Source organism: Pseudomonas sp. GW822-FHT02E03 (assembly GCF_058802325.1).
On sequence record NZ_JBXAOA010000034.1, the window covers coordinates 1 to 53,308 of the forward strand.

General features: G+C 60.6%; 36 protein-coding genes and 1 pseudogene. 19 read left to right on the forward strand and 18 right to left on the reverse strand.

Translation table 11 applies throughout. From position 1 onward, the window contains the following. The first annotated feature begins 183 nt into the window (after window positions 1-183). The 11 genes from AC1RQB_RS21340 (at window position 184) to AC1RQB_RS21390 (ending at window position 17,245) form a co-directional block, all read left to right on the forward strand. A complete protein-coding gene (locus tag AC1RQB_RS21340) occupies window positions 184-1,227 on the forward strand; it encodes an alpha/beta fold hydrolase (RefSeq protein WP_063343524.1) in 1,044 nt (347 codons plus the stop codon). 13 nt (window positions 1,228-1,240) lie between these two features. Further along, complete coding sequence (locus AC1RQB_RS21345; protein WP_063343523.1) at window positions 1,241-2,194, forward strand: D-2-hydroxyacid dehydrogenase family protein; 954 nt, start codon at window positions 1,241-1,243, stop codon at window positions 2,192-2,194. Between the two features lie 600 nt (window positions 2,195-2,794). Further along, complete coding sequence (gene glgA, locus AC1RQB_RS21350; protein WP_063343522.1) at window positions 2,795-4,381, forward strand: glycogen synthase GlgA; 1,587 nt, start codon at window positions 2,795-2,797, stop codon at window positions 4,379-4,381. A 13-nt stretch (window positions 4,382-4,394) separates the two neighbouring features. Beyond that, window positions 4,395-6,191: a malto-oligosyltrehalose trehalohydrolase gene (gene treZ, locus AC1RQB_RS21355; protein WP_063343521.1), complete on the forward strand. Its 1,797-nt coding sequence runs from the start codon at window positions 4,395-4,397 to the stop codon at window positions 6,189-6,191. Further along, window positions 6,188-8,266 (forward strand): 4-alpha-glucanotransferase, encoded by a 2,079-nt coding sequence (gene malQ / locus AC1RQB_RS21360; RefSeq protein WP_063343520.1) that lies wholly within the window; start codon window positions 6,188-6,190, stop codon window positions 8,264-8,266. Before treZ ends, malQ begins: the two co-directional genes overlap by 4 nt. Beyond that, window positions 8,263-11,061 carry a malto-oligosyltrehalose synthase gene (locus tag AC1RQB_RS21365; protein ID WP_063343519.1) on the forward strand — a complete coding sequence of 933 codons (2,799 nt, stop codon included), beginning with the start codon at window positions 8,263-8,265 and terminating at the stop codon, window positions 11,059-11,061. The genes malQ and AC1RQB_RS21365 overlap by 4 nt, the downstream gene beginning before the upstream one ends. Window positions 11,062-11,082: 21 nt before the next feature. Continuing rightward, a complete protein-coding gene (locus AC1RQB_RS21370; RefSeq protein ID WP_063343518.1) occupies window positions 11,083-11,430 on the forward strand; it encodes a DUF2934 domain-containing protein in 348 nt (115 codons plus the stop codon). Between the two features lie 128 nt (window positions 11,431-11,558). Beyond that, window positions 11,559-13,718 carry a glycogen debranching protein GlgX gene (glgX, locus tag AC1RQB_RS21375; protein WP_008069172.1) on the forward strand — a complete coding sequence of 720 codons (2,160 nt, stop codon included), beginning with the start codon at window positions 11,559-11,561 and terminating at the stop codon, window positions 13,716-13,718. Between the two features lie 231 nt (window positions 13,719-13,949). Continuing rightward, entirely contained in the window at window positions 13,950-14,708 is a 759-nt protein-coding gene (locus tag AC1RQB_RS21380) for a PIG-L deacetylase family protein (protein ID WP_063343517.1), read from the forward strand. Window positions 14,709-14,948: 240 nt separating this feature from the next. Beyond that, complete coding sequence (locus tag AC1RQB_RS21385; RefSeq protein WP_008069168.1) at window positions 14,949-15,749, forward strand: endonuclease/exonuclease/phosphatase family protein; 801 nt, start codon at window positions 14,949-14,951, stop codon at window positions 15,747-15,749. 428 nt (window positions 15,750-16,177) lie between these two features. Beyond that, window positions 16,178-17,245, forward strand: coding sequence for an autotransporter domain-containing protein (locus AC1RQB_RS21390; RefSeq protein ID WP_008069166.1), 1,068 nt, complete (start codon window positions 16,178-16,180; stop codon window positions 17,243-17,245). 132 nt (window positions 17,246-17,377) lie between these two features. Here the strand turns inward: AC1RQB_RS21390 and glgB are convergent, their stop codons facing one another. From glgB to AC1RQB_RS21405, 3 genes are all read right to left on the reverse strand, one after another. Further along, the gene (glgB, locus tag AC1RQB_RS21395; RefSeq protein ID WP_008069164.1) at window positions 17,378-19,609 is read right to left on the reverse strand and encodes a 1,4-alpha-glucan branching protein GlgB; all 2,232 of its coding nucleotides are present in this window, start codon (window positions 19,607-19,609) and stop codon (window positions 17,378-17,380) included. 2 nt (window positions 19,610-19,611) lie between these two features. Then, window positions 19,612-22,953 carry a maltose alpha-D-glucosyltransferase gene (gene treS, locus AC1RQB_RS21400; protein WP_063343516.1) on the reverse strand — a complete coding sequence of 1,114 codons (3,342 nt, stop codon included), beginning with the start codon at window positions 22,951-22,953 and terminating at the stop codon, window positions 19,612-19,614. Between the two features lie 152 nt (window positions 22,954-23,105). Continuing rightward, the gene (locus tag AC1RQB_RS21405) at window positions 23,106-25,103 is read right to left on the reverse strand and encodes an alpha-1,4-glucan--maltose-1-phosphate maltosyltransferase (RefSeq protein WP_063343515.1); all 1,998 of its coding nucleotides are present in this window, start codon (window positions 25,101-25,103) and stop codon (window positions 23,106-23,108) included. A gap of 217 nt (window positions 25,104-25,320) precedes the next feature. Between AC1RQB_RS21405 and AC1RQB_RS21410 the strand changes: the two are divergent. Next, window positions 25,321-25,500, forward strand: a pseudogene (locus AC1RQB_RS21410) (hypothetical protein); the annotation flags it as partial. A gap of 17 nt (window positions 25,501-25,517) precedes the next feature. Here the strand turns inward: AC1RQB_RS21410 and AC1RQB_RS21415 are convergent. Further along, window positions 25,518-26,018: an MgtC/SapB family protein gene (locus AC1RQB_RS21415; protein WP_063343514.1), complete on the reverse strand. Its 501-nt coding sequence runs from the start codon at window positions 26,016-26,018 to the stop codon at window positions 25,518-25,520. A 134-nt stretch (window positions 26,019-26,152) separates the two neighbouring features. Here AC1RQB_RS21415 and AC1RQB_RS21420 point away from each other — a divergent pair, with 134 nt between their 5' ends. The 3 genes from AC1RQB_RS21420 to mapR all read left to right on the forward strand — a co-directional run bounded on the left by AC1RQB_RS21420 (window position 26,153) and on the right by mapR (window position 29,602). Beyond that, on the forward strand, window positions 26,153-26,386 hold the full coding sequence (locus AC1RQB_RS21420; RefSeq protein ID WP_007901318.1) for a DUF3203 family protein: 234 nt from the start codon (window positions 26,153-26,155) through the stop codon (window positions 26,384-26,386). Window positions 26,387-26,581: 195 nt separating this feature from the next. Then, window positions 26,582-28,006: a cytochrome c oxidase accessory protein CcoG gene (gene ccoG, locus AC1RQB_RS21425; RefSeq protein WP_063343513.1), complete on the forward strand. Its 1,425-nt coding sequence runs from the start codon at window positions 26,582-26,584 to the stop codon at window positions 28,004-28,006. A gap of 186 nt (window positions 28,007-28,192) precedes the next feature. Beyond that, window positions 28,193-29,602, forward strand: coding sequence for a GntR family transcriptional regulator MpaR (gene mapR / locus AC1RQB_RS21430; protein ID WP_008069156.1), 1,410 nt, complete (start codon window positions 28,193-28,195; stop codon window positions 29,600-29,602). A 151-nt stretch (window positions 29,603-29,753) separates the two neighbouring features. Here the strand turns inward: mapR and AC1RQB_RS21435 are convergent, their stop codons facing one another. The 8 genes from AC1RQB_RS21435 to AC1RQB_RS21470 all read right to left on the reverse strand — a co-directional run bounded on the left by AC1RQB_RS21435 (window position 29,754) and on the right by AC1RQB_RS21470 (window position 43,741). Further along, window positions 29,754-30,500 carry an SDR family oxidoreductase gene (locus tag AC1RQB_RS21435; protein WP_008069154.1) on the reverse strand — a complete coding sequence of 249 codons (747 nt, stop codon included), beginning with the start codon at window positions 30,498-30,500 and terminating at the stop codon, window positions 29,754-29,756. 285 nt (window positions 30,501-30,785) lie between these two features. Continuing rightward, window positions 30,786-32,867 carry a putative bifunctional diguanylate cyclase/phosphodiesterase gene (locus tag AC1RQB_RS21440; RefSeq protein WP_063343512.1) on the reverse strand — a complete coding sequence of 694 codons (2,082 nt, stop codon included), beginning with the start codon at window positions 32,865-32,867 and terminating at the stop codon, window positions 30,786-30,788. Between the two features lie 258 nt (window positions 32,868-33,125). Continuing rightward, complete coding sequence (locus AC1RQB_RS21445) at window positions 33,126-34,607, reverse strand: efflux transporter outer membrane subunit (RefSeq protein WP_207267313.1); 1,482 nt, start codon at window positions 34,605-34,607, stop codon at window positions 33,126-33,128. Next, window positions 34,604-37,711, reverse strand: a complete 3,108-nt coding sequence (locus AC1RQB_RS21450) for an efflux RND transporter permease subunit (protein ID WP_207267314.1) — start codon at window positions 37,709-37,711, stop codon at window positions 34,604-34,606. Before AC1RQB_RS21450 ends, AC1RQB_RS21445 begins: the two co-directional genes overlap by 4 nt. After that, window positions 37,708-40,812 carry an MdtB/MuxB family multidrug efflux RND transporter permease subunit gene (locus tag AC1RQB_RS21455; protein ID WP_063343511.1) on the reverse strand — a complete coding sequence of 1,035 codons (3,105 nt, stop codon included), beginning with the start codon at window positions 40,810-40,812 and terminating at the stop codon, window positions 37,708-37,710. Before AC1RQB_RS21455 ends, AC1RQB_RS21450 begins: the two co-directional genes overlap by 4 nt. Continuing rightward, the gene (locus AC1RQB_RS21460; RefSeq protein WP_063343510.1) at window positions 40,809-42,125 is read right to left on the reverse strand and encodes an MdtA/MuxA family multidrug efflux RND transporter periplasmic adaptor subunit; all 1,317 of its coding nucleotides are present in this window, start codon (window positions 42,123-42,125) and stop codon (window positions 40,809-40,811) included. The genes AC1RQB_RS21455 and AC1RQB_RS21460 overlap by 4 nt, the downstream gene beginning before the upstream one ends. A 442-nt stretch (window positions 42,126-42,567) precedes the next feature. Further along, complete coding sequence (gene tpx, locus AC1RQB_RS21465) at window positions 42,568-43,068, reverse strand: thiol peroxidase (RefSeq protein WP_007901300.1); 501 nt, start codon at window positions 43,066-43,068, stop codon at window positions 42,568-42,570. Between the two features lie 229 nt (window positions 43,069-43,297). Next, a complete protein-coding gene (locus AC1RQB_RS21470) occupies window positions 43,298-43,741 on the reverse strand; it encodes an SRPBCC family protein (protein ID WP_063343509.1) in 444 nt (147 codons plus the stop codon). 185 nt (window positions 43,742-43,926) lie between these two features. Here AC1RQB_RS21470 and AC1RQB_RS21475 point away from each other — a divergent pair, with 185 nt between their 5' ends. Further along, on the forward strand, window positions 43,927-44,352 hold the full coding sequence (locus AC1RQB_RS21475; RefSeq protein ID WP_063343508.1) for a YciI family protein: 426 nt from the start codon (window positions 43,927-43,929) through the stop codon (window positions 44,350-44,352). Between the two features lie 230 nt (window positions 44,353-44,582). Here the strand turns inward: AC1RQB_RS21475 and AC1RQB_RS21480 are convergent, their stop codons facing one another. The 4 genes from AC1RQB_RS21480 to AC1RQB_RS21495 all read right to left on the reverse strand — a co-directional run bounded on the left by AC1RQB_RS21480 (window position 44,583) and on the right by AC1RQB_RS21495 (window position 48,880). Then, complete coding sequence (locus tag AC1RQB_RS21480; protein WP_063343507.1) at window positions 44,583-45,254, reverse strand: DUF3313 domain-containing protein; 672 nt, start codon at window positions 45,252-45,254, stop codon at window positions 44,583-44,585. Between the two features lie 265 nt (window positions 45,255-45,519). After that, window positions 45,520-46,488: a hypothetical protein gene (locus tag AC1RQB_RS21485; protein WP_063343506.1), complete on the reverse strand. Its 969-nt coding sequence runs from the start codon at window positions 46,486-46,488 to the stop codon at window positions 45,520-45,522. 227 nt (window positions 46,489-46,715) lie between these two features. After that, on the reverse strand, window positions 46,716-47,210 hold the full coding sequence (locus AC1RQB_RS21490; RefSeq protein ID WP_008067541.1) for a DUF934 domain-containing protein: 495 nt from the start codon (window positions 47,208-47,210) through the stop codon (window positions 46,716-46,718). After that, a complete protein-coding gene (locus tag AC1RQB_RS21495) occupies window positions 47,207-48,880 on the reverse strand; it encodes a nitrite/sulfite reductase (protein WP_063343505.1) in 1,674 nt (557 codons plus the stop codon). Before AC1RQB_RS21495 ends, AC1RQB_RS21490 begins: the two co-directional genes overlap by 4 nt. 381 nt (window positions 48,881-49,261) lie before the next feature. Between AC1RQB_RS21495 and ccoN the strand changes: the two genes are divergently transcribed. Together ccoN and AC1RQB_RS21505 are read left to right on the forward strand one after the other, a co-directional pair. Then, window positions 49,262-50,689, forward strand: coding sequence for a cytochrome-c oxidase, cbb3-type subunit I (gene ccoN / locus AC1RQB_RS21500; protein WP_063343956.1), 1,428 nt, complete (start codon window positions 49,262-49,264; stop codon window positions 50,687-50,689). Between the two features lie 15 nt (window positions 50,690-50,704). Continuing rightward, window positions 50,705-50,926 (forward strand): hypothetical protein, encoded by a 222-nt coding sequence (locus tag AC1RQB_RS21505; protein WP_008067545.1) that lies wholly within the window; start codon window positions 50,705-50,707, stop codon window positions 50,924-50,926. 126 nt (window positions 50,927-51,052) lie between these two features. On the opposite strand, the gene AC1RQB_RS21510 is transcribed toward AC1RQB_RS21505, so the two are convergent. Further along, window positions 51,053-51,547: a hypothetical protein gene (locus AC1RQB_RS21510; protein ID WP_008067925.1), complete on the reverse strand. Its 495-nt coding sequence runs from the start codon at window positions 51,545-51,547 to the stop codon at window positions 51,053-51,055. Between the two features lie 70 nt (window positions 51,548-51,617). Continuing rightward, on the reverse strand, window positions 51,618-52,394 hold the full coding sequence (locus AC1RQB_RS21515) for a helix-turn-helix domain-containing protein (RefSeq protein ID WP_063343504.1): 777 nt from the start codon (window positions 52,392-52,394) through the stop codon (window positions 51,618-51,620). 92 nt (window positions 52,395-52,486) lie between these two features. Here AC1RQB_RS21515 and AC1RQB_RS21520 point away from each other — a divergent pair, with 92 nt between their 5' ends. After that, window positions 52,487-53,179: an aspartate/glutamate racemase family protein gene (locus AC1RQB_RS21520; protein ID WP_063343503.1), complete on the forward strand. Its 693-nt coding sequence runs from the start codon at window positions 52,487-52,489 to the stop codon at window positions 53,177-53,179. Window positions 53,180-53,308: the final 129 nt, after the last annotated feature.

Sequence of the window (53,308 nt, forward strand, 5' to 3'; positions counted from 1 at the left end):
GGCTTGCTCGCGAAGAGGGAGTGTCAGTCGACATTAATGTTGTCTGGCACACCACCTTCGCGAGCAAGCCCGCTCCCACATGGATTTCGCTCATTTCGCTCGGCATTGCGGCCATGACCTATGTTTAATGTCACCCTAATCATGCCAGTCCAGCATCGGCGGATTTCCTGTGGAGCTTTACCCATGTCGCCCATCCTCTCCCGCTGGTTACCCGGCCTGCTGCTGACAGCGGCTCTGCCCGTTCTCGCTCACGCCCAGAACCAGAACCAGGCCGAAACGCCGGAATACGGCCCGCAACTTCAGGGCTTCGATTACCCCTACACGGTCAAGTACTACGACTTTGAGTCCCAAGGCAAACCCCTGCAGATGGGTTACATGGACGTTGCCGCCCAAGGCAAGGTCAATGGACGCAGCGTGGTGCTGATGCACGGCAAAAACTTCTGCGGCGCGACCTGGGACAGCTCGATCAAGGCGCTGAGCGAGGCCGGTTACCGGGTCATCGCGCCGGACCAGATCGGCTTTTGCACCTCCAGCAAACCGGACCACTATCAATACACTTTCCAGCAACTGGCATCCAACACCCAGCAACTGCTCAAAACCCTGGGCATCCAGAAGGCCACCCTGCTCGGCCACTCCACCGGCGGCATGCTCGCCACCCGCTATGCGTTGCAATACCCCGATCAAGTCGAACAGTTGGCCCTGGTCAATCCAATCGGCCTGGAAGACTGGAAAGCCCTTGGCGTGCCCTATCTCACGGTAGATCAATGGTATGAGCGCGAGCTGAAAGTCACGGCGCAAGGTATCCACGACTACCAACGCAACACCTATTACGATGGCCGCTGGAAGCCGGAGTTTGATCGTTGGGTGAACATGTACGCGGGCCTGGCCAAAGGGCCAGGCAAAACAGCGGTGGCTTGGAACTCGGCGCTGATTTACGACATGATCTTCACCCAACCGGTGTACTACGAGTTCAAGGACCTGAAAGTGCCGACCCTGCTGCTGATTGGCACCCGCGACACCACGGCCATCAACAAGAACATCGCACCGCCCGAGGTCAAGGCGAAAATCGGTCAGTACGACGTACTCGGCAAGCAAGTGGCGAAACTGATTCCACAGTCGACGCTGATTGAATTCCCGGGCCTTGGCCACGCGCCGCAGATGGAGGAACCGGCGAAATTCCATCAGGCGTTGCTCGGCTGGCTGAACCAAACCAATCCCGTTCGTTGATGAGGTAAGGCTGATGGCGGTGCAGATTGCGGTGATCGATGACTGGCAGGACGTGGCTCGCGATGTGGTGGACTGGTCGGTGCTGGACAGCATCGGCCAGGTGAGTTTTATCCATGACTACCCGGCCGACAATGAAACCCTGGCCGAACGGCTCGGCGCATTCGAGGTGATCTGCGTGATGCGCGAGCGCACCCGGTTCGACGAAGACCTGCTGCGCCGCTTGCCCACACTCAAACTGCTGGTTACCGGCGGCATGCGCAACGCTGCACTGGACCTGAAAGCCGCCGCCGCGCTGGGCATTCAGGTGTGCGGCACCGACAGCTACAAACACGCCGCCCCCGAACTGACCTGGGCGCTGATCATGGCCGCGACCCGCAACCTGGTGGCCGAAGCCAACGCCTTGCGCGCCGGCCAATGGCAACAAGGATTGGGCGGCGACCTGCAGGGCAAGACCTTGGCGATCCTCGGTTTGGGCAGCATCGGTCAACGAGTCGCCCGGTTCGGGCAGGTGTTCGGCATGCGAGTCATTGCCTGGAGCGAAAACCTGACCGCCGAACGGGCTGCCGAGGTCGACGTCACCTATGTCAGCAAGCAGGAACTGTTCGAGCAGGCCGATGTGCTGTCGGTCCATCTGGTGCTCAGCGAGCGCAGCCGAGGACTGGTTGACGCTCAGGCACTGGACTGGATGAAACCCACGGCATGGTTGGTCAACACTGCCCGCGGGCCGATTGTCGATGAGTCGGCGCTGATCAAGGCACTTCAGAAAAAACGCCTGGCGGGCGCTGCGCTCGACGTATTCGAGCACGAGCCTTTGCCCCGCCATCATCCTTTCAGAACGCTGGACAATGTGCTGGCCACGCCTCATGTCGGGTATGTCAGCCGGCAGAATTACCAACTGTTCTTTTCGCAGATGATCGAGGACATTCAGGCTTGGGCGGCTGGGGAGCCCATTCGGATTCTGAGCTAAGACCGCGTTATCGTTCTTCGCGGGCAAGCCCGCTCCCCACATTGATCTCGGGTGTACACAAAATAGGTGAACACAACCAATCCCCTGTGGGAGCGGGCTTGCTCGCGAAGAGGCCTTCAAATCCGCCACATTCCCCTGAACCATACGCACCGCAATGGTGCAACCCACATCCCATCACGCCCGATTATCGTGACCTCTCGGTCCCGATTTGACCCACACCCAAAAACCAACCTGCCCTTCGTCGGTGCGCTCCCCCAAAAAGCCCGCGTGTTTTGTACCCTCTTCCAACCGATTGTCGAACAATTTCGCAGTTGACCGGCCCTGCTCTAAGTTCTGGCCTAGACTCATTTTCGCGGGGTAAAACCGGTCGGTCATTCGGTGAAAATAATCGAAACTTTTGGTACTGGCCGCGAGTCAGGTTAAGAGTAGGGCCACAGCGACTGGTGCATTCCTTGCAACAGCCACTTCACCCATTCTGCTTCAGCGCATGGGCAGCACTTGCTCACCGATGCGTAGCGCGTTTGCGCCCGGCCACAGGATTTGGCCACGAACACCGTTTGTGCCAGGCCTAGAATTAGATCAACAACACGGGAGATTCATATGACCAGTGCGGCTTTAGATATCCAGGGAGAACGTGCTCATCAGCAGGTCGGGGAAACGAGCACCGTCGGTGTCCTCAGTGCCAAATCGGTCAACGCGCCCGTCCCCAAGACACTGGCACCGATAGTCAGTCAGAATCCCAACAAGAAGAGAGTCCTGTTCGTCACCTCGGAGATTGCCGACCTGGTAAAGACCGGAGGTCTTGGCGACGTTTCCGCCGCACTGCCACGGGCGATGGCGCATCTGCACGATGTCCGTGTGCTGATCCCCGGTTATCCGCAAGTGATGAATAGCGAAAACCCGATTCATATCATCGGTGAACTGGGCGGGCACGCAGCGTTGCCGCCCTGCAAGATCGGGCGCATGGACATGCCCGACGGCCTGGTCATTTACGTGTTGATCTGCCCTGAATTGTACGAGCGCGAAGGTTCACCTTACGGCGCCAACAACGGCCGCGACTGGCCGGACAACCACATTCGTTTCGCCCGATTGGGCCTCGCAGCAGCCGATATCGCCGCCAACCTCGCCCAAATTCACTGGTGCCCGGACCTGGTGCACGCCCACGACTGGCCCGCAGGCCTGGCGCCGGCCTATATGCACTGGCGTGGCCAACGCACCCCGACCCTTTTTACCATTCACAACCTGGCGTACCAAGGTGTCACCAGCCTCGGCTCGTGCCCGGAACTCGGTATCCCCATGCATGCCTTGCAACAGGAAGGCATGGAGTTTTACGGCAAGATGTCGTTCCTCAAAGCCGGCATGGCCTACTCGAGCCACATCACCACCGTCAGCGCCACCTATGCCCAGGAAATCACCACGCCGGCCTTTGGCTGCGGTCTCGACGGTTTTCTCGCCGCCAAGACCCAGCAGGGACTGCTCAGCGGGATTCCCAATGGCATCGATGAAAGCTGGGATGCAGCGACCGATCCGCACCTGTTCCACCCGTTCGGCATCGGCGACTGGGACGGCAAAGCAGTCAACGCCGCGCACGTTCGCCGGCTGTTCGACCTCGACGACTCCGATGGCCCGCTGTTTGCCGTAGTCTCGCGGCTGGTCTACCAGAAAGGCCTGGACCTGACCGAAGCGGTGGCTGAATACATTGTCGCCAACGGCGGGCAGATCGCGATCATCGGCCGTGGCGAACCGGAAGAAGAACAGGCCATGCGTGAACTGGCGTTGCGCTTCCCCGGGCAAGTCGGCGTGCACATCGGCTTCAATGAAACCGACGCCCGCCGGATGTTCGCCGGCAGTGACTTTTTGCTGATGCCTTCGCGTTATGAACCCTGCGGCCTGAGCCAGATGTACGCCCAGCGCTTCGGTTCATTACCGGTGGCCCGCAATACCGGCGGCCTGGCCGACACCATCGAAAACGGCGTGACCGGTTTCCTCTTCGACGAATCCACGGTGGAGAGTTATCGCGAAGCCCTGAGCCGCGCGTTCAAGGTGTTCGCCTTCCCCGGCCTGCTCAACGCGATGCGTTGCCGAGCCATGGCGGCGCCGTTCAACTGGTGCAAGGCAGTCGAACCCTACGCCGAACTCTACGAACAACTGGTGGCTAAAGCGCTGGGAAAATCGGGCAAACAGTAAGAGGCTTTCAACGATGCCGTTACGGACCCTTGAGACCTGGCCCCACGGCGCAATCATGCTGGACGCAGAACACACGCGTTTTGCCTTGTGGGCGCCAGATGCGTTTTTTGTCAGTCTCGAACTGGAAGATGGACAATCCCTGCCACTGCTACCTCAGGCCGATGGCTGGTTTGTGATCAAGACCCGCTGCCCCGCGGGTACCCGCTACCGCTACAACATCGATGGCGAGCTTACGGTGCCGGACCCGGCCTCCCGCGCCCAGGCGGGCGATATCGACAGCCACAGCGTGGTGGTCGATCCCCTCGCCTATCGGTGGCAACACAGCGCTTGGCAAGGTCGACCGTGGAATGAGGCGGTGATCTACGAACTGCATGTCGGAGTACTCGGCGGTTTCAGCGAGGTCGAGCAGCATCTGGAACACCTGGTTGAGCTGGGTATTACCGCCATCGAACTGATGCCGCTGGCGCAGTTCCCCGGCGAACGTAACTGGGGCTATGACGGGGTTTTGCTTTATGCGCCTCAAGCCTCCTACGGCTCGCCCGAACAACTCAAACACCTGATCGACACGGCCCACGGCCACGGCCTGGCAGTGATTCTCGATGTGGTCTACAACCATTTCGGCCCCGACGGCAATTACCTGCATCGCTACGCAGAAGGCTTTTTCCGCGAAGACAAACACACCCCGTGGGGCGCGGCGATCGACTTCCGGCGGCGCGAGGTGCGCGACTTCTTTATCGACAACGCGCTGATGTGGTTGTTGGAGTACCGCTTCGACGGCCTGCGTCTGGACGCGGTGCATGCCATCGAAGACCCTGACTTTCTTCAAGAACTGGCGCAACGGGTGCGGCGGCAAACCGATCCGGCGCGGCACGTGTGGCTCATGGCGGAAAACGAACACAACCAGGCCAGCCTGCTGGAGCAAGGTTTCGACGCGCAATGGAACGACGACGGCCATAACGCCCTGCACGTTCTGCTCACGGGTGAAACCGATGCCTATTACGCCGACTATGCCCGGCAGCCCACCGAACAGCTCGCCCGTTGCCTGAGCCAGGGCTTCGTGTTTCAGGGCCACATCACCCGCCACGGTACGCCGCGAGGTGAGCCGAGCGGTCACTTGCCGCCCACGGCCTTCGTGCTGTTCCTGCAGAACCACGACCAGATCGGCAACCGCGCCTTTGGCGAGCGCCTGCATCAATTGGCCCATCCTGATGCCCTTTACGCCGCCACCGCGTTACTGCTGTTGTCGCCGATGATCCCGCTGATGTTCATGGGCGACGAATTCGCCGCCGAGCAACCGTTCCTGTTTTTCACCAGCCACCACGGTGAACTGGCGGAACTGGTGCGCGAAGGACGACGCAATGAATTCGCGGCGTTCAGCGCCTTTGCCGATCCGCACAAACGCGAGCAGATTCCCGACCCGAACGCGACGCAGACCTTCGAAGCTTCACGGCCGACACTGACCGCCAGCCGCCAATCGCCGGTCTATGAGCTGTATCGCCAACTGCTGCAAATCCGCCATCAATACATCATCCCGCACCTGCCCGGCGCCCAGGCGCTGGGTGCGCAGGTACTGGCTGCCGGCGCGGTGACGGCGCGCTGGCGGTTGGGCGATGGCAGTCAGTTGCGCATTGACCTGAACCTCAGCGACACGCCCGTGGTCCACACCCCACAGGCCGACGCGACGTTGCTGTTCGAACACCCGCCACAATCGGCCGGTCTGTTGAATCAGGGCACACTTGCCCCGTATTGCGCGCTAGTCAGCCTCACGGCCGCAGCCCCTTTGCTACCCCCGGATGGAGAGCGCCCATGAGCAATGCGCAACTGGAAATACTGGCCAGCCTGGCAGGCCTGGCCGTCGACTGGATCGATGCCAATGGCCGTCCACAGAAAGTCACCCCGGCGGTGTTGCGCTCGGTGCTGAGCGGGCTTGGCCATCCCGCCAACACTGCCCAGGAGATCGACGCCAGCCTGCTGCAATTGCAGGAAGTGCAACAAACCCGTCACCTGCCACCGCTGTTGACCTGCGATGTGGGCGTCGGCCTGGACCTGGCCCACTACTTCGAGCCGCAAACCCCGTGTGAGATCCATCTCGAAGACGGCTCACGGATCAACTTGAAGCTCGATGACAACGCCATGTTGCCCGGGCTGGTGCCGGTGGGTTATCAGCACGTCAGCATCGACGATCAATCCTTCACCCTGGCGGTGGCACCCCAGCGCTGCTACAGCGTCGGCGACGCTGTTGACAGTCAAAACCCGCGCGCCTGGGGCCTGAGCGTGCAGTTGTATTCGCTGCGTCGCCCCGGCGATGGCGGTTTCGGCGATACTCAGGCCCTCGAAGATCTGGCCCGGGTGGCCGGGGAACGAGGCGCCGAAGCGTTGGCGATCAGCCCGCTGCACGCGATGTTCAGCGGCGACACCCAGCGGTACAGCCCTTACTCGCCGTCCAGCCGTTTGTTCCTCAATAGCCTGTACGCGGCGCCCGGGGCGATTCTCGGTGAACGTGCCCTGCGCACCGCGATCGACGCCACCGGCCTTGCCGCTGAACTCAAGCACCTTGAAGCACAGCCGCTGATCGACTGGCCCACCGCCGCCGAAGCCAAGCACCGCTTGCTCGAAGCCTTGTATGAAGGATTCACCCACGGCGAACATCCCTTGCACCCAGACTTCAGCAGCTTCCGCCATGCCGGTGGCGAAGCGCTGGAAAATCATTGCCGCTTTGAAGCGATCCAGGAAGTCCGTGCGCGGGACGGTGAAAGCCTCGATTGGCGCGAGTGGCCCGAACAATGGCGTGACCCGCGCAGCACCGCTCTGGCGCATTTTGCCGAAGAAAACTCGACCCGCATCGGCTACTACGCGTTCTGCCAATGGCTGATTGCGCGCAGCCTGGAACGCGCCCAAGCCGCCGCCCGCGGTGCCGGCATGGGCATTGGCCTGATCGCGGATCTGGCCGTTGGCGCCGACGGCGGCGGCAGCCAGGCCTGGAGTCGTCAGGACGAATTGCTCGCCTCGCTGACCGTGGGTGCGCCACCGGACATCCTCAATCGTTCCGGCCAGGGCTGGGGCATTTCCGCGTTCTCCCCCGAAGGTCTGGTGCGCAACGGCTTTCGTGCGTTCATCGAAATGCTGAGGGCCAACTTCGCCCATGCCGGCGGCCTGCGTATCGATCACGTCATGGGCCTGCAACGACTGTGGGTGATCCCCAACGACGCACCGCCCTGCGACGGTGCCTACCTCTATTACCCGGTGGACGACCTGCTGCGCTTGCTGACCCTCGAATCCCATCGACATCAGGCCATCGTCCTCGGCGAAGACCTCGGCACCGTGCCCGAAGGTCTGCGCGAGAAACTCATCGCGCGCTCGATTCTCGGCATGCGCGTGCTGCTGTTCGAACAGGACAATACTCACTTCAAGCCAATTCTCGACTGGCCGGACAACGCCCTGGCAACCACCAGCACCCATGACCTGCCGACGCTCAATGGCTGGTGGCATGGCCGCGATATTGACTGGAGCGCGCGCTTGAATCTGGTCGACGCCCCGGGGGAAATCGAATGGCGCCAACACCGTGAGCGCGAGCGCGAAGGTTTGCGTCGGGTGCTGAGCCAGGACCCGCAGAATTTCCGCGAAGAGTCCCACGAAACCGATCAGGTGCTCGACGCCGCGATCCGCTTCCTCGGCCATACCCGCGCGCCGCTGGTACTGTTGCCAATGGAAGATGCCTTGGGTATCGAACAGCAGGCCAACCTGCCCGGCACCACCGACACCCATCCCAACTGGTCCCGCAGGCTGCCCGGCGACAGCGAAGCCCTGCTCGATGATCCGGACGCCGCCCGACGCCTGGAACTGCTCGCCTGTGCGCGACTTCAGGCGGCCGAGCGTGACCAATGAATCAACCGTTCAACCAACCGCTGCGGGCGACTCTGCGGCTGCAATTTCATAAAGGTTTCACTCTGGATCAGGCGGTGCCGCTGGTGCCGTACTTCGCCAGCCTGGGCATCAGCCACGTCTATGCCTCGCCGCTGCTCGCCGCCCGCGCAGGGTCCATGCATGGCTACGACGTGGTGGACCCGACCACGGTCAACCCTGAACTGGGTGGCGAAGCTGCGTTGCGCCGTTTAGTCGCTGCATTGCGCGAACAGAACATGGGGCTGATCCTCGACATTGTCTCCAATCACATGGCCGTCGGCGGTGGCGACAACCCTTGGTGGCTCGACTTGCTCGAATGGGGGCGACTGAGCCCTTACGGCGAGTTCTTCGACATTCAATGGCACTCGCCCGACCCCTTGATGGAAGGCCAATTGCTGCTACCTTTTTTGGGCAGCGATTACGGCATCGCCTTGCAGGACGGCACCCTGCCCTTGCGTTTCGATGCCCGGCGCGGCGCTTTTTATGTCGAGCACTACGAACATCACTTCCCGATTTGCCCGTCAGACTACGGCGAGTTGCTCAAGGCCGATGATCAATTGAATGCCGAGCAGGTCGAGCAGCTCAAATCCCTGGCAGACCGCTTCAGTACCTTGAGTTACCAGACCGACTCGCACAGCCTGGCAATTGCGCTGAAAACCGAGCTGCATGAACTCGCCAGCGATCCGGCGATTCTTCACGCCATCCAGCACACGCTCGGCACCTATGACTCACTCACCCCCGAGGGTTTCCAGCGCCTGCATAACCTGCTGGAGCGCCAGAGTTATCGCCTGGCCAGCTGGCGCACCGCAGCGGACGACATCAACTGGCGGCGCTTTTTCGATATCAATGAACTGGGCGGCCTGCGCGTTGAACGCCCGGCGGTGTTCGAGGCGACCCATGCAAAAATCTTCGAGCTGGTGGCCGAGGGTCTTGTCGACGGGCTGCGCATCGATCACATCGATGGCCTCGCCGACCCGCGTGGTTACTGTCGCAAACTGCGGCGCCGAGTCGATCGCCTGGCACCGGATCGGCACCTTCCGATCTACGTCGAAAAGATCCTCGGCGAGGGCGAAACCCTGCACCGCGACTGGTCCGTCGATGGCAGTACCGGTTACGAATTCATGAACCAGTTGTCGTTGCTGCAACACGACCCCGAAGGCGCCCAGACCTTGGGTGAACTCTGGAGCCGACACAGCGAACGGCCCGCCGATTTTCGTCAGGAAGCGCAACTGGCGCGCCAGCAGATTCTCAACGGCTCTCTGGCCGGGGATTTCGAAAGTGTCGCCCACGCCCTGTTGCAAGTGGCCCGGGACGATCTGATGACCCGGGACCTGACCCTCGGCGCGATTCGTCGGGCCTTGCAGGAACTGATCGTACACTTCCCGGTGTATCGCACTTACATCAGCCCGCTGGGCCGAAACTGCGCCCAGGACGAGGTGTTTTTCCAGCAGGCCATGGACGGTGCAAGGCAAACCCTTGGCGAGGCCGACTGGCCCGTGCTCGATTGCCTGTCCGGCTGGCTCGGCGGTCAACCCTGGCGCAAACACCCGGTGGGCCGCCCACGCAAACTGCTCAAGCATGCCTGCGTGCGCTTCCAGCAACTGACCTCTCCGGCGGCGGCCAAGGCAGTGGAAGACACCGCGCTTTATCGCTCGGCGGTGCTGCTGTCGCGCAACGATGTCGGCTACAACACCGAGCAGTTCAGTGCGCCGGTGGCTGACTTCCATGCCGCCAGCGCCAATCGCCTCGCCGAATTCCCCGACAACCTGCTGACCACCGCGACCCATGACCACAAACGCGGCGAAGACACCCGCGCGCGGCTGGCGGTGTTGAGCGAGCGCAGCGCCTGGTATGCCGAACAGGTCGGACACTGGCGACCCCTGGCCGATGAATTGCGCATTGAACCCGGCGCGCCTTCGGCGGGTGACGAGCTGATTCTTTATCAAGCGATCCTCGGCAGTTGGCCGCTGGAACTGCGTAGCGACGATCAGCCCGCGCTCGAGGACTACGCCAAACGCCTCTGGCAGTGGCAACAGAAAGCCCTGCGCGAAGCCAAGTTGCAAAGCAGCTGGAGTGCGCCAAACGAGGGGTATGAACAGGCGACCCATGGGTTTCTCGAACGCTTGCTGCTCAGCCCCGAAGGCCAGCCACTGCGCACGGCCATCGGTGCGGCGGCGCAGAGCATCGCCGCCCCGGGTGCATTGAATGGCTTGGCGCAAACCTTGCTGCGAATGACTGTGCCGGGGGTACCGGACCTCTATCAGGGCAACGAGTTCTGGGACTTCACGCTGGTCGATCCGGACAACCGTCGGCCGGTGGATTACGCCAGCCGTCAGCAGGCCATGCACCTACGGTTGGACCTGCCCGATCTGTTGGTGAACTGGCGTGACGGGGGCATCAAGCAAACCCTGATCACCCAGACGTTACACCGGCGTGCCGAGCATGCCGGGCTGTTTCAAAAAGGGACTTATCAAGCCCTTGAAGTCCTTGGCAGCCAGGCTCACCGGGTACTGGCGTTTGCTCGTGAATGGCAGGGAAAACGGGCTATCGTGGTAGTACCGATACGCTGTGCCGAACTGCTGGAAAACAGTGCCGAACCACAGATTGATGCGCCGCTCTGGGGCGATACACGGGTCAAGTTGCCGTTCGCCGCCCCTGAAGAAAATCTGAAGGGACTTTTTGCAAGCGTCATAGTCACAAAACACAGGGAACTGTTGGTCAGCACCGCGCTGGGGAATTTCCCGGTCAATCTCTTTATCCAAACTACCCAAGCTTGAGTTCAGTTCAGGAGCATTGCGATGAGTACCGACGATAAACGCATCCGCGAATTTGCCTATCAAATCTGGGAATCCGAAGGAAAACCCACGGGCCAGGAAAAACGCCATTGGGAGATGGCCTGCAAACTGGCCGACGCTGAAGCCCAAGCCAAAGCGCTGGCGCCCGGCAAGTCAGCGAAAGCTGGCAGCAAAAGCATCGGTGCCAAGTCCGCGGTCGGCAAGCCCGACGGCAAGCTCAATGCCAAAGGCGTCGAACCCAAAACCAAGGCCAAGGCCAAAGCCAAACCCTCTGCTTCGACAGTGACCCCGCTTGGCGAAAAAAACGTCGAGAAAAAGCCACGCGCTGCGCGCAAGCCGCCAACGACCTGACGCGTTTATCGCCTTGCCTCGCTTGATTTGTGGCGTGTCTCTCGCCACCGAGGGCGCGCTCGCCCTCGAAAAAAACCAGAGCCACGGTTCATCGCAGCCGAGTACCGTCACCCCATGCAGGAGCAACTATGAGCAGTCCAAAGAAAACCGCGCCCGAACCTCGTGCCGAGGCTTCGCGAATCCGTGAAGGCTTGCCCTTCCCGCTAGGCGCGACCTGGGATGGCCTGGGGGTCAATTTCGCGCTGTTTTCGGCTCACGCGACCAAGGTTGAACTGTGCATCTTCGACGATAGCGGAGAGGTGGAACTGGAGCGAATCGAGTTACCGGAGTACACCGACGAGATCTACCACGGCTATTTGCCCGATGCCCATCCGGGGCTGATCTACGGTTATCGCGTGTACGGTCCTTACGACCCGGCCAACGGTCATCGTTTCAACCCCAACAAGCTGCTGATCGATCCCTACGCCAAGCAATTGGTCGGTCGATTGAAATGGTCCGAAGCATTGTTCGGCTACACCATCGGCCACCCTGACGCCGACCTCAGTTTCGATGAACGGGACAGCGCGCCCTTCGTGCCCAAATGCAAAGTGATCGACCCGGCTCACACCTGGGGTCATGACCATCGCGTCAGCGTGCCGTGGGACAAAACGATCATTTATGAAACACACGTACGCGGTTTCAGCATGCGTCACCCCTCCGTCCCCGAGAACCTGCGTGGCACCTTCGCCGGGTTGATGGTCGATGACGTGCTCGAACACATCCGCAAGCTCGGCGTATCAACCGTCGAATTGCTGCCGATTCATGCCTTCGTCAATGACCAGCATCTGCTGCACAAAGGCATGACCAACTACTGGGGTTACAACAGCATTGCATTCTTTGCCCCGGACCCGCGCTACCTGGCCAGCGGCAAGATCGCCGAGTTCAAGGAGATGGTCGCGCACCTGCACGAGGCCAATCTGGAAGTGATCCTCGACGTGGTCTACAACCACACCGCCGAGGGCAACGAACAAGGCCCGACCCTGTCGATGCGCGGCATCGACAACGCCTCTTACTACCGCTTGATGCCCGACGACAAGCGCTACTACATCAACGATTCCGGGACCGGCAACACCCTGGACCTGAGTCACCCGTGCGTGCTGCAAATGGTCACCGACTCCCTGCGTTACTGGGCCACGGAAATGCACGTGGACGGTTTCCGTTTCGACCTGGCGACCATTCTTGGCCGTTATCACGACGGTTTCGACGAGCGTCACAGCTTTCTCGTGGCCTGCCGTCAAGACCCGGTGCTGCGCCAGGTGAAGATGATTTCCGAGCCCTGGGATTGTGGCCCCGGCGGCTATCAGGTCGGGAATTTCCCGCCGGGCTGGGTCGAATGGAACGACAAATTCCGTGACACCGTGCGGGCGTTCTGGAAAGGCGACGACGGCCAACTCGCCGACTTCGCCAGCCGCATGACCGCCTCCGGTGAGATGTTCAACCAGCGTGGGCGCCGGCCGTATGCGTCGCTTAACTTCATCACCGCCCATGACGGTTTCACGCTCAACGACCTGGTGTCGTACAACGACAAACACAACGAAGCCAACGACGAGAATAATCAGGACGGCAGCAACAACAACCTGTCTTGGAACCACGGTGTCGAAGGCCCCACCGACGATCCCGAGATCAATGAGCTGCGCCAGCGGCAAATGCGCAACTTCTTCGCCACGTTGCTGCTGTCCCAGGGCACGCCGATGCTGGTGGCTGGCGACGAATTCGCCCGCACCCAGGAAGGCAACAACAATGCTTACTGTCAGGACAGCGAGATCGGTTGGGTCAATTGGGACCTGAGCGAAGACGGCAAGGCCCTGCTCAAGTTCGTCAAACGCCTGATCAAATTGCGCCTGGCCTATCCGATTCTGCGTCGCGGGCGCTTCCTGGTGGGCAACTACAACGAAGACATCGGCGTCAAGGACGTGACCTGGCTGGCCCCGGACGGCAGCGAAATGTCCATCGAACAATGGGAAGAAGGCCACGGTCGTTGCCTGGGTATGTTGCTCGATGGCCGCGCCCAGGAAACCGGCATTCGCCGCAAGGGCGCCGACGCGACCCTGCTGCTGGTGGTTAACGCCCACCATGACATCGTCAACTTCCTGCTCCCGGAAGTGCCTGACGGCGGTTTCTGGACCTGCATGATCGACACCAATCAACCGTCGATTCGTGGCCAGGAACGCTTCGAGTTCGGTCACCAATATTCGGTCACCGGCCGCTCGCTGCTGCTGTTCGAGTTGCAGCGCGAAGAAGAAGAGTGAACAGGGATTGTGATTATTTGCGAAATCCGACACAGCCCGGTTTAAAAAAACCGCATCAGACCAAAGACTGGGGCGACGAATAGCGATCCATGAGCAATACTCTGCCCGCGGCAATCCAGGGTTCGGAGCGCTGCAATTGCTATTTACCCCGCCTTCACGGGTCTGCCAGGCTTGCGCCCTCGCAAGCATTGCGCACGACTGAGGGCCAGACAGAACAAGGACGTAGCGCCTATGAAAACGGTTTCCATCAGCGAAAGTGGTCTGCCCGTGCAGATCTGGAACAGCGCCCAGCAACTGGACAACATCCCTGTCATCGATACCGAAACCCTGGTCCCGGCCGACGCTCGCGCAGTGGTGATCGCGCCGCATCCTGGCGACGAAGTGGTGACCTGCGGCGGCCTCCTGCAACAGCTGTGCGCCCTTGGCCATCCTCTGCAATTGATCTCGATCACCGACGGTAGCTACAGTCATTTTGGTTCGCGACAGTGGTCACAGAAACGCCTGAGCGTATTCCGCCCCCAGGAAAGCGTCGAAGCCTTGCGCCGGCTCGGAGTGCCGATGCACAGCCTGAAGTGGATTCGCGCCGGCTTCACCGACAGCGGGCTGGCCGAACGGGAGTCTGAACTGACCCAATTCATCGTCCGCTACCTGCGCCCCGGCGATGTGGTGTTCACCACCTGGCGCGAAGACGGTAACCGCGACCACGACGCCGTCGGCCGCGCCAGCGCCAGAGCCGCAGCACTGGTCGGTGCGACGCTCAACGAAATACCGGTTTGGGCCTGGCACTGGCCGACACGTGACCATGGGCTGATCCCCTGGGATCGCGCGCGCAAGGTACGCCTCGACACCTGGACCGTCGCGCGTAAAAGCCATGCCACCTACGCCTACGCCAGCCAACTCGACGGTGAGCCGATGATCGGCGTCTCCCCGTCAGTGCCCCGGGTGCTTCTTGAGCGCATGCGTTTGCCGTATGAAATTGTGTTTGTCTAAGTCATTCGAGGAATGTTCTGGCGAGAGCGCCTTTGTGGCGAGGGAGCTTGCTCCCGCTGGGGCGCGAAGCGGCCCCAAAAGCTTTGCGACTGCTTCGCAGCCGAACGGGAGCAAGCTCCCTCGCCACAAAAGCCTCGCCACAGTCGCCCGCTCCCACATTGGATTGGCGTCGCTCAAACTGAACTGCTCGCCCACGCACCAGTCGCATGCATACATCAGCCTTGATTCAGAGGAGTGAACGTGACCAGCGATGCCGAACGACAAGCCGTCGAATCAATACCACCGAACACGCCTGCGGCGGTTCATCGACTCAGAGTGCTGACGGTCAACACCCATAAAGGCTTCACTGCCCTCAACCGGCGTTTCATCCTCCCGGAGTTGCGTGAAGCGGTACGCAGCACGTCGGCAGACCTGGTGTTTCTGCAGGAAGTGGTCGGTGAGCACGACCGGCATTCTTCCCGCTACAACGACTGGCCACAGACCTCGCAATACGAGTTCCTGGCCGACAGCATGTGGAGCGATTTCGCTTACGGTCGCAACGCGGTCTACCCCGACGGCCACCACGGCAATGCCCTGCTGTCGAAATACCCGATCCGCGAATTTCGCAACCTCGACGTCTCGATTACCGGCCCCGAGCGGCGCGGGTTGTTGCATTGCGTACTGGATGTGCCAGGGCATGCCGAAGTGCATGCCATTTGCGTGCACCTGAGCCTGTTGGAAAGCCATCGACAACTGCAACTGCAGTTGCTCTGCCTGTTGCTCGAATCGTTGCCCGATGACGCCCCGGTGATTATTGCCGGCGATTTCAACGACTGGCAGTTGCAAGGCAACGCCGCCCTCGCCCGGCGCGACTACCTGCATGAAGCCTTCGAACGCCATCATGGCCGACCGGCGAAAACTTACCCGGCACGTTTTCCCCTTCTGCGCCTGGACCGGATCTACCTGCGTAACGCCAGCAGTCATGAACCGCGAATACTTGGCCACAAACCCTGGACACATCTGTCGGACCATTTGCCGCTGGCGGTGGAAGTGCGCCTGTAACACCGTCAAATGACAGTCGCCAAGGACTACCAACTCTGACAGAAAAAATGACAGCAATGGCGCGCCGACGCCGTTTGTTTATCCTGCACTGGATCATCCACCAAACAACCGATAGCCCCCTACCCAACGCGTCTGGGCCGCGCCTTTCTGGATGATTTTTCGCACAAACAACAACTTATATACGCGCCAAAAATCAGTCACTTACAACGCCTAAAATAGCCATACCGCTTATCGGCCACTTTCTTGACGCAGCGCCAGCAGTCTTCTTAGCTAGTGCTTACTACCCCCGGAAATCCATCAGGGGCAAGCCACCAGACTCCTGTAAAAACGGGCGGGTCTGACCTTGCCCCAATCCATTCGGTCGCCCCTCATTCGGGGTAGGAGAGACGCCAAAGCGAGATACGCATGCGATTGCAAGGTAGACCCCCATGAAAACTTCATTCACCCCACAAGAGATCAAAATCACTTTTTGCACCGTCACGAGTTCACTCCTGCTGTGCTCATCCATGGAGGTGCAGGCCTCGTCTGCCGAGGATGAACCAACGCTTTGGTATAACCAGGCACTGCCGACCCTTACCTTGCCCGCCGGCTCCGCCACGTATCCCGGTCGTTCACGCGTCAATCCAGACTTACAAAGCTCACGCCTTACGGTCGAAGACGCCGCGCCTTCGGCCTGGGACCACGTCTATGGAAAGACCTCACGGCAGGCCCAAACCGACTATCTGGCCCAGGGCTCTTCCATCCCCGGCGCCAGCGAATTCAAAGGCCCGGCGCTGCTGACCGTCCAAAGCAACAGCGGCCATACCCAACGGGTCGGACTGATCGGCGGCACTACCCAATTCCAGGGCAACGACAACGGTCTGCTGACCAGTCGCGCCCTCGCCGATCCCGGCCATGACACGCTCAACCTTCAAGGCCAGAGTCTCGGCGCCTACTGGAGCCTGACCGGCCCAAAAGGCTGGCACGTAGACTTGAGTGCCAGTGGCGGCCGGGTCAACGGCTACAGCCGCAATGATCAAGGGGCGCGACAAGCCACCGAAGGCAGCGCGGTGACGCTGTCGGTGGAAGGTGGTTTCCCGATTGGCCTGGGTAATAACTGGGTGATCGAACCCCAGGCGCAGTTGATCAATCAACGCATTACGCTGGATACGCCCTATGCCGGCTCCGGCAACGGCTCCTCCAGCGACATGTCGTCCTGGAGCGGTCGGGTCGGTGCACGCTTGAAAGGCAGTTACGATATCAATGGCCTGCCGGTCGAACCCTATGTGCGCACCAACGTGTGGCACACGGTATACACCGGTAATACCGTGAGCCTGGATCAGGTCGACAAAATCAGCAGCAGCCGCAAATCCTCGACGGTGGATGTGGGTTTGGGGCTGGTAGCCAGAGTGACGCCCTTGGTCAGCCTGTACATCAGCGCCGATTACAGCAGCGATGTGGATGACAATGATTTGAACGGGTTGATTGGCAGTTTGGGGGTGCGGATGCGGTGGTGAAGCCTGGTCGATGATCGTTCCCACGCTCTGCGTGGGAATGCCTCAATGGACGCTCTGCGTCCGCTCTTGGGACGCGGAGCGTCCCGGGCTGCATTCCCACGCTGAGCGTGGGAACGATCACGCGGTTTTAGATCAACCCTCCGGCCGCAAAATCAACACCCCCAACGGCGGCAAATTCAACTCCAGTGAGAGGGCCTGGCCATGGCTCGGTTCTTCGTCGGTGAACACCCCGCCACCATTGCCGTAATTGGACCCGGCGTAAGTGTCGGCGTCGCTGTTGATCAACTCGACCCAACGCCCGGCAAACGGTACGCCGACACGATAGGACTGACGCGGTACCGGGGTAAAGTTGGCCACCACCAACACCGGCCTGCCCTCCTTGCTCCAGCGTAACCAGGCGTAGACGCTGTTGACCGCATCGTCGCCGATCAACCACTGGAAGCCTTGCGGGGCATCGTCCTGATCGTGCAGCGCCGGTTCTTCGCGATACAACCGATTCAGGTCACCGACCAGTTTGCGCACCCCCTGGTGTTCCGGGTATTGCAGTAAATACCAGTCCAGTTGCTGATCGTGATTCCACTCACGCCACTGGCCGAATTCGCAGCCCATGAACAACAATTTCTTGCCCGGATGCGTCCACATGAAACTCAGATAAGCCCGCAAATTGGCAAACTTCTGCCAGCGATCCCCCGGCATCTTGTCAATCAGCGAATGCTTGCCATGCACCACTTCATCGTGAGAAATCGGCAGGATGAAGCGTTCGGACCAGGCATACACCAGGCCGAAACTCAGCTCGTTGTGATGATGGGCGCGGTATACCGGATCCTGCTGAATGTAATGCAGCGAGTCGTGCATCCAGCCCATGTTCCACTTATAGGCAAAACCCAGCCCACCCTGTTGGGTGCTCTGGCTGACACCCGGCCACGCCGTGGACTCTTCGGCAATCACCAGCGCGCCCGGCGTTTCCAGGGCCACCACATCGTTGAGATGGCGGACGAAATCAATGGCCTCCAGATTCTCCCGACCGCCGTGACGGTTGGGCACCCACTCGCCGGCCTTGCGCGAGTAATCGCGATACAGCATCGACGCCACTGCGTCCACGCGCAGGCCATCGACGTGGAAATGCTTGAGCCAATGCAGCGCCGAGGCCAGCATGTAGCCGTGTACCTCGGTGCGGCCCAGGTTGTAGATCAGCGTGTCCCAGTCCTGGTGAAAACCTTCCTGCGGGTTACCGTACTCATACAGCGCGGTGCCATCGAACTGCGCCAGGCCGTGGGTATCGGTGGGGAAATGCGCCGGCACCCAATCAAGGATCACGCCGATCTCGGCCTGGTGACAGGCATTGACGAACGCGGCGAACTCATCCGGCGTGCCGTAACGGGCGCTCGGAGCGAATTGCGACAGCAATTGATAACCCCAGGAACCACCGAACGGATGCTCCATGATCGGCATCAGTTCGATGTGGGTGAAACCCAGCTCCTTCACATAAGGAATCAGCCGCTCGGCCAACTCGGGCCAGGTGTACTGACGGGCGACCTCGCCCAGGTCATCCAGCTCGCATTGCCAGGAACCGGCGTGCAATTCGTAGATCGACAACGGTGCGCTGGTTCGCTGACGCTCGCCCCGCGACTGCATCCAGGCGTGGTCCTGCCAGTCGATTTTCAGCGGCGAGGCAACTTTCGATGCAGTGTCGGGCGGCAGTGCAGTGGCGAGGGCCATCGGGTCGGCCTTGAGCGGCAGAATGCCATGGGCGCCGAGGATTTCGTATTTGTAGGCTTCCCCCGCTTGCAGGCGCGGAATGAACAACTCCCAGACACCGGTGGGATGGCGCAGACGCATCGGATGCCGACGGCCGTCCCAGACGTTGAAATCGCCAACCACCGAGACCCTTTTGGCATTCGGCGCCCACACGGCGAAGCGCACACCCTCAACGCCATCGACCGTCTTCAGCTGCGCGCCGAGGCAACTGCTCAAGTCCCGGTGATTGCCCTCGGCGAACAGGTACAAATCCATCTCGCCGAGTAACGGGCCAAAGCTGTAAGGGTCTTCGGCGAGTTGCTCGCCACCGGCCCAACGGGTTCGCAACTGATAGGGTCGGGCCCGCTCGAAGTGCCCGACGAACAGCCCCGGGGTTTGGGTGGTCTCAAGGCTGCCGAGCTCTTCCCCGGATTCCTTGTCCACCACCTGCACGCTCAAGGCGTCCGGTAGATAGGCTCGAATGAATTGCCCGCCAGCGCCATCGCTGTGCGGGCCGAGAATTGCGAAGGGATCCCGATGCTCAGCGCGTACCAACGCATCGATATCCCGCGCCCTGGGCAGCAGCGCCTGTTCCACATGCCCCTGTTCCTTGTTCGAGATACTCATGACTACTCTCCACCAAGATCGGAAAAGGGTTTAAGCCCACTCAATAAACCGTATAGACCGTGCAACGGCACGGGCAGCCAGGTGGGGCGATTTTCAGCCTCATAGGCCACTTCATAAGCCGCCTTCTCCAGACCGAACAACGCCAGCGCGGCGTCCTCGCCTTCAGGATCTTGCCATGCATGAGCAAGACTAGCTGCCGCCAGCCGATAAGCGTCGACAAATGCTTGCCGCGCCTCTTTCAGATAACGATCGGCGACCCGTTGACGCGCGGCCTGGGCCTCGACGGTGTTATCGACGTTATGCACGTTGATCGTCATCGCCGCGGCATAATCGAAGGAGCGCAACACGCCGCTGACATCTTTATAAGGGCTGTGTTTGCCTCGGCGCTCATGCAGCGGCCGCGCCGGCTCGCCCTCGAAATCAATCAGGTAGGCATCGCCCTTGATCACCAGCACCTGCCCCAGGTGCAAGTCGCCGTGGACGCGAATGCGCAGGCCACCAGCCGCTTTCTTGCCCAACTCCTGAACATGGCTGAGGATGGCTTTTTTGTTGTCCAGCAAGCGACTGACCAATGCCTGATCCGCGGCGTTCAGTTCAGTTTGATGCTGCTTGAGCAGCTTCAGGGCGTGTTCCAGTTGCGCCGCCACGTCCTTGGCCGAGGCCAGGGCATCTTTCTGGGTGGTGATCTGTGGGGCGAAGTCCGGGTTGGCGCTCGGGGCCGCCAACACCCGATGCATTTCCCCCAGACGCTGGCCGAGCATGCCGGCAAAATCCTTCAGCTCACCGAGAGCGTTGTAATGCTGCTCCTGCTCCGACACGGCATCGGCAAGTTCATCGCGAAGCGCCCGTTCGAGGTTGTTCTGGGTCCACTCCCACGCATCGCCCTGATTGCTCAAGTAGCCTTGGGCGATCATCAGCAACGTGTCCTCGCCTGCCGCGTTGCGACGAATCACCGCACCCAGCAGCGGCGAAATATTCTGGAAACCGGCATGGGTCAGGTACGCACTCATTTCCAGTTCCGGGTGCACCCCTGGCGCGACCTTGCGGATCAGCTTGAGCACCAGGCTGCTGCCGATCACCACCGAACTGTTGGACTGCTCGGCGGACAGATACCGCACCTCCGACTCGGCCGTCAGGCCAAGCCTGGTCAGTTCGTCGGCCGGCTCGAAACGGATCTCGCCACCGTCGGACGGCAACACCATGCCGGCCTGCATGCTCTGCAACACGGCATGAACAAAGCTGTCGAGGCTGAAGGCGTCGGTAATCAAACCGACCTGACGCCCACGCCGGACTCGGGCCAGTGCCAATTGCTGCGGTAAGGCAGCGCCAACCTGTTCCTCGGAAATAAAACCGAACGGCAACTGATAGCGGCTGGTCTGCCCGCCGCTGGTGACGTCGATTTCCCCCAACAGCACCGGATGCTGCGGGTCGCCGAAACGTACGCCATAAGCGAGGTTGACGCTGTCGATGACGCCGTCCTTGCCGGCGTACCAGCGGCGGTTCTGCAACCAGCTCGGCAGAATGCCCTGCTCCAGGGTGTGGCGGGATGGCGCTTCGAGCAGCTCTTCCATGCGTTTCTTCAGCACCAGGGTGGTGAAGTCCGGCAGGCTTTGCGCCGGCTCCACGTGCCAGCTCGGCATTTGGTTTTCCGCCGCCAGCCCGAACCAATAAAAACCGTAAGGCGCCAGCGTCAGCAGGAAATTCAACTGGCCGATGGGCGGGAACGCATTGCCGCCGAGCATCTCCACCGGAACCATGCCGACGTACGCCGACAGGTCCAGTTCCGCCGCCTGCGCGCTGCGTGACACGTTGGCCACGCACAAAATGATCTCGTGCTTGCCGTCCGGGCCGGTGAATTCGCGGGTATACGCCAGGATCCGTCGATTGCTCGGCGAAAGCATCTTCAGCGTCCCACGACCAAAGGCCTTGGACTGCTTGCGCACCGCGAGCAGGCGCCGGTTCCAGTTCAACAATGAATGAGGGTCACCGGCCTGGGTTTCGACGTTGACCGACAGGTAGCCATAGAGCGGGTCCATGATCGGCGGCAACACCAGACTGGCCGGGTCGGCGCGGGAGAACCCGCCGTTACGGTCGATCGACCATTGCATCGGCGTGCGCACCCCGTCGCGGTCACCGAGGTAGATGTTGTCGCCCATGCCGATTTCATCGCCGTAATACAGGGTCGGCGTGCCAGGCATCGACAGCAGCAGGCTGTTAAGCAGTTCCACGCGACGACGATCACGTTCCATCAACGGCGCCAGACGCCGACGAATCCCCAGATTGATTCGCGCCCGACGGTCGGCGGCGTAGTAATTCCACAGATAATCGCGCTCCCGGTCGGTGACCATTTCCAGGGTCAGCTCATCGTGGTTGCGCAGGAAAATCGCCCACTGGCAGTTGGCGGGAATTTCCGGGGTCTGGCGCAGAATGTCGGTGATCGGGAAACGATCTTCCTGAGCTAGCGCCATGTACATGCGTGGCATCAACGGGAAGTGAAAGGCCATGTGGCATTCGTCGCCTTTCTGGCCGCTGGCGTCAGTGTTGCCAAAGTACAACTGGGTGTCTTCCGGCCACTGATTGGCCTCGGCCAGCAGCATGCGGTCGGGGTAATTGGCGTCGATCTCGGCACGGATCTGCTTGAGGACGTCGTGGGTCTCGGGCAGGTTTTCGTTGTTGGTGCCGTCGCGCTCGATCAGGTACGGGATCGCGTCCAGCCGCAGACCGTCGATGCCCATGTCGAGCCAATAGCGCATTACCGACAGCACCGCTTTCATCACTTGCGGGTTGTCGAAGTTCAGGTCTGGCTGGTGAGAATAGAAACGGTGCCAGAAGTACTGACCGGCCACCGGGTCCCAGGTCCAGTTGGACTTTTCGGTGTCGAGAAAAATGATGCGGGTGCCATCGTATTTCTGATCGTTATCGGACCAGACATAGAAGTCGCGGGCCGCCGAACCGGGCTTGGCCTTGCGCGCGCGCTGGAACCACGCGTGCTGGTCCGAGGTGTGGTTGATGACCAGTTCGGTAATCACCCGCAGCCCGCGTTTATGGGCCTCGGCAATGAAGCGCTTGGCATCGGCCATGGTGCCGTAGTCAGGGTGTACGCCACGGTATTCAGCGATGTCATAGCCATCGTCCCGTCGTGGCGAGGGATAGAACGGCAACAGCCAGATGGTGTTGACGCCCAGATCGGAAATGTAATCGAGTTTGGCGATAAGGCCGGGAAAGTCGCCGATCCCGTCGTTGTTGGAGTCGAAAAAAGACTTAACGTGAACCTGGTAGATCACCGCATCCTTGTACCAGAGCGGGTCCTTGATGAAGGTGGCTGACCTGGGTTTCTTCGCCATTTGTAACTCCTATTGATACTAGAGAACGCCTTGGCCTAGATCGTTCCCACGCTCTGCGTGGGAATGCATCCAGTGACGCTCTGCGTCACAGCGGCGGACGCAGAGCGTCCAGGGCGGCATTCCCACGCAGAGCGTGGGAACGATCATGACGGTCAAGAACTAGTAATCCTCCAAATCCCGAACGGCAGATGCCACGGTTCGATCCGCATGAACTGGTACTTGCCGTGCCAGGTCCAGCGGTGGCCGTTCATCAAATCTTCGCCCTGAGTGACAGCATCATCGGGCAAGCCCATTTCCCACAGCGGCAATTCGAAGTTTGCCTCCTGGGCGTGATGCGGATCGAGGCTGACCGCCACCAGAATGAAATTGCTGCCGTCGACGCTGCGTTTGCCGAAGTACAGGATGTTGTCGTTCCACGCGTTGTAGACCTTCAGGCCCAAGTGCGTGTGCAGCGCCGGGTTCTGCCGGCGGATGCGGTTGAGCTGGGCGATTTCGGCAATGATGTTGCCCGGCGCGTTGAAGTCCCGTGGGCGGATTTCGTACTTCTCGGAGTTGAGGTATTCCTCCCGGCCCGGCACCGGCGCCGCTTCACACAACTCAAAACCCGAATACATGCCCCACAGGCCGGAGCCCATGGTCGCCAGCGCGGCACGGATGAGAAAACCGGCGCGCCCGGATTCATGCAGGAACGTCGGGTTGATGTCCGGCGTATTGACGAAAAAATTCGGCCGGTAGCATTCACGCCACGGCGACTCATTGAGTTCGGTGAAATAAGTCGCCAGCTCGGTCTTGGTGTTGCGCCAAGTGAAATAGGTGTAGCTCTGGGAGTAACCGACCTTGCCCAAACGCGCCATCATCGCCGGGGTGGTAAAGGCTTCGGCCAGGAAGATCACCTCGGGATACAGCGCCCGCACATCGGCGATCATCCACTGCCAGAACGGTAACGGTTTGGTGTGAGGGTTGTCGACGCGAAACAGCTTCACGCCCTCCTTGACCCAGCCCACGACGATGTCGCGCAACTCGATCCAAAGGCCGGGAATCGCGTCCACGGCATAGAAATCGACGTTGACGATGTCCTGGTATTTCTTCGGCGGGTTCTCGGCGTATTTGATCGTGCCGTCTGGCCGCCAGTTGAACCAGCCCGGGTGCTGTTTGAGCCACGGGTGGTCCTGGGAGCACTGAATCGCGAAATCGAGGGCGACTTCCAGCCCGTGCTCGGCGGCGGCCGCGACGAGCCGGCGAAAATCTTCGCGAGTACCCAGTTCCGAGTGAATCGCCTCATGCCCACCCTCTTCACTGCCGATGGCGTACGGGCTGCCTGGATCGTCGGGGCCGGCGATCAACGAGTTGTTCGGGCCTTTGCGGTAGCTGCGGCCGATCGGGTGGATCGGCGTGAAATACAGCACGTCGAAGCCCATGTCCTGGATCATCGCCAGCCGCGAATGCACGTCGTTGAAGGTGCCGTGACGGGCCGGATCGTCGGTGATCGAGCGCGGAAACAATTCATACCAGCTGGCGAACTGCGCCAGCTCTCGCTCCACGTCCACCGGGTATTCAGGGCTCAGGCTCAGGAAGGGACGATGATCGGCCTGGGCCATCAAGCCCGCGCTGCGTTGGTGCAGAAACAAGGCGACCTGCTCGGTTTCGAGCAGACCGGACAGCTCATGGTGCAACGCCGCCAGTTGTTCACTGAGCGGGCCTTCAGAGCGTTCGGCTGCCTGCTGGACGTGGGTGCGCCCTTCCTGCAATTCCAGGCTGACCGAGACGCCGGCGTCGTGCTTTTTTTTCAGCTCATAACAAAAGCTGGCGAACTGATCGATCCAGGCTTCGAGGCAGAACACATAACGGCCCTGCTTCTGCACACGAAACTGGCCCTGCCAGCCGTTATTGCCCAGCTCGGCCATCACCTCGCTCTGCCAGGTTTCGTCGCCCTCGGCACGCCAGCGGATGCGCACGGCCAGCTTGTCATGACCGTCGGCAAACACTTTGCTGGTCACCACCACGTCCTGATCAATCACGGCTTTAACGGCGAATTGCCCGCCATCGAGGGTCGGCATGGTGTTTTCGATCACGATCCGCGGTAGCAGTAACGCCTGCGACAGCGGTATATGCGGGTTGTAGCTCAACTCTGTGGGTTTTTCAGCGGTCATCGAGCATCTCTCCTTAACGCCCCAAGGACGCTCTTGTGCCTGGTCGTCGTTCACACGAAGCGGTCTGCCCCGACATGAACTCACTTAAGTTCCGAACAGCAGGCGCCGGTAAAAGTTCAGAGGGATTTGCCAAGTCTTTCGGGGGAATCAAATTCCCTGTGTACGGGTCAACCAACTTAAGCACGACTCACGCCATCTGCCACTGGAGACTGTAGCGATGAGCATTCCAATCCCGGCCGAGACACCCGATCCGAACATCGATGAGCCGACGGTACCGCCGATACAGCCAACACCGCCGACCGAACCCGCCCCCGTCCCTGAACAGGAACCGCCAGGCACCAACCCGCCACCGCGCGAAGAGCCACCGACCGTCCAGCCGCCGGAAATCGTGCATCCATGTAGGAGCAGCCGCTCCTACGGGGGGCGATCCTTTTCCAGCTGGCGCACCACGACCGGCATCACACCGAGGATCACCAACGCCAGCAACGTACTGAGCACCGCCGTGGCCTCGCGGCCCATCCCGGCCGAAACGCCAATGGCCGCCGTCATCCACAAACCGGCGGCGGTGGTCAGGCCTTTGACATGACCCTCGTCGCCATCGGTGTTTTTCAGGATAGTCCCGGCGCCGAGAAAGCCGATGCCGGCGATCACGCCCTGCACCACCCGACTCATGGCGTCGGCCTGGGATCCTGACATCTGCGGCACCAGCACAAACAGCGCCGCGCCCAGCGCCACCAGCATATGGGTGCGAATCCCGGCGGCCTTGCCCTTCTGTTCACGCTCAAAACCGAGAATGCCACCCAGCAAGGCAGCCATCAGCAATCGCACGGTAATGCGCGTCAGTTGTGACGCGTCGCCGATGTCAGCGAACTCTGCTTGCAGCGTCACCCAAACCTCGTGCCACCAAGCGTCCATGGCGCAGTCCTTGTGATGATCAATGGAAGTCACTCGATATAAGGTGGACCGCCCCCACCATTAATCGGTTGCACAGAACGATGAGCGGCAGATGCGTCCTAACGATCTAGAACCTGCAAAAAAAGGGCCCCCCCATGACCGTGCGTATCGAAAACCAGACCTGCTTCTTCATCACCAGGAACGGCGAAGAAATTCGTCTTTGCCCCGACGTCACCATCATCACCGACGCGGAAAAATCCATGTCGGCGGTGGACCTCGACGGCCAGCGCATCTACATCACCGAAGCAGAAGCCGATGCATTGACCGTAGCAGGCGCAGCGGACGGTCGCCGGCATTTGAAGGCCACGGACAGTGATTCGGTGATTTGACTGACCCGCATCAACACACGCCGCAAACACCTGGCATAGGCGTTTGCGGCCAGCCGTTGTGGGTGCATCAAGTTGTCGCAGGCGGGTGTCAGAAACTCATCTGATCCGCTTTTTATTGCTTTAGCTGAGTCTGTTATGCAAACAGATCGCTGGTCATAGTGCTCAGGCCTGATGGAGGCTGATGAGCGAAAGACCATGAGCGATAGAATCCCCGTCCGAACCGTTGAACCTGCTTCATTTATCAATGAGCCTTTGCGTCCAAAGATAAAGGCCAAGTCCAGCGACAACCTGATCCACACCCGCAGCTTCACGGGTTTGTTCCGCACCCTGCGCATGAGTGGCGCGGGGGTTCTGTTTCTGCTGTTCTTCGGCACCGTGTGGCTGAACTGGGGTGGCCGCCAAGCGGTGCTCTGGGACCTTTCCGAAAGTAAATTCCACATCTTCGGCGCGACCTTCTGGCCACAGGATTTCATCCTGCTGTCGGCGCTGCTGATCATTGCTGCGTTCGGCCTGTTTGCGATCACCGTGTTCGCCGGCCGGGTCTGGTGCGGCTACACCTGCCCGCAGAGCTCCTGGACCTGGATCTTCATGTGGTGCGAGAAAATTACCGAAGGCGAGCGCAACCAGCGAATCAAGCTACAAGCCGCCCCCTGGGGCCTGAACAAACTGATCCGCCGCTCGGCCAAACACACCCTGTGGCTGGCGATCAGCTTGCTCACTGGCTTGACCTTTGTCGGCTACTTCACGCCGATCCGGCCGCTGGCCGAAGAGCTGCTGACCTTGCAAATCGGCGGTGTCAGCCTGTTCTGGGTGCTGTTCTTCACCGGGGCTACTTACATCAATGCCGGTTGGTTGCGCGAAGCAGTGTGCATGCACATGTGCCCGTATGCGCGGTTCCAGAGCGTGATGTTCGACAAGGACACCCTGACCATTTCCTACGACGTGGCCCGCGGCGAAAACCGTGGCCCGCGCAAACGTGACGTGAAACCCACCGAGGTCGGACTGGGTGATTGCATCGATTGCCAATTGTGCGTGCAGGTCTGCCCTACCGGCATCGACATCCGCGACGGTTTGCAGATGGAATGCATCGGTTGCGCCGCGTGCATCGACGCCTGTGACTCGATCATGGACAAAATGGGCTACGCCCGTGGGCTGATCAGCTACACCTCGGAGCATGAACTGCAGGGTGGCAAGACCCACCTTCTGAGGCCGCGACTGATCGGTTACACCGCCGTGCTCCTGGTGATGATCGGCGCCCTCGCCCTGGCGCTGGTGGAGCGGCCGATGGTGTCGCTGGACGTGAGCAAGGACCGTGGCCTGTTCCGCGAGAACAGTGAAGGCCAGATCGAAAACATCTACAGCTTGAAGGTCATCAACAAGACCCAGCAACGTCAGGATTACCGATTGACGCTGGTCGATGGCGATGGCTTCCAGCTGCAAGGCAAGACTGAACTGAGCCTGGCCCCCGGAGAGATCGTCGACGTGCCGGTATCGGTGGCCATGACCACGGATCGCCCGAGCAGCAGCTCGCAGACCATCAGTTTCAAGATTGTCGACAGCGATGAGCCGGGCATCAACAGCGTGGCCAAGAGCCGGTTTGTTGCGCCGATGAACCGATGAGCCTTTAAGATGCAATCCTTTGTCAGATGCAGTCCTCTGTCAGATGCGATCCTCTGTGGCGAGGGAGCTTGCTCCCGCTCGGCTGCGTAGCAGTCGTAAATTTTTGGGGGCGCTTCGCACCCCAGCGGGAGCAAGCTCCCTCGCCACAACAGCGCACCAACTGAATAACCTCAAACCGGGTCTTTGATGAAACGCTACGAAAAATTCGCCGACGATATCGCTGAACTGATCCGCTCCGGCGTCCTCGGTCCCGGCCAGCGGGTGCCGTCGGTGCGCTACGCCAGCCAGACTTACGGGGTCAGCCCGTCCACGGTGTTCCAGGCCTATTACCTGCTTGAGCGCCGTGGCCTGATCCGCGCCCGGCCGCGCTCCGGTTACTTCGTCAATACCCATGCACCGAGCCCGTTTTCGGAGCCGGTGATCAGCAGCCAGGTCAACGAGTCCACCGAAGTCGACGTCAGCGAACTGGTGTTCTCGGTGCTGGACTCGATCAAGGACCCGAACACCGTGCCCTTCGGCTCAGCCTTCCCCAGCCCCACGCTGTTCCCGCTGCAGCGGTTGTCCCGCTCGCTGGCCAGCGCCGCCCGGGAGATGGACCCGCGCATGGTGGTCACCGACATGTCGCCGGGCAACCCGCAACTGCGTCGGCAAATCGCCCTGCGCTACATGGTCGGCGGGCTGATGCTGCCCATGGAAGAATTGTTGATCACCAACGGTGCGCTGGAAGCGTTGAACCTGTGCCTACAAGCAGTCACCGAGCCCGGCGATCTGGTGGCCATCGAAGCCCCAGCGTTCTATGCCAGCCTGCAAGTGCTGGAACGGCTGAAGCTCAAAGCGGTGGAAATCCCCGTGCACCCGCGCGATGGCATTGACCTTGGTGTGCTGGCCCAGACCCTGGAACGGCATCCGATCAAGGCCTGCTGGTGCATGACCAGTTTCCAGAACCCGATGGGCGCGACCATGCCCGAGGCGAAGAAGCAGGAACTCGTGGAGTTGTTGCGCAGCCATCAGGTGCCGCTGATCGAGGACGACGTCTACGCCGAGCTCTATTACGGCCAACAGGCGCCAAAACCGGCCAAGGCTTTCGATACTGAGGGTCTGGTGATGCACTGCGGTTCGTTCGCCAAGAGCCTGGCCCCCGGTTATCGCATCGGCTGGGTCGCCGCCGGGCGGTATGCACAGAAAATCGAACGCCTGAAACTGATGACCTCCCTCTGCGCCTCAATGCCCGCCCAGGCCGCCATCGCCGATTACCTGCAACACGGCGGCTACGACCGACACCTGCGCAAACTGCGTTACGCCCTGGAAGAACAACAAAGCGCGATGCTCGCCGCCATCGCCCGCTACTTCCCGGCCCAGACGCGCGTTAGTCAGCCGGCGGGAGGGTACTTTTTGTGGCTGGAGCTGCCGCCGCAGATGGATTCGTTGAAGTTGTTTCAGATGGCATTGGCGCAAGGGATCAGCATCGCGCCGGGGCCGATTTTCTCGCCAACCCAGCGGTTCAGGAATTGTATTCGGCTGAATTACGGCAGCCCGTGGACTGAGGATTCGGAGAAGGCGATGGAGACGTTGGGGCGGATTGTGCGGTCGTTCTGAGGGTTTGATGTTGTCTGGGCTATCGCCTTCGCGAGCAAGCCCGCTCCCACAGGGGTTCGGTGGTGTTCACAAATGTTGTGTACACACAGAACCCCTGTGGGAGCGGGCTTGCTCGCGAAGAGGCCAGAACAGACAAAGCAAATCCTGAGGATTAACGCCCACCACCCAGATCGACGAAAGTCCCGGTCGCATAAGAAGCCTTATCCGACAACAACCACACAATCGCCTCAGCCACTTCATCCGGTCGCCCACCCCGGGCCATCGGGATCGCCGATTCCAGCTTGCTGACCCGATCCGGATCGCCGCTCAATGCATGGAAATCGGTGTAGATGTAACCCGGCCGCACGGCGTTGACGCGAATACCCTCGCCCGCCACTTCCTTGGACAGACCGATGGTGAAGGTGTCCAGCGCGCCTTTGGACGCTGCGTAGTCGACATATTCGCTGGGGGCGCCCAAGCGGGCAGCGACCGACGACACGTTGACGATGCTGCCGCCCTGCCCGCCATGTTTGGGCGACATGCGCAGGATCGCGTGTTTGGCGCAGAGGATCGGCGCCAGGACGTTGGTCTTGAGGATTTTCAGAATACGGAATTCGGACATCTCGTCGATCCGCGATTTTTGCCCGACCGTGCCGGCGTTGTTCACCAGCGCCGTGACCCGACCGAGTTCGGTATCTACGCGGTGGAACAGGCCGATCACCTCGTCTTCGATGCTGACATCGGCGCGTACCGCAATGGCTTGAGCGCCGAGTGCGCGGACTTGTTCCAGCACACTGTGCGCCGCCTGTTCGTCGGACTGATAGTTGATACAGATCCGATAGCCCTGCTCTGCGGCCAACAGGGCCGTGGCGGCGCCAATTCCGCGGCTGCCGCCGGTGATGACGATGACTTTGTCCATGCTGGCATTCCCCCGTTTCAAGCGTATGCAGTCGGGGCCAAGAATAACCGCCATCGGCGGGTTTTGCATGAACCTGCGTCAATGGCTGCACTGATGGCAATCTGAAGTGAACCTATTCCTGTGGCTGAAGATGCTTCTGTGGCGAGGGAGCTTGCTCCCGCTGGGGCGCGCAGCGGCCCCCTCATTTTTTCAGACCCACCAGGCCGACTGGTTTTGCGACTGTTTCGCAGCCGAGCGGGAGCAAGCTCCCTCGCCACAGGTCTGCCCCCAATAAGCTGCTCGGTTTCAGCCCGCCGCCAATTGCTCCCCTCGGTGAATATCGGCCATAAAGCGATCGGCCGGCAGCGGGTGTCCCAGCAGATAACCCTGCAACGAGTCGCATCCGAGTTGGGTCAGGAAGTCTTGCTGGACACCGGTTTCAACCCCTTCGGCCACGATCCGCAAGCCCAAGGCCTGGCCGAGGGCGACGATGGCCGAGACGATGGCCGCGTCGTCGCTGTCGTGTTCCAGATCGCGGACGAAACCCCGGTCGATCTTCAGTTCATTGGCCGGCAGGCGCTTGAGGTACATCAAGCTCGAATAGCCAGTACCAAAGTCATCGATAGACAGGTCGACGCCCATATCCGAGAGTTCCTGCAGCACCGTCATGCTCGCATCGGCGTCGCTCATGGCGGTGGTTTCGGTGATTTCCAGGGTCAGGCTGTTGGCCGGCAAATGATGAGTGGCCAGGGCCTTGGCGACACTCTGCACCAACCCGGCGTGGCAGAACTGCAAGGCCGAGAGGTTCACCGCGATGCGCCAATCGGTGTAACCGAGCACGTACCACTCGCGCATCTGACGGCAGGCTTCATTGAGCACCCACTCGCCAATCGGAATGATCAGCCCGGTCTTCTCCGCAAGATCGATGAAGCTGTCCGGCTGCAGCATGCCCTGGGTCGGGTGTTCCCAGCGCAGCAACGCCTCGGCGCCCACCGGTCGGCCATGGCCGGCGTCGAACTTGGGCTGGTAATAGAGGCTGAATTGCTGCTGATCCAGGGCGTTGCGCAAGTCCTGAAGCAATTGCAGCTGTTTGCGCGCGTTGCTGTTCATCGAAGCGTCGAAGAAGCTGTGGCCGTTTTTCCCGGCACCCTTGGCGTGGTACATCGCCGCGTCGGCGTTCATCAGCAACTCCTCGGCGGTCTGACCGTTGCCCGGATAGAGCGCGATGCCGACGCTGGCGGAAATCTGCAAGTCATGTTCCGCGACCCGGAACGAGCGCGCGATCAGCCCCACCTGGCGCGCCGCCAGGTTCAGCGCGTCATTCGGCTCGGCGAGTTGCACCAGCAACACAAACTCATCGCCGCCGATCCGCGCCAGGGTGTCCTGGCTACGCAAATCTTCACGCAAGCGCAGGCCGACCTCACGCAGCAACTGATCGCCCATGTGGTGCCCAAAAGCATCGTTGACCGGTTTGAAACCATCCAGATCAATGAACATCAACGCAAAACAGCCGCCCTGCTCCTGCACCCTCGACATCGCCTGATCGATACGGTCGGCCAGTAACACCCGGTTCGGCAGCCCGGTCAGGGTGTCGTGCAGCGCCAGCTGGGTGAGCTCGCGATTGGCCTCGGTCAGTGAGTGAGCCAGGTCCGCGGTGCGAGCCTCCAGGCGTGCATCGAGGATCGAGGTCAGCAAGGCAATGCTCAATACGGCAAGGGTGGTGATCAGAACAAGATTGTCCAGGCCCTCGCCGTTCAGGCCATCGGCTGCCGCGCCACAGAAACTGCCGTCGGCAAAGCGTGCCGCGGCCATGCCGGTGTAGTGCATGCCGACGATGGCGATGCCCATGATCACCGCAGCACCGCCGCGGATCAGGCGAACATAGGGCGCCTGCCGACGCAGGCGGAAAGCGATCCACAACGCAGCGCCCGACGCGCCGACGGCGATCAGCAGCGAGGCGCTAAACAGAGCGGGGTCGTAATCGATGCCAGGCTGCATGCGCATGGCGGCCATGCCGGTGTAATGCATCGCACTGATGCCAGCGCCCATCACCAGCGCGCCGAACGCCAGTTGCCAGGCCGGCAGTTGTGGCTGGCTGACCAGCCACAAGGCAAAACCGCAGGACAGGACCGCGATCAATAGCGACAGCGCCGTAAGGGTAACGTCGTAGCCCAGATCGATCGGCAATGTGAACGCGAGCATGCCGATGAAATGCATCGACCACACGCCGATCCCCATCGCAAAAGCGCCGCCCGCCGTCCACAGATGCACCGCCCGCCCCTTGGCCGTGGCGATGCGACCGGTGAGGTCTAGCGCGGTATAAGAGGCAAGTATCGCCACACAGAGCGATATGAAAACCAGCGTAAAGGAATAACTACCGATGAGCATGGGACTTCTCGCGACCGCCCCCGCCGTGCTGCGTTCATTCTCGGGGAGCAAAGTCGGCGATTGTACTGATTCCGCGGACGAACGCACTCACAAAGTCATCAAAAGGCCATCAAGATGATAACGCCGGTAGCTCAAGGCACATGATCGTTCCCACGCTCTGCGTGGGAATGCAGCCAGGGACGCTCCGCGTCCCATGCAGAAGCGGACGCAGAGCGTCCGGTGAGGCATTCCCACGCAGAGCGTGGGAACGATCATGCGCTATTGCTTGTCGCTCACCTGAAGCTGCCCGTCCCACCCGCCGCCCAGTGCGGCGATCAATTGCACGCTGGCGATCAAGCGGCTCTGCAGCAAGCTCAGCACATTGCGCTCGTTGCTCAACGCCGTGGCTTGAACCACCACCACATCCAGATAAGCAATCAGCCCGGCCCGGTACTGATTCCGGGTCAAACGCAAGGATTCGCGCGCCGCCTCCAGGGCTTCCTGACGCACCTTGGCTTCGTCTTCCAGCACCTTGAGCTGCACCAGATAGTTTTCCACTTCACGGAAGCCGTCGAGCACGGTCTGGCGGTATTTAGCGACGGTTTCGTCATAGGCCGCTTCGCTACGATCGACTTCCGCCGAGCGCTGCCCACCGTCGAACAGGGTCATGGCCAGTTGCGGGCCGACCGACCAGAAGCGGTTCGGCACGCTGATCCAGTTGTTAGAGGTGCTGCTGCTATAGCCGCCGTTCAGGCTCAGGGTCAGGTCTGGGTAGTAGGCGGCTTTGGCCACGCCGATATTGGCGTTGGCGGCCATCACCGAGCGCTCGGCGGAGGCGATGTCCGGGCGGCGTTCCAGCAACTGCGAAGGCAGGCTCAGCGGCACCTGCGGCAATGCCGGGATGTCTTGGGTTTCCGCCAGGCTGAACTCGGCCGGCGGCAGACCAATCAATACAGCAATGGCGTTCTCGAACTGCGCGCGCTGCCAGATCAGGTCGACCATTTCCGCCTGGGTGCTTTTGAGCTGAGTGGTGGCCTGGGCCACTGCGTCCTTGCCGGAGACACCCGCGCGGTACTGGTTTTCGGTCATGGTCAGCGAACGCTGATAGGCCTCGACCGTCGCTTCCAGCAGGCGTTTCTGTTCGTCGATCACCCGCAATTGCAGATAGTTCTGCACCAGCTCCGATTGCTGGCTCAGGCGCATCGCCGCCAGGTCGGCAAAACTCGCCTCGGCATTGGCTGTGTCGGCTTCCAGGCCTCGGCGCAATTTGCCCCAGACGTCCGCTTCCCAGCTGACCCCGGCCTGCGCGGTGTAGGTGTCGCGAATACCGCTGGAGGAACTGCTCAGGCTCGAGCTGCTGCTACCGGTGCCTTGGCTGGAACGGGTTTTCCCGACGGTCAGGTCCACCGTCGGGAAAAACGCCCCCCGGGCGCTGCGCACCAATGCCTGGGCCTGGCGGTACTGGGCTTCGGACTGAGCGACGGTCTGGTTGGCGCTGTTGAGTTTTTCGATCAGGCCGTTGAGCTGCTGATCGCCATACAGCTCCCACCAGGCACCACGGGCCAGAGAATCGCTGGGGTTGGCCTGACGCCAGCCAGCCGCTTCCTTGTATTGTGCCGGCGCGGCGGCTTGCGGGCGCTGGTAATCCGGGCCGATGGCGCAGGCACTGAGCATCGCCACGCACAGCGACAGGCTCAGCAAACGCGAACCTCGGGCCGTGATCAGCGGTGCAGCCAGGTTGAAAAGCGAACGGTCAGTCATAGCGGAGTTTCCAGAGCAGCATCGGTACGCACCCCACGCCAGCGGTTGAAGCGATGGCGCAGATTGTCGAGATAGAGGTAAACCACCGGGGTGGTGTAAAGCGTCAGCACCTGGCTGAAGACCAGCCCGCCAATGATGGTCAGGCCCAGCGGCTGACGCATTTCCGCCCCTTCGGCCCGGCTCAGCAGCAACGGCAAGGCGCCGAGGATTGCCGCCAGGGTGGTCATCAGAATCGGTCGCAGACGTTGCAGGCAGGCGCTACGGATCGACTCCAGCGGCTCAAGGCCCTGATGCCGTTCCAGTTGCAACGCCAGGTCGATCATCAAAATGGCGTTTTTCTTCACCACGCCAATCAGCAAGAACAACCCAAGCAAGGAGATCAGGCTGAACTCGCCGCCCAACACATAGATCGACAGCAACGCCCCAACCCCGGCGGACGGCAAGGTCGAGAGAATGGTCAGCGGGTGGATGTAGCTTTCATACAGCACGCCGAGCACCAGATAGACCGCCACCAGCGCGCCGAGAATCATCCACGGCTGGCTCTTCTGGGTCGCGGCGAAGGCATCGGCGGTACCGGCCATTTTCGCGATCACGTCTTCCGGCAAACCGACCTTGGCAATCGCCCGCTCGATGGCCGCTGAGCCCTGCTCCACCGTCACGCCTTCGGCCATATCGAAAGCGATGCTTTCCGAAGCGAACTGGCCTTCGTGGCTGACCCGGTCGTCTTCCAGGCTGTTTTCATAGTGCGCGATGGTGGACAACGGAATCCGCGCACCGTCGGCGGTGATCACCTGCACCTGCTTGAGTGTTATCGGATCCTGGGCGTATTTCGGGTTGACCTCCATCACCACCTGATACTGGTTGAGGCTGTCGTAGATCGTCGAAATCTGCCGCTGGCTGTAGGCGTTGTTCAGCACCGCGGTGACCATGTCCATGTCCACGCCCAGACGCTTGGCCTGATCGCGATCGACAATCAGGGTCACTTGCTGGGCGCCACGGCCTTCGCGTGCGTCGATTGCCGTCAGTTCCGGCAGCGCCTTGAGGGCGGTGACGACTTTCGGATACCACTCGCGCAACGCGCCGAGATCGCCGCTTTGCAGGATGTAGGAATATTGCGAGGAGGTTTGCTCGCGGCCGCCGCCAAATTGCAGGTCCTGATCTGCCATCAGCATCAATTGCGCACCCGGCACCTTGGGCATTTCCTTGCGGAGGCGTTCGATGACTTTCTGCGCGGACAGGTTACGTTCCTTGATCGGTTTGAGCCGCACCAGCATGAAAGCGTTGTTGGTGCCGTTGTTGCCACCGATGAACCCGGCGACGCTCTCCACCGCCTCATCCTTGAGCACGGCGCGGCGGAAGATTTCCATCTTCGGCTGCATCACGCTGAATGACAGCCCGTCGTCGCCGCGCACGAAACCGATCAACTGGCCGGTATCTTGCTGAGGTAAAAATGTTTTAGGAACAACGACATACAGAGCAATGTTCACGCCAATCGTCACGAACAGGCTGAGCAGGGTCAGTCGACGGTGACGTAACACCCAATCGAGGCTGGTGGCATATTTGCCGACCATCCACTCGTTGGTCCGCTGGCTCCAGCGCTGCAGGCGGTTTTCCTGCCCCGGCGTATGCGGCTTGAGCCAGCGGGCACAGAGCATCGGCGTCAGCGTCAGCGACACCAGCAACGACACCACAATGGCCGCCGCCAGGGTGATGGAAAACTCGCGGAACAGGCTTTCGATGATCCCGCCCATGAACAGGATCGACAGGAACACCGCCACCAGCGAGACGTTCATCGACAGCAGCGTGAAGCCGACTTCCTGGGCCCCGAGGTAGGCCGCCTTCATCGGTGGCACGCCCTTGTCGATGTGCCGGGAAATGTTCTCCAGCACCACAATGGCGTCGTCCACCACCAGCCCGGTGGCCAGAATCAACGCCATCAGCGACAGGTTGTTCAGGGAGAACCCGTAGAGGTACATCACCGCAAACGTGCCCACCAGCGATACCGGTACCGCCAGGGTCGGAATCAGCGAGGCGCGGAAGTTACCGAGGAACAGGAACACCACCAGAATCACCAGCGCCACAGCAATCAGCAAAGTCATTTCCGCTTCATGCAGGGTGGCCTTGATCACCGGCGAACGGTCCATCGCCAGGTTCAGCTTGACGCTGGCCGGCAGCACAGCCTGCAGCGCCGGCAATTGCGCCTTGATCTCGTTGACCGTCTCGATGATGTTGGCGCCGGCCTGGCGGTTGATCACCAGCAACACCGCCGCGTCGTCATTGAAGAACCCGCTGTTGTAGCGGTCCTCGACGCCGTCGCTGACCTTGGCCACATCCTTCAGGCGCAAGGCAGCGCCGTCCGCGTAGTGAATGATCAGCGACTCGTAATCCTTGGCCTTTTCCAGTTGATCGTTGGCCTGAACCTGCCACAGCCGCTGGCCGTCTTCGACCGAGCCCTTGGGCCGGCGCACGTTGGCGTTGGCGATGGTGTTGCGTACATCGTCCAGCGCCACGCCGTATTGGTTCAGTGCCTGGGGTTCGAGTTCGATGCGCACCGCCGGCAACGAACTGCCGCCGATCTGCACTTCCCCCACGCCCTGCACCTGGGACAGGCTCTGGGACAGGATCGTCGAGGCGAGGTCGTAGAGCTGGCCTTTTTCCAGCACGTCCGAGGTCAGCGACAGCACCATGATCGGCGCCTGGGACGGGTTGACCTTCTTGTAGGTCGGCATGCTGCGCATCCCGCTCGGCAGCAGGTTGCGCGAGGCATTGATCGCCGCCTGCACTTCCCGCGCCGCGCCGTTGATGTCGCGGTCCAGGTCGAATTGCAGAATCACTCGGGTCGAACCCTGGCTGGAACGGCTGCTCATGGTGTTGACCCCGGCGATAGCGCCGAATGAGCGTTCAAGCGGCGTGGCCACGGTCGAGGCCATGACCTCCGGGCTCGCACCGGGCAGACTGGCCTGGACCACGATCACCGGGAAGTCCATCTGCGGCAACGGCGACACCGGCAACAGGCCAAAGCTCACACCGCCCAGCAGCATGATCGCCAGGCTCAGCAGCATCGTCGCCACCGGGCGCTTGATAAAAGGTCCGGACAGGTTCATGGCTGTTCTACCGCTTCCACGGTGTCAGATTTACGGCCCCAGCGCCGCCCGAGGCGGTCGAAGTACAAGTAAATAACGGGTGTGGTGAACAAGGTCAGTACCTGACTCACCAGCAAGCCACCGACCATCACCAGACCCAAAGGCTGGCGCAGTTCCGCGCCGGAACCGGTGGCCAGCATCAGCGGCACCGCGCCGAACAACGCCGCCAGGGTGGTCATCAGAATCGGCCGAAAGCGCAGCAGCGCGGCCTGATAGATCGCCGTTTCCGGGTCCATGCCCTGATTGCGTTCCGCCTCAAGCGCGAAGTCGATCATCATGATCGCGTTCTTTTTCACGATGCCGATCAGCAAAATGATGCCGATGATCGCGATCATCCCCAGGTCATTGCCGCTCAACAGCAGCGCCAGCAAGGCGCCGACCGCCGCCGAGGGCAAGGTCGAGAGAATGGTGATCGGGTGAATGTAACTCTCGTAGAGCACGCCGAGCACGATGTACATGGTCACCACCGCCGCCAGAATCAGCAGCAAGGTGCTCGACAGCGACGCCTGGAACGCTTCGGCCGCGCCCTGGAATTGGGTCTGCACGCCAATCGGCATGCCGATGTCTTTCTGCACCTGGTCGATGATCTCCACCGCATGCCCTAACGCCACGCCGGGCGCCAGGTTGAAGGACATCATCACCGCCGGGAATTGGCCGATGTGAGTGATCGCCAGTTGCGCCTGACGTTCCTCGACATGCGCCAGGCTGGACAGGCGCACCTGACCGCCATCGGTGGTCTTGACGTGAATCTGGTTCAGCGCATCCGGGCCGATCTTCTCGCCGGACTGCGATTGCAGCACCACGCGGTATTGGCTGGCCTGGGTGTAAATGGTGGAAATCTGCCGCTGACCGAAGGCGTCGTAAAGTGCGTCGGTGATGTTCGACACCGATACGCCGACCCGCGACGCCGCATCACGGTCGATCACCAGATACACCTGCAAGCCCTTGTCCTGCAAATCGCTGGCGACATCGGTCAGCTCCGGCCGTTGCGCCAGCGCTTCCACCAGACGCCCGCTCCACAGGCTGAGCAACTCGGAATCCGGCGAGGACATGCTGAATTGGTACTGCGTGCGGCTGACCCGATCTTCGATGGTCAGGTCCTGCACCGGCTGCATGAACAGGCGAATGCCGATCAGCTTGTCCAGCTCCGGTTGCAGACGCGCAATCACTTCGGTGGCGCTCAGGTCGCGATTGCTGTGGGACTTGAGGTTGATCAACAGCCGGCCACTGTTCAGCGTCGAGTTGTCGCCATCGACCCCAATGTAGGACGACAGGCTCTCGACGGCCGGATCGGCCAGGATCACCTTGGCCAGTTCCTGCTGTCGCTCGCTCATCGCCGCAAAGGAAATCGACTGCGGCGCCTCGGAAATACCCTGGATCACCCCGGTGTCCTGCACCGGGAAGAAACCCTTGGGCACCACCATGTACAGGAACACGGTCAACGCCAGCGTGCCGATGGCCACCATCAGGGTCAGCGGTTGGTGCTTGAGAACCCACTTTAACTTGCGCCCGTAAGCCGCGATCATCCAATCAATTGCGGCGCCACTGGAGCGGTAGAACCGGCCCTGTTCTGCTTCCTTGGGTTCACGTTTGAGCAGCCGCGCGCACATCATTGGCGTCAGGGTCAGGGACACCACGAGTGAAATCAGGATCGCCACCGCCAGGGTGATCGCAAACTCGCGGAACAAGCGCCCCACCACGTCGGCCATGAACAGCAGCGGAATCAACACCGCGATCAGCGACAGCGTCAGGGAAATCAGGGTGAAGCCAATCTGCTTGGCGCCCTTGAGTGCCGCTTGCAGCGGGCTGTCGCCCTCCTCGATATATCGGGAAATGTTCTCCAGCATGACGATCGCATCGTCCACCACGAAACCGGTGGCGATGGTCAGCGCCATCAGGGTCAGGTTATTGACCGAGAACCCCGCGAGGTACATCACGCCGAAGGTGCCGATCAATGACAGTGGCACAGCCACCGACGGAATGATCGTGGCGCTGGCCCGCCGCAGGAACAGGAACGTGACCATCACCACCAGTGCGATGGCGATCAGCAATTCGTGTTGCACGTCGGTGACCGAGGCGCGAATGGTCTGGGTACGGTCGGTCAACACGGTGACTTCGAGACCGGCCGGCAGGTTGTCGGTGATGCTCGGTAGCAAGGCCTTGATCCGGTCGACCACTTCGATGACGTTGGCGCCGGGCTGACGCTGGATGTTCAGCAGCACCGCCTGGTTTTCATTGGCCCACGCCGCCAGACGTTCGTTCTCGGCGCCGTCGACGATCTGCGCCACGTCCTTGAGCCGCAACGGCGCGCCGTTGCTGTAGGCGAGGATCAGGTTGGCGTAGTCCTTGGGTGAAGTCAGTTGGTCGTTGGCGTCGAGCATCGACACCCGGGTCGGGCCGTCGAAATTGCCCTTGGGCTGATTGACGTTGGAGGCACCGATCAACGTGCGCACGTCCGACAGGTTCAGGCCGTTGGCCGCCAGGGCCTCGGGATTGACCTTGATCCGCACCGCCTGACGCTGGCCACCGGCAATACTGACCATGCCGACGCCGCTGATCTGGGCGATTTTCTGCGCCATGCGGGTGTCGACCAGATCATTGAGTTTGGGCAACAGCATGGTTTTTGAGGTGATGGCGAGGGTCAGCACCGGGGTGTCCGCCGGGTTGACCTTGTTGTACACCGGCGGTGCCGGCAAATCCTTGGGCAGCAAATTGGTCGCGGCGTTGATCGCGGCCTGCACTTGCTGCTCGGCGACGTCCATGTTGATGTCGAGGCTGAACCGCAGGGTCAGCACCGAGGCGCCGCCAGAACTGGTGGATGCCATTTGAGTCAGGCCAGGCATCTGCCCGAACTGACGCTCCAGCGGCGCAGTCACGGCGCTGGTCATGACATCCGGGCTGGCGCCGGGATAGAGCGTCATGACGCGAATGGTCGGGTAATCGACCTGGGGCAATGCCGACACTGGCAGCAGCCGATAAGCGATCACACCGGCCAGAATAATGGCCAGCATGCTCAGGGTCGTGGCGACCGGGCGAAGGATGAACAGCCGCGAGATGTTCATGCGCCGCCCTTTTTCGCCTTGTCGGTGGCCGTCGCGTCAGTCGCATCGGCCGCCGATTTGCCTTGCAGGTGCTCGGTCGGGGTGGTCGGCACATCCTTGCTGTCGTTGACGACCTCCACTTCGCTGCCTTCCTTCAGGCGGTCGGTGCCTTCCAGCACCACCCGATCACCAGCGGCCAGGCCCTCAGTAATCACCGTGTTGTCACCGTCACTGGCGCCGACTTTCAACTGGCGGATGGTGACCTTCTTGTCGCCGTCCATCGCATAGACGAACGTGCCGTTGGTGCCGAACTGGATCGCCGCCGAAGGCGCAAGCACCACGCCTTTGAGGGTGTCGGCCAGCAAGTGGACGTTGACGAACTGGTTGGGGAACAGCGCTTGATCGCGGTTCTCGTAGCGGGCCTTGAATTTCAGGGTGCCGGTGGTGACGTCGATCTGGTTGTCCAGGCTCTGCAACACGCCAGTGGCCTGCAATTTGGTATCGCCACGGTCCCAGGCTTCGGCGGGCAGTTTGGCGCCGGTGCGATAGCGGGCCAGTACGACGTCGAGGCTGTTTTCCGGCAGAGTGAAGGCAACGCTGATCGGTTGAGTCTGGGTGATGATCGCCAGTGCCGTGGTGTCATTGGCCGCCACAAGGTTACCGACGTCCAGTTGACGCAAACCCACACGCCCGGCGATCGGCGCGCGGATTTTGGTGAATTCAAGATTGAGCTTGGCGTCGTTGACCGCCGCCTGATTGGTCTTGACCGTGCCCTGGTACTGGCCGACCAGTGCTTCAGCGGTGTCCAGGGTTTGCTTGGCGATACTGTCTTCGCGGTACAGGCCGCGATAGCGCTCGACATCGACCTGAGCGTTCTTCAACTGCGCCTGATTCTGCAGCAAGGTGCCTTCGGCCTGGAGCAAGGCGTTCTGGTAAGGACGCGGATCAATTTCGGCCAGCAGGTCGCCCGCCTTGACCATTTGCCCTTCTTCGAACGAAATCTTGACCAGTTCGCCGCCAACGCGGCTGCGCACATTGATGGTGTTCAGCGCGGTCACGGTGCCCAGCGCCTTGTAATACAGCGGGAAATCGCCCTTGACCGCCGGCGCCACGCGCACCGGGACCGGCCCGGTCGCCCCGCCGAACCCCGGACGCATCCCCCCCGACCGGCCGTTGTGTCCGGCAACGGCTTTCTGCCCTGCGCCCTCCTTCGGGCTGCTGCCTGCGGGCCAGAACTTCCAGCACAGGCCAGCGATGACCAACAGGACAAGCAGGCCAAACAGCCAGCGACGGGGATTACGGGAAGCGGAGGATTGCATTGAGTGATCAACCATTGGGCGCGTGGGCTTTTTTACATGAGGCTGAACGATAAGCACTGGCGGGTCTGAAGCAAAGCGCCTTTACCGGCAATTTACCTTTGGCTTACGTAACAGGAGATTTATCTAAAACACTGAAGCACAAATGAAAACGGCCTGGGCAGAGGGGGCGTTCTCAGTTTATTACCCCGCCGCGCCGGGTCTGCTGTTGTGCAGGGCAAGGCGCGAGAAGCGTGGTTTGGTCGTTCCAAATAAGCTTTGAGCAACGCAGCCCTGCACAACAGCAGGCCCGGCCCTTCGGGTTGTGCCTTAAAGCGGGCCAGGCTGCGTTGCAGGCCTTGGAAAGGGAACAACCATTCCCAGCGGCCTGCGCCTTGTCTGGCCCGCTTTAAGGCGACAACGCGACGGGGAAATTAACTGAGAACGCCCCCTCAGGCCGTTAACAATTGTAAAGGTTTACTTATTTCAGAGCTGCGAGAGCCGCTTCGTAGTTCGGTTCTTCAGCGATTTCCTTGACCAGTTCGCTGTGCAGAACCTTGTCGTTTTCGTCCAGAACCACAACGGCACGGGCGGTCAGGCCTTTGAGTGGGCCATCGGCAATCGCTACGCCGTAGTTCTCGATGAACTCGGCACCGCGCAGGGTCGACAGGTTCTGAACGTTTTCCAGGCCTTCGGCACCGCAGAAACGAGCCTGGGCGAACGGCAGGTCAGCGGAGATGCACAGCACGACGGTGTTGGCGACGTCATTGGCCTGGGCGTTGAACTTGCGAACCGAAGTGGCGCAGGTCGGGGTGTCGATGCTTGGGAAGATGTTCAGCACTTTGCGCTTGCCGGCGAAGCTCGCCAGGGTCACGTCCGACAGATTGCCGGCAACCAGGGAAAAGGCTGGCGCCTGGGAACCGGCTTGTGGCAGTTGGCCGTTGACCTGAACCGGGTTGCCTTTAAGAGTGACTTGAGCCATGAACGGAGTCCTTCTGAACGTTGGTGTAGAGAATTTTGACGAGGCCGAAGTTAACCACGAAATGGTCTGGCGACCTATGCCCAAATACAAAGCAAATTGTGTTGCCGAACCTCACAAACAACATAACCCCTGTAGGAGCGAGGCTTGCCCGCAAAGAGGGACTGTCAGTTGCATCAATGTTGCCTGACACACTGCCTTCGCGGGCAAGCCTCGCTCCTACAGATGAATTTCAGCCCAGCAATCTAAGCATATTGCGGTGCCGCGCTTCGAAAATCCGCCGCATGTAGGCATTGACCAGCAACCATTCCAGCGGTGCGCCACCCATGGCCGCATAAGTCACACGGTCGGTGTACAGCGTACCGCCCTCTGCCGCTGCGACCCGGTGTTCATGACGAAAGGCAGCCATTGGCCCCTTGAGCATTTCATCGATGAAATGCTGCTCGCCAACCTCGCGGATCACCACTGTCCAGTTTGACGGGATCACATTGAACATCCAGTGCCGAAAGCGAAACTGTCGACCGGCTTCGATGCGCAGGTTATTCAGGTCGATATCGCCCAGCGGTGTGACCCGTTCCGGGAAGATCTTCGGAAAGTTGACGCCTTCCAGGCAAAAGTCGAGTACTTGCTTGGGTGTGCGGTTGGGGATCAGGGTGGTGAGTTCCAGAACGGGCATGAATGATGGCATCCCATCGGCCAGGGGATTGGCAGACTACCATCACGCTAAAGTCCTACCTATCCCCGTGTAGGGATATGGGGTAGCACAAGGTTTGCAGCGTTTTTCATTTGGCCGCGTTGTCGATTTGACCCAAGGTCATTCGACTAGACAGTGAGTCACTCAAATCCAGCGGAGACAAAACCATGCGATTCATGATCATTGTGAAAGCCAGCCCGGATTCCGAGGCCGGTGTGATGCCCAGCGAAGAACTGATGACCGCGATGGGCAATTTCAACGAGGAACTGGCCAAGGCCGGCATCCTCATCGATTGCGACGGCCTGCAGCCCAGCAGCAAAGGCGCCCGCGTACGTTTTTCGGGTGACGAGCGTACGGTGATCGACGGCCCGTTCGCCGAAACCAGGGAGCTGATCGCTGGCTACTGGTTGTGGCAGGTGAAGTCGAAAGAGGAAGCGATCGAGTGGGTCAAGCGCTGCCCCAACCCGATGCCGGGCACAGAGGCCGAGATCGAGATTCGCCAGGTGTACGAGGCCGAAGACTTCGGGGCCGAGTTCACACCGCAGTTGCGCGAACAGGAAGAACGAGTGCGTGAGCAGGCGAAGAAGAACTGAAGCAAAACTGATGCACCTGACATACCTGATGCACTTCTGATGCACCTGATGCCGCTTCATGCGTCGTAGCGGGGTATCGGGATTGCGGGGGGAATTAGTGGTACCGGGAGACCGCTTTCGCGAGCAAGCCCGCTCCCACATTTGATCTCTGGTGTTCACAAAATCTGTGATCGAAACAGAATCAATGTGGGAGCGGGCTTGCTCGCGAAGAGGCTCTCAGCCCCGCCGCATTACTTGGACTTGAGCTTCAGATACGACTGATGCATATCCGACGCCCAGCCATCGATCACGTTTTTCACGTCACCGGCCTTCATCACCTGATCTGAGTTTTCCAGCGGTTTGCCAATGCCCTTGCGCACCACTTGGGCCACGACTTTGTTGTTGCCACCATCGAGAAATACCGCTTCGGTGGCCAGATTGGTTTCCTGGTCGCGAATGCCGCTGGCTGTACTGACTGCCGCCGCTACCAGGGCGATCGGGATCACTTCATAAGGCTGGAGGCTTTCGGTCTTGCTGGTAACAGAGGTGATCGCCGCACGCACCACCATAACGCCAGGGCCGGGACCGCTGGCCAGTGGCAGGGATTTGCCTATTTCGCGTTTAAGTGCTTGATCGTAGTAACTGGTGATGCCGTTCAGAGTGGTCTGAGGAATTTTCACCGTTGGTTGCGGTTTGGGATAGAGCTGAGTCGGTTCGATGTAGACACTGGTGAATTTGTTGATATCGAGCTTGGGGTCCATCCAGCGCATCACCACGGCGCCTGATGGCGACTTGGCTTCCTTGAGCTGACTGTAGTTCTTGAGAAAACCGGAATACTGGTCCGGCTCGACGACTTTGCTGGAGCAACCCACCACTCCGATAGAGGCGATGAATAGGGTGCTCATCATTAACGCAAGCTTCATGCTTGTAACTCCTGTCAGAAGGCCGGCAACAATATGGCATACGGGAATTAAAGGTATAGCCAATGCCCGGCACTTTCGTTATCAAAAAGCACAATATTCATCTATTGCTGAGGTGATCGCGGCAATATTCAAAGGCCTCTTCGCGGGCAAGCCTCGCTCCTACAAGTCCGGGTTGTATGAACCCAACCCCCCGTAGGAGCGAGGCTTGCCCGCGAAGACATCAGCTCGAACAACACAAAACCTCATCTGGAAAAAACCTGGTCAATCACCACGAAGATCCGCTTTTCGCCGCCAATTCCCGCCGACTATTGGCGCGCATCGCCTTGATCAGCGACACCGTGCCCACCAGGATGATCACCGCCGCGAACAGGAAGTCGATGCTGTACAGCTGAAAGTCGTTCAACGGCCCCACCAGAAACACCCGAATCGCCCCAATACTCACTAGCGTCGCGAGAAAGTCGATACCCGGCTCATCGCGATAAAACACGTGCAGCAGCGGCAGGCACATCACCAGCAACAACAGCAGCACAATCACCTTGAACGAGCCTTTGCGCTCGACACTGAACGCACATTCGTTGGCGCCGTAGGGCTTGTAGTCTTCCTCGCGAATCAACGAGTTTTTCTCGTTGATGTATTCCACGCGGTTGTACTTCTGGATCGGCGTGAAGGTGTTCGACATCTCCATGCTGGTGGTGACGTTCTTGAAGCGAAGGTCTATGCGCTCGTTGCCCTTGAGGTAATACAGCACCGGTTTGTAGCCGTAGCGATAGGTGTCGAACGGAAAGTCCGTCGACCGCCCCAAGACCCCGATGGGTCTGGACTCAAGTTCCGCGTAGGCACTTTTATCGGTCGAAGACAGGTTGCGGCTCAGGGGCTTGATCCTGACCTGCTCCATGAGAATCGGCGCAATGCCGTAGGACCACTGCAGGGGTTCCATGCGCAGCCGCAGTTCGTTGCGGCCCAGGTCATAGCGATCAAAGGTTCGCTCGGAGACGATCACCGCGCCCGAGAGCATGAACTCGCCATGAACGTTGTTGGTGATGTGCAGCGACAGTCGATCCCTGCCCGAGCCTGTGGCATCGCTGGCCGGTGGCGTGCCACACCAGGCGTAGCTGCTGAAGGTCTCCCCGAGCTGGCCGTTACGGTTCTCTTTGAACACATAAAAGTAACTGCCCCACAGGGCTGCCATCAGCAACAACGCTATCAGCCCTAAAATCTTCTTGCCCGCGCTCAAACCAGACTCCTTTCTTTGCTGACTCCCTTATGAGGCGCGGACTGTACCAAAATGCCATCATCGGCCCAAGCAAAAATCCCCGTACACGGAAGATCCTTGTGGGAGCGGGCTTGCTCGCGAAAGCTGACTGACATTCAACATTGATGTCGTCTGATACACCGCTTTCGCGAGCAAGCCCGCTCCCACAGGGGTTGCGCTAACTGGCTGGGATTTGAGCCAGGAAAGCTTCAGCGCCGCCTGAACAACGGCCGCGGTTCGATCACCGAGCGCCCGTACAACACGCTCATCCCTGCCAATCCCTTAAGCGCATCTTCAGCGGATTTATCTTCGCGCACGGCGAAACTGTCGAAACCGCATTGGCGCATGTGGCTGAGTTGATCGCGCAGTACATCGCCAATCGCACGCAATTCGCCTTGCCAGCCGAAACGCGTGCGCAGCAGATAGGCCTGGCTGTAGGCGCGGCCGTCGCGAAAACTCGGAAAATCCAGGGCAATCAGCGGCAGGTCGGGAAACCACGGGGTCAGGTTTGTCACTTCATCGTTGGGCCCCAGCCAGACGCCTTCGAGCGCTGTCGTGGTATTGGCGTTGAGGGCCAGCCACTGGGGTAACGGCAGTATCAGCGGTCCGGCCGGCAACTCATCCGTTGCTTCACGAATCAACTGCCACGGATCATCGCGCACCCACTCGGCACCGCCCTCTTGCAAACGCAGCAGATTATTCATGCCGACACCTCCAGCATTTTCGGGTAAACCCGCTCCTTGAACGGCTCCAGACCGATGCGTGCCAAGGTATCGACGAACAGTTCCTCGCTCTCGCGGTAGCGGACAAATGTAGCGATGATCCGCTCGATCACCTCGGGCACTTCGGCGGCGCTGAAGGACGGGCCGATAACTTTGCCCAACGCGCTATTTTTGCCCTGAGCGCCGCCGAGGGTGATCTGGTACCACTCGCTGCCGTTTTTATCGACGCCAAGAATGCCGATGTTACCGATGTGGTGGTGGCCGCAGGCGTTCATGCAACCGGAGATATTCAGACTGATGTCGCCCAGGTCATGCAGGTAATCCAGATCCTCGAAACGCGCCTGAATCGCTTGTGCGACGGGAATGGATTTGGCGTTGGCCAACGCGCAGAAGTCGCCGCCCGGGCAGGCGATGATGTCGGTCAACAAGCCGATGTTGGCGCAACCCAGGCCTTGCTCGCAGGCCAGGCACCACAGCGGGTAAAGGTCGGCCTTGGGCACGTCCGGCAGGACGACGTTCTGTTCATGGGCGATGCGAATTTCGCCGAAACCGAACTGTTCGGACCACTGGGCCACCGCCTCCATTTGCTCGGCCGTGACATCCCCCGGCGGCGCGGCGATGCCCGGTTTGGTCGACAGCACCACGCTGGCGTAACCCGGCACCTTGTGCGGCTGAACATTGCGCGTCACCCAACGGGCGAATGCCGGGTTCTCGGCCAGGCGTGTGCCGAAGTCCAGATCGGTGCCGGCCAGTGAACGGTAATCGGGCGGCACGAAGGCACCGGCGACACGCTCATACTCGACGTCGGTCAACTGCGCCGGACCGTCCTTGAGGTGCTGCCACTCCTCCTCCACTTCCTTGGCGAACGCTTCGATACCCAGTGCCTTGACCAGAATCTTGATCCGCGCCTTGTACTTGTTATCGCGCCGCCCGTGGCGGTTATAGACCCGCAGCACCGCCTCGACGTAGGACAGCAAGTGCTGCCACGGCAAGCCTTCGCGGATCTGCAAACCGAGAATCGGCGTGCGCCCCAAGCCGCCACCAACGATCACCCGCAAGAGCATTTGCCCGCTGTCATCGCAATAAAGATAGAGGCCGATGTCATGCATCATGATCGCCGCGCGGTCCTGCCTGGCCGAGCAGATGGCGATCTTGAACTTGCGCGGCAGGAACAGGAATTCCGGGTTGATGGTCGACCATTGCCGCAGGATCTCTGCCAGCGGGCGCGGGTCCATCAACTCGTCCGCCGCGACGCCGGCGAAGGCTTCGGTGGTGATGTTGCGCACGCAGTTGCCGGAGGTCTGGATCGCATGCATTTCGACTTGGGCCAGACGTTCGAGAATGTCCGGCACCTGGGCCAGTTCGATCCAGTTGAACTGCATGTTCTGCCGGGTGGTGAAGTGGCCGTAGCCACGATCGTAGTCCCGCGCAATGCTCGCCAGAATGCGCATTTGCTTGGCGCTCAGGGTGCCGTAAGGAATCGCCACGCGCAGCATGTAGGCATGCTTTTGCATGTACAGGCCGTTCTGCAGGCGCAGGGGCAGAAACTCTTCTTCGCTCAAATCGCCTGCCATGAAACGTTCGACCTGATCGCGAAACTGCGCAACACGCTCGAACACCAGGGCCCGGTCATAGTCATCGTATTGATACATGTGGCTGCCACCTCATCAGGAATTTTGCACAGAACCTGTGGGAGCGGGCTTGCCCGCGATGACGGCGGCACAGTCAATATGGACTTTGACTGACACTCCGCAATCGCGGGCAAGCCCGCTCCCACAGGAACTGCGGTGTATCGAACTCTGCGGTTCGCTCTTGGGGTGCAACTATGCGACAGCAGCGCAGCACGTTACAGATTCAGCTAAACACTAAAAAACCGTATCAGGGCGCGGCCTACGGCCGCAGGCCGGCATCACATCTGATCCGCATAAACTCGGTTTTTCTGAGTCTGTTTTGTTTGCGGCAGGGTTTCTACAGTTCATGGCATGCCAGACCGGGTGGCCTGGCAAGTCTTTGCAACCGTGGAAGAACTGACCATGAGCACAGCAACAATCGGACAGGCCTATAACTACAAGGTCGTTCGCCAATTCGTCGTGGCAACTATCGTCTGGGGCGTCGTCGGGATGGCGATGGGGGTGTGGATCGCCTCGCAACTGGTATGGCCCGAGATGAACCTCGACCTGCCGTGGACCACCTTCGGCCGCTTGCGCCCGTTGCACACCAGCCTGGTGATTTTCGGCTTTGCCGGTAGCGCCCAATTCGCCGCCAGTTACTACGCGGTGCAACGCACCTGCCAGGTGCGGCTGTATTCCGACAAGCTCGCCGCCTTCACCTTCTGGGGCTGGCAATCGGTGATCGTGGTGATGCTGATCACCCTGCCGCTGGGCTACACCACCACCAAGGAATACGCCGAGATCGAATTCTCCGGCGCGGTGTGGATGACGGTGGTCTGGGTCGCTTACGCCATCGTGTTCTTCACCACTGTGGTGCAACGCAAGACCAGGCACATCTACGTCGGCAACTGGTTTTTCGGCGCGTTCATTGTGGTGATCGCCATGCTGCACGTGGTCAATCACCTGTCGATTCCGGTGGACTGGTTCAAGTCGTATCCGGTGTATTCCGGGGCCACCGACGCCATGGTGCAGTGGTGGTATGGGCACAACGCGGTAGGTTTTTTCCTGACCACCGGCTTCCTCGGGATGATGTATTACTTCGTGCCAAAACAGGTCAATCGGCCGGTGTATTCCTATCGCTTGTCGATCGTGCATTTCTGGGCGCTGATCACCCTGTACATCTGGGCCGGCCCACACCATTTGCACTACACCGCGTTGCCAGACTGGGCACAGTCGCTGGGCATGGCGATGTCGCTGATCCTGTTGGCGCCGAGTTGGGGCGGAATGATCAACGGCATGATGACCCTGTCGGGCGCCTGGCATAAGTTGCGCACCGACCCGATCCTGCGCTTTCTGGTGCTGTCCCTGGCCTTCTACGGCATGTCGACGTTTGAAGGGCCGATGATGGCGATCAAGACGGTGAACGCCCTCTCCCACTACACCGACTGGACCATCGGCCACGTTCACGCCGGGGCCTTGGGCTGGGTGGCGATGATCACCTTCGGCGCCGTCTACCACATGGTCCCGAAAGTCTTCGGCCGCCCGCAGATGCACAGCATCGGCCTGATCAATGCACACTTCTGGCTGGCGACCATCGGCACTGTGCTGTACATCGCCTCGATGTGGGTCAACGGCATCACCCAGGGTTTGATGTGGCGCGCGATCAACGACGACGGCACGCTGACCTACTCCTTCGTCGAAGCCTTGCAGGCCAGTCATCCGGGGTTCGTGGTGCGCTTTGTCGGTGGGGTGTTCTTCCTCAGCGGCATGTTGCTGATGGCTTACAACACCTGGCGCACGGTGCGGGTGTCGGACGTGAAAATGGCTGAACTTGAAGCGCAGATTGCCTGAGGCAAGGAGCCTGACATGATCGAGATGGCGTTGAATCTATTGGGTGTTCTGGGGCTTTGGCTGGCGGTCGAATACTGCCTGAAACACCAGACGGCCGAGAGCCTGGACGATGCCAGCCTGATTCCGTTCGCCGATGATCCCGAGGTGGCGCGGCGGGTGGAATTGGCGACGGGCAAGAAAGTGAACGCTGTGGCGCCGGAGGAAGCGAAGCCGGGTTGGGGCAACCTCGAAATTTAATGCAGCACCAATGATCGTTCCCACGCTCTGCGTGGGAATGCAGCCCGGGACGCTCTGCGTCCCATTGGAACGCGGAGCGTCCCTTGAGGCATTCCCACGCAGAGCGTGGGAACGATCATCACCCGTTCAGCCACGCTCGCGGGGAATCAGGCTCTGCAGCTGCTGCGCCAGGAAGTTCGCATCGAAGGCAAAGGTGTCCGGATCTTTCAAGCCATTGGTCTTGCGCCACTGCCAATTGCTGGAGGGCGGTAGGCACACCAGCGAAATGCTGCCATAACGTGCGGCAGTCAAGCCCATCACTGCGAGGGAAATCTGCCCTCCCGCGCCCATCACGTCCGGCACGAACTCCACCGGTTTGCCGGCGATCACAATGGACAGTTTCTCGGTCTTGAATGTCGACGTCTCAAGCGGCACGCTCGGCCCGGACGCGACATACGCCTCGCGGCTCACTTCCAGCAGATTCGGCGCCAGGACCGGGGCCAGCCACTGCTGGATCTGATCGAACAACTCACCAATGCGCGTCGCCCACACGGCCGATTGCGACTCAAACAGTTGCTTCTTGTGCGCTTCGCTATCTGCATAGTGGCGAAGCATCTCGCCCAGTTGCTGTACATCGTCCATTGCGGTGTTCCTTTGGTTGAAGCGTTGCTGCGGACTTTGAGCATGGCAGATGCGCGCCACAGGCGTACGACTAAAAGCGTGAACGGTATTGGCGAGGGGTCATGCCCAGGTGCTTGCGAAAGGCACTGCCCATGTGCGACTGATGGGTGAAACCGGCATCCAGAGCGATACAGGCCAAGGATAGATCAGTGCATTCGATCATCCTTCGTGCCGCCTGAAGGCGCATTTCAATGAGGTAAGCGTGGGGTGTCAGGCCGATAGCCTGGGTGAAGTCGCGCAGAAAGCGCAGCTCGTTTTGCCCATAGGTGGCGGCCAATTGTTCCAGCGTCAGAGGCTGCTGGAACTGCTCGCTGATCTGCTCCATGACGCGGGCGAAGGCCCGGGGCGCGGCACGCTGCGTGATATCGGCTTTCCAATTCGCTACGCCAACCAGCGCCACGGCACATTGCTCAAGCGCCAGTAAATCGGGCTGCGTGGCGAGCAACTGACGCCGTACTTCTTGTGCCAGAGACAACGCTCGTCGATTGCCGCAAGACTGCACGCGGTGGGCGACGGAGGGTAACTGTTCGCTGGCTAACTGCTCGTCCAACTGCATCAGCAGATACTCGCCACCGGTGGCTGATTCGGAAAACACCTCCACGCCGATAGGCGTATAAGCCAATACACCCGCAAAGGTATCAAAATCTGTCCGTCGGTCAGAATCGATCGCATGCACGCCTTGCTGACGTTCCAGTGTCACCCCTAGCGTTTTTGACTGTGCCGGATCGCGCGCGCTGTAGGCCGCACGAGGCAAGAGTTGCAGGCAGATTTTGCCACCCGGCAGGCGCTGGCTCAGCACACTGGGCATGTGAAATTTCCTGATAGATCGCCATGAAGACCCACGGGATACTCTCGAATAAAGAGCACCCTCGCAAGGGTTTGCCATTACAGGAGCACAACATGCGCACCATCGGCCTTATCGGCGGCATGAGCTGGGAGTCCAGCGCCGAGTATTACCGTCTCATCAACCAGCAGGTACGTGATCGCCTCGGGCCGTTGCGCTCGGCGAAACTGTTGATGTACAGCGTCGACTTCGGCCCGGTCGAACAGGCCCAGCATGCCGGTCGCTGGGACGACGCGGCGGCGATTCTGGTGGATGCGGCCCAGCGTCTGGAAGCAGGTGGCGCCGAGTGCGTGGTGCTGTGTACCAACACCATGCACAAGGTGGCCGGGCAGATTCAGGCCGCCATCGATATTCCGTTCCTGCACATTGCCGATCCGGCTGGTCAAGCGGCATTGGACGCCGGTGCGCTGCGGGTGGGTTTGCTGGGTACTGCGTTCACCATGGAGCAGGACTTTATCAAGACACGTCTGACGGCCAAGGGCCTGACGGTGCTGGTACCGGAGGCTGATGAACGTCTGGCCGTGCACCGGATCATCTATGACGAGTTGTGCGTCGGGGTGATCAGGGAGGCGTCACGTCAGGTCTATCAACGGGTGATCGAGTCGCTGACCGAACGCGGCGCCCAGGCGATCATCCTCGGCTGTACCGAAATCGGCCTGCTGATCAAACCCGAGCACAGCGCCCTGCCCTTGCTCGACACCACCGAACTGCATGCGCAGGCTGCGGTGGCGTTTGCGTTGGGTGACTGACTCAATCGGCTTTGGCCTAATGCCGGTAAGTCAAGAAATTTGAGCGACGAATATCCTGTGGGAGCGGGGGGGGGGGGGGGGGGGGGGGGGGGGGGGGGGGGGGGGGGGGGGGGGGGGGGGGGGGGGGGG

What these genes read in the sequence shown, in the direction of transcription:
- ccoN (WP_063343956.1), top strand. Translation starts at nt 49,262, where the DNA reads ATGAGCACAGCAACAATCGGACAGGCCTATAACTACAAGGTCGTTCGC.
- mapR (WP_008069156.1), top strand. Translation starts at nt 28,193, where the DNA reads ATGAAACGCTACGAAAAATTCGCCGACGATATCGCTGAACTGATCCGC.
- AC1RQB_RS21460 (WP_063343510.1), bottom strand. Translation starts at nt 42,125, where the DNA reads ATGGTTGATCACTCAATGCAATCCTCCGCTTCCCGTAATCCCCGTCGC.
- AC1RQB_RS21495 (WP_063343505.1), bottom strand. Translation starts at nt 48,880, where the DNA reads ATGTATCAATACGATGACTATGACCGGGCCCTGGTGTTCGAGCGTGTT.
- AC1RQB_RS21510 (WP_008067925.1), bottom strand. Translation starts at nt 51,547, where the DNA reads ATGGACGATGTACAGCAACTGGGCGAGATGCTTCGCCACTATGCAGAT.
- AC1RQB_RS21415 (WP_063343514.1), bottom strand. Translation starts at nt 26,018, where the DNA reads ATGGACGCTTGGTGGCACGAGGTTTGGGTGACGCTGCAAGCAGAGTTC.
- AC1RQB_RS21515 (WP_063343504.1), bottom strand. Translation starts at nt 52,394, where the DNA reads ATGCCCAGTGTGCTGAGCCAGCGCCTGCCGGGTGGCAAAATCTGCCTG.
- AC1RQB_RS21440 (WP_063343512.1), bottom strand. Translation starts at nt 32,867, where the DNA reads ATGCTCATCGGTAGTTATTCCTTTACGCTGGTTTTCATATCGCTCTGT.
- AC1RQB_RS21475 (WP_063343508.1), top strand. Translation starts at nt 43,927, where the DNA reads ATGCGATTCATGATCATTGTGAAAGCCAGCCCGGATTCCGAGGCCGGT.
- AC1RQB_RS21445 (WP_207267313.1), bottom strand. Translation starts at nt 34,607, where the DNA reads ATGACTGACCGTTCGCTTTTCAACCTGGCTGCACCGCTGATCACGGCC.
- AC1RQB_RS21365 (WP_063343519.1), top strand. Translation starts at nt 8,263, where the DNA reads ATGAATCAACCGTTCAACCAACCGCTGCGGGCGACTCTGCGGCTGCAA.
- AC1RQB_RS21420 (WP_007901318.1), top strand. Translation starts at nt 26,153, where the DNA reads ATGACCGTGCGTATCGAAAACCAGACCTGCTTCTTCATCACCAGGAAC.
- AC1RQB_RS21490 (WP_008067541.1), bottom strand. Translation starts at nt 47,210, where the DNA reads ATGAATAATCTGCTGCGTTTGCAAGAGGGCGGTGCCGAGTGGGTGCGC.
- treS (WP_063343516.1), bottom strand. Translation starts at nt 22,953, where the DNA reads ATGGCGAAGAAACCCAGGTCAGCCACCTTCATCAAGGACCCGCTCTGG.
- AC1RQB_RS21380 (WP_063343517.1), top strand. Translation starts at nt 13,950, where the DNA reads ATGAAAACGGTTTCCATCAGCGAAAGTGGTCTGCCCGTGCAGATCTGG.
- AC1RQB_RS21345 (WP_063343523.1), top strand. Translation starts at nt 1,241, where the DNA reads ATGGCGGTGCAGATTGCGGTGATCGATGACTGGCAGGACGTGGCTCGC.
- AC1RQB_RS21405 (WP_063343515.1), bottom strand. Translation starts at nt 25,103, where the DNA reads ATGACCGCTGAAAAACCCACAGAGTTGAGCTACAACCCGCATATACCG.
- AC1RQB_RS21520 (WP_063343503.1), top strand. Translation starts at nt 52,487, where the DNA reads ATGCGCACCATCGGCCTTATCGGCGGCATGAGCTGGGAGTCCAGCGCC.
- AC1RQB_RS21340 (WP_063343524.1), top strand. Translation starts at nt 184, where the DNA reads ATGTCGCCCATCCTCTCCCGCTGGTTACCCGGCCTGCTGCTGACAGCG.
- glgB (WP_008069164.1), bottom strand. Translation starts at nt 19,609, where the DNA reads ATGAGTATCTCGAACAAGGAACAGGGGCATGTGGAACAGGCGCTGCTG.
- AC1RQB_RS21505 (WP_008067545.1), top strand. Translation starts at nt 50,705, where the DNA reads ATGATCGAGATGGCGTTGAATCTATTGGGTGTTCTGGGGCTTTGGCTG.
- AC1RQB_RS21390 (WP_008069166.1), top strand. Translation starts at nt 16,178, where the DNA reads ATGAAAACTTCATTCACCCCACAAGAGATCAAAATCACTTTTTGCACC.
- ccoG (WP_063343513.1), top strand. Translation starts at nt 26,582, where the DNA reads ATGAGCGATAGAATCCCCGTCCGAACCGTTGAACCTGCTTCATTTATC.
- AC1RQB_RS21370 (WP_063343518.1), top strand. Translation starts at nt 11,083, where the DNA reads ATGAGTACCGACGATAAACGCATCCGCGAATTTGCCTATCAAATCTGG.
- AC1RQB_RS21450 (WP_207267314.1), bottom strand. Translation starts at nt 37,711, where the DNA reads ATGAACCTGTCCGGACCTTTTATCAAGCGCCCGGTGGCGACGATGCTG.
- tpx (WP_007901300.1), bottom strand. Translation starts at nt 43,068, where the DNA reads ATGGCTCAAGTCACTCTTAAAGGCAACCCGGTTCAGGTCAACGGCCAA.
- AC1RQB_RS21455 (WP_063343511.1), bottom strand. Translation starts at nt 40,812, where the DNA reads ATGAACATCTCGCGGCTGTTCATCCTTCGCCCGGTCGCCACGACCCTG.
- glgX (WP_008069172.1), top strand. Translation starts at nt 11,559, where the DNA reads ATGAGCAGTCCAAAGAAAACCGCGCCCGAACCTCGTGCCGAGGCTTCG.
- treZ (WP_063343521.1), top strand. Translation starts at nt 4,395, where the DNA reads ATGCCGTTACGGACCCTTGAGACCTGGCCCCACGGCGCAATCATGCTG.
- AC1RQB_RS21480 (WP_063343507.1), bottom strand. Translation starts at nt 45,254, where the DNA reads ATGAAGCTTGCGTTAATGATGAGCACCCTATTCATCGCCTCTATCGGA.
- malQ (WP_063343520.1), top strand. Translation starts at nt 6,188, where the DNA reads ATGAGCAATGCGCAACTGGAAATACTGGCCAGCCTGGCAGGCCTGGCC.
- AC1RQB_RS21435 (WP_008069154.1), bottom strand. Translation starts at nt 30,500, where the DNA reads ATGGACAAAGTCATCGTCATCACCGGCGGCAGCCGCGGAATTGGCGCC.
- glgA (WP_063343522.1), top strand. Translation starts at nt 2,795, where the DNA reads ATGACCAGTGCGGCTTTAGATATCCAGGGAGAACGTGCTCATCAGCAG.
- AC1RQB_RS21470 (WP_063343509.1), bottom strand. Translation starts at nt 43,741, where the DNA reads ATGCCCGTTCTGGAACTCACCACCCTGATCCCCAACCGCACACCCAAG.